This is a genomic window from Streptomyces sp. CB02261, from assembly GCF_001905665.1.
In the GTDB taxonomy this organism is placed as follows: Bacteria; Actinomycetota; Actinomycetes; order Streptomycetales; family Streptomycetaceae; genus Streptomyces.
On record NZ_LIVX01000010.1, the window covers coordinates 170,705 to 228,029 of the forward strand.

Here is a 57,325-nt window from a genome sequence, read left to right on the forward strand (position 1 = left end):
CTACGTCGAGCTCCCCGCCGCCGTGGTGCTGACGATCGAGCACACCGACCCGGGCGTCCAGGGCGACCGCTCCACCGGCGGCACCAAGCCCGCCAAGCTGGAGACCGGCCACGAGATCCAGGTCCCGCTCTTCATCACCACCGGTGAGAAGGTCAAGGTCGACACGCGCACCAGCGACTACCTCGGCCGGGTGAACGACTAACCGTGGCCGCTCGGAGCAAGGCCCGCAAGCGCGCCTTCCAGATCCTCTTCGAGGCCGACCAGCGTGGCGCCTCCGTCCAGGAGGTCCTCGCGGACCAGGTCCGGCACGCGCGGTCGGACGACCGTCAGCCGCCGGTGAACGACTTCACCATGCAGCTGGTCGAGGGGTACGCGGCCCACGTGGCGCGGATCGACGAGCTCATCGCGACCTACGCGGTGGACTGGGACCTCGACCGGATGCCCGTCGCCGACCGGAACATCGTGCGCCTCGGCGCGTACGAGCTGATCTGGGAGGACGAGACGCCGGACGCGGTCGCGATCGACGAGGCGGTGCAGCTCGCCAAGGAGTTCTCCACGGACGAGTCCCCGACCTTCGTCAACGGTCTGCTGGCGCGCTTCAAGGACTTGAAGCCGCGTCTGCGCCGGGACGCGGACGTCTGAACCGCCTGAGCCATATAGCCGTCACCGGCGGCCGAAGGGGCCCGCAGCATCCGTGCTGCGGGCCCCTTCGGCGTCCTCGGGCCGCCGTTGGGCGGGGCACGGAAAAGCGTCGGGCCCATGGACGTCGGATGACGTCCATGGGCCCGGCGGTACGTTTCTGCTGGTCCCCCGTAAGGGGTCAGTTCTCCTCGTGGGCGACCGCGCGGCGCGCGTCGGCGTCGAGGACGCCCCAGCTGATCAGCTGCTCGGTGAGGACCGAGGGGGACTGGTCGTAGATGACGGCGAGGGTGCGCAGGTCGTCCTGACGGATCGACAGCACCTTGCCGTTGTAGTCCCCGCGCTGCGACTGGATCGTCGCGGCGTAGCGCTGGAGCGGGCCCGCCTTCTCCTGCGGGACGTGTGCCAGGCGCTCCAGGTCCAGGACCAGCTTCGGCGGCGGCTCGGCGGCCCCGCCCGGGGTCGTGCCCGGCAGGAGCTCCTGCACCGGAACCCCGTAGAAGTCGGCCAGCTCGGCAAGACGCTGCACGGTCACCGCGCGGTCGCCGCGCTCGTACGAGCCGACCACGACGGCCTTCCAGCGGCCCTGGGACTTCTCCTCCACCCCGTGGAGGGAGAGACCCTGCTGGGTGCGGATGGCACGGAGTTTGGCCCCGAGCTGCTTTGCGTATTCGCTGGACATAACGCTCCCGGACGCTGTGACGACATGCGGCTGCGCCGCGCGGCTGGTAACTCACTGTGAGGTTACGCAGCGTTACACCTACCCGTCAAGCCGAAAGGTCCGTACCGCCCCCTCCCGGGGGACGGCGCCCGGAGCGGCGACCGGGGTGCCCGCCGGGCGCGGGCGGGTCCCTGGTATCGTTGACCGCGCAAATCCGACGTCCTTTAAGAGCCGTCCCGTGAGGCGGAGAAGGAGGTCCGTTTCTTCATGGACACCCAGCAGCAGTACGGCGATGACGCCCGGCCCGTTCTCGAGGCCCCCGACATCGCGCGGGTCCTGACCCGCATCGCACACGAGATCGTCGAGCGCGCCAAGGGCGCCGACGACGTGGTCCTCCTCGGCATCCCCACCCGCGGTGTCTTCCTCGCCCGCCGGCTCGCCGAGAAGCTCGAATCGATCACCGGCGCGAAGGTCCCGGTCGGCTCCCTCGACATCACCATGTACCGGGACGACCTGCGGATGAAGCCGGCGCGCGCCATCGGCCGCACCGAGATCCCCGGCGACGGCATCGACGGCCGCCTGGTCGTCCTCGTCGACGACGTGCTCTTCTCCGGCCGCACCATCCGCGCCGCCCTCGACGCCCTCGGCGACATCGGCCGCCCGCGCGCCGTCCAGCTCGCCGTCCTCGTCGACCGCGGCCACCGCGAGCTTCCGATCCGCGCCGACTACGTCGGCAAGAACCTCCCCACGTCGTTGCGGGAGACGGTCAAGGTCCAGCTCGCCGAGGAGGACGGTCGCGACACCGTCCTGCTCGGTGCCAGGCCCACCTCCTGACCGGACCGGCTTCCCCCGCGGGGCCGGGGCACACCCCTGCGCTCCCGCACGCCCTCACACCTCCCCACCACGGAGAGACACCCCGATGATGCGTCACCTCATCTCGGCCGCCGACCTCACCCGCGACGACGCCGTCCTGATCCTCGACACCGCCGAGGAGATGGCCCGGGTGGCCGACCGGCCCATCAAGAAGCTGCCGACCCTGCGCGGCCGCACCATCTGCAACCTCTTCTTCGAGGACTCCACCCGGACCCGGATCTCCTTCGAGGCCGCCGAGAAGCGCCTCTCCGCCGACGTGATCAACTTCGCGGCCAAGGGCTCCAGCGTCTCCAAGGGCGAGTCCCTCAAGGACACCGCGCAGACCCTGGAGGCCATGGGCGTCGACGCGGTCGTCATCCGGCACAGCGCCTCCGGCGCCCCGTACCGCCTCGCCACCTCCGGCTGGATCGACGCCCCCGTCGTCAACGCCGGCGACGGCACCCACCAGCACCCCACCCAGGCCCTCCTGGACGCCTTCACCATGCGCCGCCGCCTCGTCGGCCGGGACGCCGGGCTCGGCCAGGACCTGGCGGGCAAGCGGATCACGCTCGTCGGCGACGTCCTGCACAGCCGGGTCGCCCGCTCCAACGTCGACCTGCTGCACACCCTCGGCGCCGAGGTCACCCTGGTCGCCCCGCCCACCCTGGTCCCCGTCGGCGTCGAGACCTGGCCCTGCGAGGTCTCGTACGACCTCGACCGCGTGCTGCCGAAGTCCGACGCGGTCATGATGCTGCGTGTGCAGCGAGAGCGGATGAACGCCGCCTTCTTCCCGACCGAGCGCGAGTACTCGCGGCGGTACGGGCTCGACGGCGACCGGATGGCGAGGATGCCCGACCACGCCATCGTCATGCACCCCGGCCCCATGGTCCGCGGCATGGAGATCACCGCCGAGGTCGCCGACTCCGACCGCTGCACGGTCGTCGAGCAGGTCGCCAACGGCGTCTCCATCCGGATGGCGGTCCTCTACCTGCTTCTGGGCGGCAACGACTCCACCACCCCCACCCCCCGCACCGAGGAGAACAAGTAACCATGAGCAAGATCCTTATCCGCGGTGCGCAGGTGCTGGGTGGCGAGGTCCAGGACGTCCTGATCGACGGCGAGATCATCGCCGAGACGGGTACCGACCTCTCCGACGAGGGCGCCCTCGTGATCGAGGCCCAGGGGCGGATCCTGCTGCCCGGCCTGGTCGACCTCCACACCCACCTCCGCGAGCCCGGCCGCGAGGACTCCGAGACCGTCCTCACCGGCACCCGCGCCGCCGCCTCCGGCGGCTACACCGCCGTCTTCGCCATGGCCAACACCCACCCGGTCGCCGACACCGCCGGAGTCGTCGAGCAGGTCTACCGCCTCGGCAAGGAGTCCGGCTACTGCGACGTGCAGCCCATCGGCGCCGTCACCGTCGGCCTGGAGGGCAAGAAGCTCGCCGAGCTCGGCGCCATGCACGACTCCGCCGCCGGCGTCACCGTCTTCTCCGACGACGGCAAGTGCGTCGACGACGCCGTGATCATGCGCCGCGCCCTGGAGTACGTGAAGGCCTTCGACGGCGTCGTCGCCCAGCACGCCCAGGAGCCCCGCCTCACCGAGGGCGCCCAGATGAACGAGGGCATCGTCTCCGCCGAGCTCGGCCTCGGCGGCTGGCCCGCCGTCGCCGAGGAGTCGATCATCGCCCGCGACGTCCTCCTCGCCGAGCACGTCGGCTCCCGCGTCCACATCTGCCACCTCTCCACCGCCGGTTCCGTCGAGATCGTCCGCTGGGCCAAGTCCCGCGGCATCGACGTCACCGCCGAGGTCACCCCGCACCACCTCCTCCTCACGGACGAGCTGGTCCGCACGTACGACCCCGTCTACAAGGTCAACCCGCCGCTGCGCACCGAGAAGGACGTCCTCGCCCTGCGCGAGGCGCTGGCCGACGGCACGATCGACATCGTCGCCACCGACCACGCCCCCCACCCGCACGAGGACAAGGACTGCGAGTGGGCCGCGGCCGCCATGGGCATGGTCGGCCTGGAGACCGCGCTCTCCGTCGTCCAGCAGACGATGGTCGAGACCGGACTCCTCGACTGGGCCGGCGTCGCCGACCGCATGTCCTTCGCTCCGGCCCGCATCGGACGGGCCAAGGGCCACGGACGACCCGTCTCGGCAGGTGAGCCCGCGAACCTGACGCTGGTCGATCCGGCTTACCGTGGAGTCGTGGACCCCGCGGACTTCGCCTCCCGCAGCCGCAACACCCCCTACGAGGGCCGTGAGCTGCCGGGTCGCGTCACCCACACCATCCTGCGGGGCCGGGCAACGGTCGTGGACGGGAAGCTGGCGTGACACCACTCATCGCAATCGCCGCAGAGGCTGCCGATCAGAAGTCGGCGGAGGTGACCGACTGGGCCGGGCGGCTCGGCTGGGTCGCCGGACTGCTGCTCTTCATCGCCTTCGTGTACTGGCTGATGCGCCAGGGCTGGAAGTGGCGCGGCAGCCTCCAGTCGGACCTCCCCGAGCTTCCCACCGAGCCCCCGGCGGCCGGTCCGGCGAGACTGACGCTCAGCGGGCGCTACCACGGGTCCACGACCGCCGGGCAGTGGCTCGACCGGATCGTCGCCCACGGCCTCGGCACCCGCAGCCGCGTCGAGCTCACGCTCACCGACGCCGGGCTCGCGGTCGTACGCCCCGGGGCGAACGACTTCTTCGTCCCGGCCGAGGCCCTGCGTGAGGCCCGCCTCGACAAGGGCATCGCCGGCAAGGTCCTCGCCGAGGGCGGCCTGCTGATCGTCACCTGGGCGCACGGCGGCACGCTGCTCGACTCCGGCTTCCGGTCCGACCGGGCGGCCGAGCACACCGCCTGGGTCGAGGCCATCAACTCCATGAACCCCGTAACCACGACGGAAGGCATCGCACGATGACGACCTCCACCAGGGGGACCGCCAAGGTCCCCGCCGTACTCGTCCTGGAGGACGGCCGCACCTTCAGCGGCCGCGCCTACGGGGCCGTGGGGGAGACCTTCGGCGAGGCCGTGTTCTCCACCGGCATGTCCGGCTACCAGGAGACCCTCACCGACCCGTCGTACCACCGCCAGGTCGTGGTCATGACGGCCCCGCACGTCGGCAACACCGGCGTCAACGACGAGGACCCCGAGTCCGGCCGCATCTGGGTCTCCGGCTACGTGGTCCGCGACCCCGCCCGCGTCTCCTCCAACTGGCGGGCCACCCGCACCCTCGACGAGGAGCTGGAGCGCCAGGGCGTCGTCGGCATCTCCGGCATCGACACCCGCGCCCTCACCCGCCACCTCCGCGAGCGCGGCGCCATGCGCGTCGGCATCTTCTCCGGCGACGCCTGGACGGGAGTCCGCGAGGAGGCCCTGCTCGCCAAGGTCAAGGCGCAGCCCCAGATGAAGGGCGCGAACCTCGCCGCCGAGGTCGCCACCAAGGAGACGTACGTCGTCCCCGCGGTCGGCGAGAAGAAGTTCACCGTCGCGGCCGTCGACCTCGGCATCAAGGGCATGACCCCGCACCGGATGGCCGAGCGCGGCATCGAGGTCCACGTCCTGCCCGCCACCGCCACCGCCGAGGACATCTACGCGGTGAACCCGGACGGCGTCTTCTTCTCCAACGGCCCGGGCGACCCGGCAACCGCCGACGGCCCCGTCTCCGTCATGCGGTCCGTCCTGGAGCGCAGGACCCCGCTCTTCGGCATCTGCTTCGGCAACCAGATCCTCGGCCGCGCCCTCGGCTTCGGCACCTACAAGCTGAAGTACGGCCACCGGGGCATCAACCAGCCCGTCCAGGACCGCACCACCGGCAAGGTCGAGGTCACCGCGCACAACCACGGCTTCGCCGTCGACGCGCCCCTCGACAAGGTCTCCGACACGCCCTACGGGCGCGCCGAGGTCTCCCACGTCTGCCTGAACGACAACGTCGTGGAGGGCCTGCAGCTGCTCGACCAGCCGGCCTTCTCCGTCCAGTACCACCCCGAGGCGGCCGCGGGCCCGCACGACGCCGCGTACCTCTTCGACCGTTTCGTATCCCTGATGGAGGCCGAGCGTGCCTAAGCGCACCGATATCCAGTCCGTCCTGGTCATCGGCTCCGGCCCGATCGTCATCGGCCAGGCCGCCGAGTTCGACTACTCCGGCACCCAGGCCTGCCGCATCCTCAAGGCCGAGGGCCTGCGGGTGATCCTGGTCAACTCCAACCCGGCCACGATCATGACCGACCCGGAGATCGCCGACGCCACCTACGTCGAGCCGATCACCCCCGAGTTCGTCGAGAAGATCATCGCCAAGGAGCGCCCCGACGCCCTCCTGCCCACCCTCGGCGGCCAGACCGCGCTCAACACCGCGATCTCCATGCACGAGCAGGGCGTCCTCGAGAAGTACGGCGTCGAGCTCATCGGCGCCAACGTCGAGGCCATCAACAAGGGCGAGGACCGCGACCTCTTCAAGGGCGTCGTCGAGGCCGTCAAGGCCAAGATCGGTTACGGCGAGTCCGCCCGCTCGGTCATCTGCCACTCCATGGACGACGTCCTCAAGGGCGTCGACACCCTCGGCGGCTACCCCGTCGTCGTCCGCCCCTCCTTCACCATGGGCGGCGCCGGTTCCGGCTTCGCCCACGACGAGGACGAGCTGCGCCGCATCGCCGGCCAGGGCCTGACGCTCTCCCCGACCACCGAGGTGCTCCTGGAGGAGTCCATCCTCGGCTGGAAGGAGTACGAGCTGGAGCTGATGCGCGACAAGAACGACAACGTCGTGGTCGTCTGCTCCATCGAGAACTTCGACCCCATGGGCGTCCACACCGGCGACTCCATCACCGTCGCCCCGTCGATGACCCTCACCGACCGCGAGTACCAGCGGCTCCGTGACATCGGCATCGCGATCATCCGCGAGGTCGGCGTCGACACCGGCGGCTGCAACATCCAGTTCGCGGTCAACCCGGACGACGGCCGGATCATCGTCATCGAGATGAACCCGCGCGTCTCCCGCTCCTCGGCGCTCGCCTCCAAGGCGACCGGCTTCCCGATCGCCAAGATCGCGGCCCGCCTCGCCGTCGGCTACACGCTGGACGAGATCCCCAACGACATCACGGAGAAGACCCCGGCGTCCTTCGAGCCCACGCTCGACTACGTCGTCGTCAAGGCCCCCCGCTTCGCCTTCGAGAAGTTCCCCTCCGCCGACTCCACGCTGACCACGACCATGAAGTCGGTCGGCGAGGCCATGGCGATCGGCCGCAACTTCACCGAGGCGCTCCAGAAGGCCCTGCGCTCCCTGGAGAAGAAGGGCTCGCAGTTCACCTTCGTGGGCGAGCCCGGCGACAAGGCGCTCCTCCTGGAGGAGGCCGTCCGCCCGACCGACGGCCGCATCAACACCGTCATGCAGGCCATCCGGGCCGGCGCCACCCCGCAGGAGGTCTTCGACGCCACGAAGATCGACCCGTGGTTCGTCGACCAGCTCTTCCTGATCAAGGAGATCGCGGACGAGCTGGCCGCCGCCGAGAAGCTCCACCCGGAGATCCTCGCCGAGGCCAAGCGACACGGCTTCTCCGACGCCCAGATCGCCGACATCCGCGGCCTGCGCGAGGACGTCGTCCGCGAGGTCCGGCACGCCCTCGGCGTCCGCCCGGTCTACAAGACGGTCGACACCTGCGCCGCCGAGTTCGCCGCCAAGACCCCGTACTTCTACTCGTCCTACGACGAGGAGAGCGAGGTCGCCCCGCGCGAGAAGCCCGCCGTGATCATCCTGGGCTCCGGCCCGAACCGCATCGGCCAGGGCATCGAGTTCGACTACTCCTGCGTCCACGCCTCCTTCGCCCTGAGCGACGCCGGCTACGAGACCGTGATGGTCAACTGCAACCCGGAGACCGTCTCGACGGACTACGACACCTCCGACCGCCTGTACTTCGAGCCGCTGACGCTCGAGGACGTGCTCGAGATCGTCCACGCCGAGACCCTCGCCGGCCCCGTCGCCGGTGTCGTCGTCCAGCTCGGCGGGCAGACCCCGCTGGGCCTGTCCCAGGCGCTCAAGGACAACGGCGTGCCCGTCGTCGGCACCTCCCCGGAGGCCATCCACGCCGCCGAGGACCGCGGCGCCTTCGGCCAGGTCCTCGCCGAGGCCGGCCTCCCCGCCCCCAAGCACGGCACCGCGACCACCTTCGCCGGCGCCAAGGCCATCGCCGACGAGATCGGCTACCCCGTCCTCGTACGCCCCTCGTACGTGCTCGGTGGCCGCGGCATGGAGATCGTCTACGACGAGGCCCGCCTGGAGTCGTACATCGCCGAGTCCACCGAGATCAGCCCCACCCGGCCGGTCCTGGTCGACCGCTTCCTCGACGACGCCATCGAGATCGACGTCGACGCCCTCTACGACGGCGAGGAGCTCTACCTCGGCGGCGTCATGGAGCACATCGAGGAAGCCGGCATCCACTCCGGCGACTCGGCCTGCGCCCTGCCCCCGATCACCCTCGGCGGCTTCGACATCAAGCGCCTGCGCGCCTCCACCGAGGCCATCGCCAAGGGCGTCGGCGTGCGCGGCCTGATCAACATCCAGTTCGCGATGGCCGGCGACATCCTCTACGTCCTGGAGGCGAACCCCCGCGCCTCCCGGACCGTCCCCTTCACCTCGAAGGCGACCGCCGTCCCGCTCGCGAAGGCCGCCGCCCGCATCTCGCTCGGCGCCACCATCGCCGAGCTGCGCGCCGAGGGTCTGCTGCCGAAGACCGGCGACGGCGGCACCCTGCCGCTCGACGCGCCGATCTCCGTCAAGGAGGCCGTGATGCCGTGGTCGCGCTTCCGCGACGTGCACGGCCGCGGTGTCGACACCGTCCTCGGCCCGGAGATGCGCTCGACCGGCGAGGTCATGGGCATCGACGCGGTCTTCGGCACGGCGTACGCCAAGTCGCAGGCCGGCGCCTACGGCCCGCTGCCCACCAAGGGCCGCGCGTTCATCTCGGTCGCCAACCGCGACAAGCGCTCGATGATCTTCCCGGCCCGCGAGCTCGTCGCCCACGGCTTCGAGCTGCTCGCCACCTCCGGCACCGCCGAGGTCCTCAAGCGCAACGGCATCAACGCCACGATCGTGCGCAAGCTGAGCGAGGGCGAGGGCCCCGACGGCGAGAAGACGATCGTCCAGCTCATCCACGACGGCCAGGTCGACCTGATCGTCAACACCCCGTACGGCACCGGCGGCCGCCTCGACGGCTACGAGATCCGTACGGCCGCGGTCGCCCGCAGCGTCCCCTGCCTCACCACGGTCCAGGCGCTCGCCGCGGCCGTCCAGGGCATCGACGCGCTCAACCGCGGCGACGTCGGCGTCCGCTCGCTCCAGGAGCACGCGGAGCACCTGACCGCGGCCCGCGACTAGCAGCCCGTACGACGAGGGGGACACCGGCAGGACCTGCGGTGTCCCCCTCGCCATGAGCAGACCTGGACCGGAAACACATGTACAAGTTCTTCTTCGACCTCGTCTTCAAGCGCATGGACCCCGAGAAGGCCCACTACCTCGCCTTCCGCTGGATCCGCCTCGCCGCCCGCACCCCCGTGCTCCGGACCTTCGTCGCCGCCGTCCTGGCGCCCCGGTACAAGGAGCTGCGCACCGAGGCCCTCGGCCTCCGCATGCACGGCCCCTTCGGGCTCGCCGCCGGCTTCGACAAGAACGCCGTCGCCATCGACGGCATGTCGATGCTCGGCTTCGACCACGTCGAGATCGGCACCGTCACCGGCGAGGCCCAGCCCGGCAACCCCAAGAAGCGCCTCTTCCGGCTCGTCCCGGACCGCGCCCTGATCAACCGCATGGGCTTCAACAACGAGGGCTCCGCCGCCGTCGCCGAACGCCTCCACGCGCGCGTACCGGTCTTCAGGACCGTCGTGGGCGTCAACATCGGGAAGACCAAGGTCGTCCCCGAGGCCGAGGCGGCCGCCGACTACGTGAAGTCGACCGAGCGTCTCGCCGCGCACGCCGACTACCTCGTCGTGAACGTCTCCTCCCCGAACACCCCGGGTCTGCGCAACCTCCAGGCCACCGAGTCCCTGCGCCCGCTCCTCACGGCGGTGCGGGAGGCGGCCGACCGCACGGTCACCGACCGGCGCGTCCCCCTGCTCGTCAAGATCGCCCCCGATCTGGCCGACGAGGACGTCGACGCCGTCGCCGACCTCGCCCTGGAGCTCGGCCTGGACGGCATCATCGCCACCAACACCACCATCGCCCGCGAGGGCCTGGGCCTCACGTCCGACCCGGAGCTGGTCAAGGAGACCGGCGGCCTCTCCGGCGCACCCGTCAAGGAGCGCTCCCTCGCGGTGCTCAGGCGCCTCCACGCGCGCGTGGGCGACCGTCTGGTCCTCGTGGGCGTCGGCGGCATCGAGAACGCCGAGGACGCCTGGCAGCGCATCCTGGCCGGTGCGACCCTGATCCAGGGCTACAGCGCCTTCATCTACGAGGGACCGTTCTACGCCCGCGCGATCCACAAGGGCCTCGCCGCGCGGCTCGCCGCCTCCCCGTACGCCACCCTCGCCGAGGCCGTCGGCGCGGACAACCGAAAGGCCGCCCAGTGACCCTCTCCTTCGGTACCCGTCTGCGCTCCGCCATGGACGAGCGCGGCCCGCTCTGCGTCGGCATCGACCCGCACGCCGCCCTGCTGGACTCCTGGGGCCTGAGCGACGACATCGCCGGTCTCGAACGGTTCACGTTCACCGTGGTCGAGGCCCTGGCGGACACCGTGGCCGTCTTCAAGCCGCAGTCCGCCTTCTTCGAGCGCTTCGGCTCGCGGGGCATCGCCGTCCTGGAGCGCGCCGTCGCCGATCTGCGCGCGGCGGGCGGCCTGGTCGTCATGGACGCCAAGCGCGGCGACATCGGCTCCACCATGGCCGCGTACGCGGAGACCTTCCTGCGCAAGGACTCCCCGCTCTTCTCCGACGCGCTCACGGTCTCCCCGTACCTCGGCTACGGCTCCCTGAAGCCGGCCGTCGACCTGGCCCGTGAGTCCGGCGCCGGTCTCTTCGTCCTGGCCCTCACCTCCAACCCGGAGGGGGCCGAGGTCCAGCGCGCGGTCCGCGAGGACGGCCGGACCATCGGCGCGACCATGCTGGCCCACCTGGCGGCGGAGAACGCGGGGGAGACCCCCATGGGCTCCTTCGGCGCGGTCGTCGGCGCCACCCTCGGGGACCTGTCCACGTTCGACCTGGACATCAACGGCCCCCTCCTCGCCCCCGGCATCGGCGCCCAGGGCGCGTCCCCGGCCGACCTCCCCGCCGTCTTCGGCGCGGCGGTGGGCAACGTCGTCCCGAACGTCAGCCGAGGGGTCCTGCGGCACGGCCCGGACGCGACCGCCCTGCGGAACTCCGCTCTCCGGTACGCGGACGAGATCCGCGTCGCCGTCGGCGCGTAAGACCTCCGCGGTCAATCCGCAGGTGGGAGCCTGAGCGCCCCCGTTTCGGAGCTGTTTCGGCCCGGTGAGACGAACCGTCTCACCGGGCCGTCTCACTCCTTGACGAAAACTTGGCGCAAAACCGGGTCGTTTTGCCCCAAAAGTCCCGGTCGGTCGATGCTGACCAGGACTTTTCCGCTGTTCTCGCTGACTGGAGCGGCCTCGGCCGCTAGTCTCCGGGGCAGAGCAGGCGTTCAACGCCCCGCGTTGTTCGTTGCTCCACTGGTGTGGGGCGTCCAGGTTCCTCACCGGTCCGTATCCGACAGATCGACATCCGAGGTGACGTAGGCGTGGCTCTTCCGCCCCTTACCCCTGAACAGCGCGCAGCCGCGCTCGAGAAGGCCGCCGCGGCTCGCCGGGAGCGGGCCGAGGTCAAGAATCGACTCAAGCACTCCGGCGCCTCCCTCCAGGAGGTCATCAAGACCGGCCAGGAGAACGACGTCATCGGCAAGATGAAGGTCTCCGCACTGCTCGAGTCGCTCCCCGGCGTGGGCAAGGTCCGCGCCAAGCAGATCATGGAGCGCCTCGGCATCTCCGAGAGCCGCCGGGTGCGCGGTCTCGGCTCCAACCAGATCGCCTCCCTGGAGCGCGAGTTCGGCAGCACCAGCGCCTGATCCGGTGCCCCGTCCGGCTTCCGATCCGGGACATGCGTCCCGGGCACCCCGGTGATGCTGGAATAATCGCTGCATGGCAGCAGAGGCACGTCCGCGGCTGACCGTGCTCTCCGGCCCCTCAGGGGTCGGCAAGAGCACGGTCGTCGCTCATATGCGCAAGGTCCACCCCGAGGTCTGGCTCTCGGTGTCGGCGACGACCCGGAAGCCCCGCCCCGGCGAGAAGCACGGCGTCCACTACTTCTTCGTGACGGACGACGAGTTCGACAAGCTGATCGCCAACGGTGAGCTCCTCGAGTGGGCCGAATTCGCGGGCAACCGCTACGGCACCCCCCGCGGCGCCGTGCACGAGCGCCTCGACGCCGGCGAGCCCGTGCTCCTGGAGATCGACCTCCAGGGCGCCCGTCAGGTCAAGGACTCCATGACCGAGTCGCAGCTCGTCTTCCTGGCCCCGCCGAGCTGGGAGGAGCTGGTCCGCCGTCTCACCGGCCGCGGCACCGAGTCGGCCGAGGTCATCGAGCGCCGGCTGGACGCCGCGAAGGTCGAACTGGCCGCCGAGTCGGAGTTCGACACCACCCTTGTCAACACCTCCGTCGAGGACGTAGCACGTGAGCTGCTAACGTTGATGCTGTTGACTTCTGGGGAATGATCCCCGGTTTCCATCTTCGGAAGGTAGAGCGTGTCCTCTTCCATCACCGCGCCCGAGGGCATCATCAACCCGCCGATCGACGAGCTGCTCGAGGCCACGGACTCGAAGTACAGCCTCGTGATCTACGCGGCCAAGCGCGCGCGTCAGATCAACGCGTACTACTCCCAGCTCGGCGAGGGCCTGCTGGAGTACGTGGGTCCGCTGGTCGACACCCACGTCCACGAGAAGCCGCTCTCGATCGCCCTGCGGGAGATCAACGCGGGTCTGCTGACGTCCGAGGCCATCGAGGGCCCGGCCCAGTAAGCACGTAGCACCTGTAACGCTTGTCACCACAGGCCCGGCGGAACATCCGCCGGGCCTGTGGTGTCTCATGGAGTCGTACGCATCCGAGTGCGGGGAGCAACAGTGAGCGTGGTGGCCAAGCCGAAGGTCGTCCTGGGCGTGAGCGGCGGCATCGCCGCCTACAAGGCGTGCGAGCTGCTGCGCCGCCTCACCGAGTCCGGCCACGACGTCCGGGTCGTCCCCACCGACTCCGCCCTGCACTTCGTCGGCGAGGCCACCTGGTCCGCGCTCTCCGGCAACCCCGTGTCGACCGAGGTGTGGGAGACCGTCCACGAGGTGCCGCACGTACGGATCGGGCAGGGCGCCGACCTCGTCGTCGTCGCCCCGGCGACCGCCGACATGCTCGCCAAGGCCGCCCACGGCCTCGCGGACGACCTGCTCACCAACACGCTGCTCACCGCGCGCTGTCCCGTCGTCTTCGCCCCCGCCATGCACACCGAGATGTGGGAGCACCCGGCGACCCAGGAGAACGTGGCGACCCTGCGCCGCCGCGGCGCGGTCGTCATCGAACCGGCCGTCGGCCGCCTCACCGGCGTCGACACCGGCAAGGGCCGGCTGCCCGACCCGGCGGAGATCTTCGAGGTCTGCCGCAGGGTCCTGGCACGAGGCGCGGACGCGCGCCCCGACCTCGCCGGACGCCATGTCGTGGTCAGCGCGGGCGGCACCCGCGAGCCCCTCGACCCCGTCCGCTACCTCGGCAACCGCTCCTCCGGGAAGCAGGGCTACGCCCTCGCGAGGGCGGCCGCCGCCCGGGGCGCCCGGGTCACCCTCGTCGAGGCCAACACCGGCATCCCCGACCCGGCCGGTGTCGACGTCGTCCACGTCGGCACCGCGCTGCAGCTCCGCGAGGCCGTGCTCAAGGCCGTCGCCGACGCCGACGCGGTGGTCATGGCGGCCGCCGTGGCCGACTTCCGTCCGGCCGTCTACGCCTCCGGCAAGATCAAGAAGAAGGACGACGGCGGCGCCCCCACCGTCGAGCTGGTCCGCAACCCCGACATCCTCGCCGAGCTCGCGGCCGACCGCGCCGTGCCGGGGCAGGTGGTCGTCGGTTTCGCCGCCGAGACCGACGACGTCCTCGCCAACGGCCGGGAGAAGCTCCGCCGCAAGGGCTGCGACCTCCTCGTCGTGAACGAGGTGGGGGAGCGCAAGACCTTCGGCTCCGAGGAGAACGAGGCCGTCGTGCTCGCGTCGGACGGCGCCGAGACCCCCGTACCGTACGGTCCGAAGGAAGCGCTCGCCGAGACGGTCTGGGACCTGGTCGCACCGCGACTGCGCGCCACGACCTGACGGGGGACGAGGCCCGACCCGCCGTCTTCCGCGAGGACCGGCGAACCCGACGACGCGCCTGTGATGTGCGCCGCACCCGGGGGCCGGACCCGTCGTGAACGGGCCAGATTCACCCGGCCAGGGCATTCGCCAGGCGAGACACCTGGTCCATCGCCCGACCATGACCGATAGACTGTCCACGGAACGTCTTGGGGCGCAGCCCCCTGCCGGTCCGTCAACGAAGAGCCAGCAGCCGCTGCAACCCCAGGGAGCGTTGTGTCCCGTCGTCTGTTCACCTCGGAGTCCGTCACCGAGGGACACCCCGACAAGATCGCTGACCAGATCAGCGACACCATTCTCGACGCGCTGCTGCGCGAGGACCCCACCTCGCGCGTCGCCGTCGAGACGCTGATCACCACCGGCCTGGTGCACGTGGCCGGTGAGGTGACCACCAAGGCGTGGGCGGACATCCCGACCCTCGTCCGGAACAAGATCCTCGAGATCGGTTACGACTCCTCGAAGAAGGGCTTCGACGGCGCCTCCTGCGGCGTGTCGGTGTCCATCGGGTCGCAGTCCCCGGACATCGCCCAGGGCGTGGACACCGCTTACGAGAAGCGGGTCGAGGGCGACGAGGACGAGCTGGACAAGCAGGGCGCCGGCGACCAGGGCCTGATGTTCGGCTACGCCTCGGACGAGACCCCCGAGCTGATGCCGCTGCCGATCCACATCGCGCACCGGCTCTCCCGCCGGCTGACCGAGGTCCGCAAGAACGGGACCATCCCGTACCTGCGTCCCGACGGCAAGACCCAGGTCACCATCGAGTACGACGGCGACAAGGCCGTCCGTCTCGACACGGTCGTCGTCTCCTCGCAGCACGCCTCGGACATCGACCTGGAGTCGCTGCTCGCGCCCGACATCCGCGAGTTCGTCGTCGAGCACGTGCTCGGCCAGCTCGTCGAGGACGGCATCAAGCTCGACACCGAGGGCTACCGCCTCCTGGTGAACCCGACCGGCCGCTTCGAGATCGGCGGCCCGATGGGCGACGCCGGCCTCACCGGTCGCAAGATCATCATCGACACCTACGGCGGCATGGCCCGTCACGGTGGCGGCGCCTTCTCCGGCAAGGACCCGTCCAAGGTCGACCGCTCGGCCGCCTACGCCATGCGCTGGGTCGCCAAGAACGTCGTCGCCGCCGGCCTCGCCGCGCGCTGCGAGGTCCAGGTCGCCTACGCGATCGGCAAGGCCGAGCCCGTCGGACTCTTCGTCGAGACCTTCGGCACCAACACCGTCGAGAACGAGAAGATCGAGAACGCCATCGCCGCGGTCTTCGACCTGCGCCCGGCCGCGATCATCCGCGACCTCGACCTGCTCCGCCCGATCTACTCCCAGACCGCCGCCTACGGCCACTTCGGCCGCGAGCTGCCGGACTTCACCTGGGAGCGCACGGACCGCGTGGACGCCCTGAAGCAGGCCGCCGGCCTGTAGGCCCCCCCGGCTGTACGTGAGCGAAGCCCGGTACCCCCGAGGGGTGCCGGGCTTCGCTCTGCCCGGCTGTCGGTGGCGTCTGGTAGGTATGGGGCTGTGAGCAGCGAGAACGAGAGGTCCGAGGAGCCCGCCGAGCCCGAGCAGCTCGCGCTCATCCGGGAGACCGTGCGGAAGGCGAAGGTGCCGCGGGCCAAGCCCCGGACCTGGCGGGGAGCCGCGCTGGCCAAGGAGCTCCCCGTGGCGCGGGTCGTCGTGAACAAGGGGTCGCTCCACCTCGACCAGTTCTTCGACTACGCGGTCCCCGAGGAGCTGGACGAGACGGCGCGGCCCGGGGTCCGGGTGCGGGTGCGGTTCGGCGCGGGGGCGCACCAGGTCAAGAACGGCCGGCGCGAGGGCGGGCGGCTCATCGACGGCTTCCTCGTCGAGCGGCGCGCCACCTCGGACTACTCCGGGCCGCTGGCCGCGCTCGCCGACGTCGTCTCGCCGGAGCCGGTCCTCGGCCCCGAGCTGCTGGGGCTCGCCCGTGCCGTCGCCGACCGGTACGCGGGGAGTCTGGCGGACGTGCTCCAGCTCGCCGTGCCCCCGCGCAGCGCCCGCGCCGAGGGCAGGCCGTCACCGGAGCCGCTGCCCCCGCCGGCGGCGCCGGAGCCGGGGAGCTGGTCGCGGTACGAGCGGGGGCCCGCCTTCCTGGAGTCCCTCGCGCGCGGCGGAGCGCCCCGGGCCGTGTGGAACGCGCTGCCGGGACCGCACTGGGCCGAGGAGATCGGTCGCGCCGTGGCCGCCACCCTGGCCTCCGGCCGCGGCGCGCTCGTCGTCGTCCCGGACGGACGGGCGGCGGCGCGGGTCGACGCGGCGCTCACCACCGTCCTGGGGGAGGGGCGGCACGCGCTGCTCACCGCCGAGGCGGGACCCGAGAAGCGGTACGCGCAGTGGCTCGCGGTCCGGCGCGGCGGGGTGCGGGCCGTCGTCGGGACCAGGGCCGCGATGTTCGCCCCCGTCCGGGACCTCGGTCTCGTCGTGATCTGGGACGACGGCGACGGCAGCCACAGCGAGCTCCACGCCCCGCAGCCCCATGCCCGCGACGTGCTGCTGCTCCGCGCCGCCCACGACCGGTGCGCCTTCCTCCTCGGCAGCACCAGCTGCACCGTGGAGGCCGCCCAGCTCGTCGAGTCCGGCTGGGCGAAGGCGCTGAGCGCCGGACGGGACCAGGTCCGCAGGGCCGCGCCGCTGATCCGGACCGTCGGCGACGGCGAACTCGCCCGCGACGAGGCCGCGCGCGCCGCCCGGCTGCCCTCGCTGGCCTGGCAGGCCGTACGGGAGGGGCTGAAGACCGGCCCGGTGCTCGTGCAGGTGCCCCGGCGCGGCTACGTCCCGAGGCTGGCCTGCGAGCGGTGCCGGACGCCCGCGCGCTGCCGCCACTGCGCCGGGCCCCTGGAGGCCCCCGAGCAGCAGGAGCTGCGCTGCGGCTGGTGCGGGCGCGGCGCCCCCGACTGGCACTGCGTGGCGTGCGGCTCGACCAGGCTGCGGGCCCAGGTGGTCGGCGCGCGCCGGACGGCGGAGGAGCTCGGCCGGGCGTTCCCGGCGGTGCCGGTCCGCACCTCGGGCCGTGACCACGTCCTCGACAGCGTGCCGGGGCGCCCCGCGCTCGTCGTCTCCACCCCCGGCGCCGAGCCCGTCGCCGAGGGCGGCTACGCGGCCGCGCTGCTCCTCGACGGCTGGGCCATGCTCGGCCGGCCCGATCTGCGGGCGGGGGAGGAGGCGCTGCGCCGCTGGATCGACGCGGCCTCGCTCGTGCGGGGGCAGCCGGAGGGCGGCACCGTCGTCGTGGTCGCCGAACCGACCCTCCGGCCCGTGCAGGCGCTGGTCCGCTGGGACCCCGTCGGGCACGCCCAGCGCGAGCTGGCCGAGCGGGCCGAGCTGGGCTTCCCGCCGGTCTCCCGGATGGCCGCGGTGACGGGCCCCCCGGAGGCCGTCGAGGGCTTCCTCGCGGCGGCCGGACTGCCCCCCGACGCGGAGGTGCTGGGGCCGGTGCCGCTGCCCGTGGTCCGGCCCGGCGGGCCGCGGCGCCCCGGGGACCCGCCGCCGGGCGAGCAGTGGGACCGCGCCCTGGTCCGGGTCCCGCCGGGCAGCGGCGCGGCCCTGGCGGCGGCGCTGAAGCAGGCGCGTGCGGGACGGCTCGCCCGTGGCGGCGGGGACCCGGTGCGGATCCGCGTCGATCCGCCGGACATCGGCTGAGGGCTGAGGGCGGCGGAGGGAGGCCGGGCACGTGGGCGGCGGGCGCCGGACACACGGGACGGCCGCCCGTCCCCGGTGGGGTGGGCGGCCGTCCCGTGCTCGCGGTCAGGAGTCGTGTGCGGCTGTCCGGCGGGCCCGGGTCAGCCGTTGCGCGGCCCCGGGAACGCCGAAGGGCGGGGGTCCTCACGGAGGACGGTGCTGCCCGAGGTGGGCTGCGGGGGCATGGAGCGGGCCGCGGGGACCGAGGGAAGGGTGCGGGTCACGCCCGGCTCCACGATCGGCTCCTGGTCGACGGCCGCGCCCGGCTGGGGCGCGCGGCGGGCACCGTAACGGCGGTGGACGGCCTGCTTGGTGACTCCGAGCGCGGAGCCCACCGCGTCCCAGGAGAACCCGAGCGAGCGGTCGAAGTCGACCGCGGCGGTCACCAGGGTCTCGACGCTGTCGCGCAGCTCCTGGGCGAGACGTACGGTCGGGGCGGGGGCCCGCCCGTAGACGACGAAGCCCGTGGACGGGCCGGAGCGGCGAGGGCGGTAGACATTGCCCAGCTGGGCCGTGAGCGTGCGCAGTGCGTCCACCTGCCGCCGGACCCGCTCGATGTCCCGCACCAGGAGGTGCAGACTCGCCCGAGCCTGGGCGTCGTGGGTTGCGTGGTCGGCCATGTGAAAGCCTCTCGAACCGGCATGTAAAGGGGGAAGGGCCGCAAGGGGAGGGCGACCCGATTCGGTCAATCTCTCTTGACCAACGCGTCACCTGGGCTTGGGTCACGCTGCGGGGGCGTACACGCATATGCGCGGGGCGCTCGCCCCTCCGTACGCCCCCTCCGCCCGGCCGCCGGGGGAGGTGTCCCGCCGGCCGTGCCGCGAGCCCGGCGGGACCGGCGGGACACCCCCTAGACTGGTGCGCTGCCCGTAAAAGCCCCGGACAGACAGGCCATCGCCACCCATGAAGCTCGTCTTCGCAGGCACCCCCGAGGTCGCCGTACCCGCCCTGGACGCCCTGCTCTCCTCCGGCCGGCACGAGGTGGCCGCCGTGATCACCCGGCCGGACGCCCCGGCGGGGCGCGGCCGGCGGCTCGTCGCCAGCCCGGTGGCCCAGCGGGCGGAGGAGGCCGGGATCGAGGTCCTCAAGCCGGCCAGGCCCCGCGACGAGGAGTTCCTCGCCCGGCTGCGGGAGATCGCGCCGGACTGCTGCCCGGTCGTCGCGTACGGCGCGCTGCTGCCGAAGGTCGCCCTCGACATCCCGGCCCGGGGCTGGGTCAACCTGCACTTCTCGCTGCTGCCCGCGTGGCGCGGCGCCGCGCCCGTGCAGCACTCGCTGATGGCGGGCGACCAGGTGACGGGCGCGTCGACCTTCCTGATCGAGGAGGGTCTCGACTCGGGTCCTGTCTACGGCGTCGTCACCGAGGACATCCGTCCGACCGACACCAGCGGCGACCTGCTGACCCGGCTCGCGTTCGCGGGCGCCGGGCTGCTCGCCGCGACCATGGACGGCATCGAGGACGGCGCGCTGCAGGCCGTCCCGCAGCCCGTCGAGGGCGTCACCCTCGCCCCGAAGATCCAGGTCGAGGACGCGCACGTCGACTTCGCCGCCCCGGCCCTGCGGGTCGACCGGGTGGTCCGCGGCTGCACCCCGGCCCCGGGCGCCTGGACCGTCTTCCGCGGCGAGCGCCTCAAGCTGATCCAGGTCACCCCGCTGCCGGACCGCACGGACCTCGCCCCGGGCGAGCTCGCCGCGGGCAAGAACAACGTGTACGCGGGCACCGGCTCGTACGCGGTCGAGCTCCTCTGGGTCCAGCCCCAGGGCAAGAAGCCCATGAAGGCGGCCGACTGGGCCCGCGGCGTCCGCATCGCGCCCGGCGAGCGGCTCGGGGCGTAGCCACGGGCCCGGGCGCGGGTGGGGGCGCGGCGGACGTAGGCTTGGGGGGTTCGACCTCTTCATTTCTTCCCGCGGAGCACCTTTGAGCGAGCAGGCACGTCGCCGTCCCCCCAAGCCCTACCGGCGGCCCCAGAAGGACCCCGTCCGGATGCTCGCCTTCGAGGCGCTGAGGGCGGTGGACGAGCGGGACGCCTACGCGAACCTGGTGCTGCCGCCGCTCCTGAAGAAGGCGCGCGAGAAGGGCGACTTCGACGGGCGGGACGCGGCGCTGGCGACGGAGCTCGTGTACGGGACGCTGCGCCGCCAGGGGACGTACGACGCGATCATCTCGGCCTGCATCGACCGCCCGCTGCGCGAGGTCGACCCGCCCGTGCTCGACGTGCTCGCCCTCGGCGCGCACCAGCTGCTCGGGACCCGGATCCCCACCCACGCCGCCGTCTCCGCCAGCGTCGAGCTGGCCCGGGTGGTGCTGGGCGACGGGCGCGCCAAGTTCGTGAACGCCGTGCTGCGGAAGATCTCGCAGCAGGACCTCGACGCCTGGGTGGCGCAGGTCGCCCCGCCGTACGACAAGGACCCCGAGGACCACCTCGCCGTCGTGCACTCGCACCCCCGCTGGGTCGTCTCGGCGCTCTGGGACTCCCTCGGCGGCGGCCGCGCCGGGATCGAGGACCTCCTGGAGGCGGACAACGAGCGCCCCGAGGTCACCCTCGTCGCCCGTCCCGGCCGCTCCACCACGGAGGAGCTCGCCGCGGCCACCGAGACCCTGCCGGGCCGCTGGTCCCCGTACGCCCTGCGGATGGCCGAGGGCGGCGAGCCCGGCGCCATCGAGGCGGTGAAGGACGGCAGGGCCGGCGTCCAGGACGAGGGCAGCCAGCTCGTCGCGATCGCCCTCGCGAACGCGCCCCTCGACGGCCCCGACACCCGCTGGCTCGACGGCTGCGCGGGGCCCGGCGGCAAGGCCGCCCTCCTCGCCGCGCTCGCCTCCGAGCGGGGCGCCGCCCTGCTCGCCTCCGAGAAGCAGCCGCACCGCGCCCGCCTGGTCGAGCGCGCCCTCGCCGGCAACCCCGGCCCGTACCAGGTGATCGCCGCCGACGGCACCCGCCCGCCGTGGCGTCCCGGCTCCTTCGACCGGGTCCTCATGGACGTGCCGTGCTCGGGCCTCGGCGCCCTGCGCCGCCGCCCGGAGGCCCGCTGGCGCCGCCGGCCCGAGGACCTCGACGGCTTCGCCCCGCTCCAGCGCGCGCTCCTCACGGAGGCGCTCGACGCGGTGCGCGTCGGCGGGGTCGTGGGGTACGCGACCTGCTCGCCGCACCTGGCCGAGACCCGGATCGTCGTCGACGACGTCCTGAAGAAGGTCGGCGGCGCCGAGCTGATCGACGCCCGTCCGCTGCTGCCGGGCGTCCCGGCACTCGGCGACGGACCCGACCTCCAGCTCTGGCCGCATCTGCACGGTACGGACGCCATGTACCTGGCGCTGATCCGCCGTACCGCCTGACCGTTCGGTCGCCGAGCCCCCCGCCGTCCGCCCGCAATCTCCCGGTCTGTACGGTCCCCGGCTCGTCGCTTCGTACCGAAAGTGGTCTGGACCGGCACCGAAACCGCTCGGCGGCAAAGAAGTACCCAAGAACGTGGGAGGCTTGGCACATGGCGCAGATCAACCCCAGCATCCTGTCCGCGGACTTCGCCCGGCTCGCCGAGGAGGCGAAGGCCGTACACGGGGCCGACTGGCTGCACGTCGACGTGATGGACAACCACTTCGTGCCCAACCTGACCCTGGGCGTGCCGATCGTGGAGTCGCTCGCCCGCGCGACCGACACCCCCCTCGACTGCCACCTGATGATCGAGGACCCCGACCGCTGGGCGCCCCAGTACGTGGAGGCGGGCGCCGGTTCGGTGACCTTCCACGTCGAGGCCGCGGCGGCACCCGTCCGGCTCGCCCGGGAGATCCGGGCCAAGGGCGCGCGGGCCTCGATGGCGCTCAAGCCGGCCACGCCCATCGAGCCGTACGAGGACCTGCTCCCCGAGCTCGACATGCTGCTGATCATGACGGTCGAGCCCGGCTTCGGCGGTCAGGCTTTCCTCGACATCATGCTGCCCAAGATCCGCCGCACCCGGGAGCTGATCTCCAAGCACGGTCTGGAGCTGTGGCTCCAGGTCGACGGCGGGGTCGCCGAGTCCACGATCGAGCGGTGCGCCGAGGCCGGCGCGGACGTCTTCGTCGCGGGTTCCGCGGTCTACGGCGCGGCGGATCCCGCCGCCGCCGTGGCCTCCCTCAGGGCGCGCGCGGACGCCGTGACGGCCACCGCCGCGTGGGCATGTGGCCACTGAGCCTCCGGCGGATGAACGCGGCCCGTCGGGCCGCCGACAGGACTGATCAAGGCACGCCGGATCTGACAGGATGAACGGCGAGTCCCCAGTGTGAACGTAAACAGCGGTACATGAAACAGCAGTGAGGAGATCGCGGTGGCGGGTATGTCGGCGGGACGGTCAGCCCTGCGGATGGGCCCCGCGGAGCTGGTGCAGGCGGCGGCCATGGCCCGCCGCTTCTACCTCGAGGGCAAGTCCAAGATCCAGATCGCCGAGGAGTTCGGCGTGAGCCGCTTCAAGGTGGCCCGGGTCCTGGAGACCGCCCTGGAGCGCGACCTCGTGCGCATCGAGATCCGCGTACCGGCCGAGCTGGACGCCGAGCGCTCCGACGCGCTCCGCGCCCGCTACGGACTCCGCCACGCCGTCGTCGTCGAGTCCCCGGCGGAGGGCGAGGACGAGTCGCCCGACCCGGAGAACCTGGGCGAGGTCGCGGCCGACCTGCTCGGCGAGCTGGTCGCCGAGGGAGACGTCCTCGGCCTGGCCTGGGGCCGCTCCACCATCCACATGGCGGCGGCCCTCGACCGGCTGCCGCCGTGCACGGTCGTCCAGCTCACCGGGGTGTACGACGCCGGGACCGCCGAGCGCGGCTCCGTCGAGGCGGTACGCCGCGCCGCCCAGGTCTCCGGCGGCGAGGCCCACCCGATCTACGCGCCCATGCTCCTGCCCGACCCGGCGACGGCGGCCGCCCTGCGCAACCAGACCGGCATCGCGCGGGCCTTCGAGTACTTCGACAAGGTCACCGTGGCCTGTGTCTCCATCGGCTCCTGGGAGCCGGGCATCTCGACCGTCCACGACATGCTCTCCGACGAGGAGCGCGCCCACTACGCCTCGCTCGGCGTCGCCGCCGAGATGTCCGCGCACCTCTTCGACGCCGACGGGCGGCGCGTCGGTCGCGATCTGGGCGAGCGCTGCATCACCGTCGAGGCGGACCGGCTCCGCCGCATCCCCGAGGTCGTGGCGATCGCGGGCGGCCAGCGCAAGGCGGCGGCGATCGGCGCGGTGCTCCGCTCCGGACTCGTCACCAGCCTGGTGACCGACCGGGCCGCGGCGGACTACCTCCTCACCGAGTCCAGCCCGGGCACGCACCCCGCCCTCGACCGGACGGACCCGGACGGCAGCTGAGGCCCCACCGGACCCGGACGGCAGCGGAGGTCACCAGCGGGGCCGGCCGTCCATCGGGGTCGGCGCCCGCCTGTAGTCGGCCGCCCGTCGGGGCGGCGCGTCCGCGCCGTGACCCGGGCGGCGCCCTGGCAGCATCGGGCGCATGACCCTCAGGTGCGCCCGGGCCGTGCTCGCGCTGTTCGCCGGCCTCTCGCTCCTCCTCACGGGGTGTTCGGGCGGCGAGACGGCCTCCGCCCCGCGCGCCGCGTCGGCGCCTGCGAGCAGGGCCTCCACACTGCCGGTGGTCCGGGTCGCGGACCTGCCACCCGAGGCGCGGGAGACGCTGGCGCTCATCGCGCGGGGCGGGCCCTTCCCGTACGCCAGGGACGGGGCCGTGTTCGGCAACGTCGAGCGGCTCCTGCCGCGGCGTCCCCGCGGCCACTACCGCGAGTACACGGTCCGGACACCCGGCGAGCGGGACCGCGGCGCCCGGCGCATCGTCACCGGCCTGAGCGGGGAGACGTACTACACCGACGACCACTACCAGAGCTTCCGGGAGGTGGTCGGAGCATGAACGCGACCCACAGCGGGGGACAGAGCCCCGACCTGTCCCGCCCCGTCGTGCTCGACCTGCACGGGGTCACCGACAAGACCGCCTTCATGAACCGCTGCGTGCGCGCCCTCCCGCTGCCGGTCTGGTTCGGACGCAACTGGGACGCCCTCGCCGACTGCCTCGCCGATATGCGACGACCCATGGCGATCGTGGTCACCGGCTGGCAGGCTTATGCGGAGGCCAGCCCCGACGAGTGGGGGATCGCCGAGGAGGTGTTCTCCGCGGCGGCCCGCGCCAGCGTGGAGGGCCTCACCGTCCTCCTCTCGCTCGGCGGTTTGGAGGATCCGACAGACAGGCCCGCGCAAGGCTCGGACGATTAGCCCGGGGCCGGTATCCGTACCGGCGTGGGAGAATGAACTACGTGCTTTTTCCCCTGGCTGAAATGCCTAGGGGCCGATCCGAACGACTGGGATGTCAGCACGTGCGTTTCCTCAATGACGTCAAGCCGCCCTACGACCTGACGTACGACGATGTGTTCATGGTGCCGAGCCGCTCGGCCGTCGGTTCCCGCCAGGCCGTGGACCTCTCCTCGCCGGACGGAAGCGGGACCACCATCCCGCTGGTCGTCGCCAACATGACCGCCATCGCCGGCCGCCGGATGGCCGAGACCGTCGCCCGCCGCGGCGGACTGGTCGTCATCCCGCAGGACATCCCGATCGAGGTCGTCACCGACGTCATCGCCTGGGTCAAGAGCCGCCACCACGTCCTCGACACCGCGATCGAGCTCGAGCCGCACCAGACCGTGGCCGACGCGCTCTCGCTGCTGCCGAAGCGCGCCCACGACGCCGGTGTCGTCGTCGACGAGAACCGCCGCCCCGTGGGCGTCGTCACCGACGCCGACCTCTCCGGCGTCGACCGCTTCACCCAGCTCTCCGAGGTCATGTCCAAGGACCTGCTGCTCCTGGACGCCGGCATCGACCCGCGCGAGGCGTTCAACACCCTCGACGCCGCCAACCGGCGCTACGCCCCGGCCGTCGACGCCGACGGCAAGCTCGTCGGCATCCTCACCCGCAAGGGCGCGCTGCGCGCGACGCTCTACAGCCCTGCCGTCGACAAGAACGGCCGGCTGCGCATCGCGGCCGCCGTGGGCATCAACGGCGACGTGGCGGGCAAGGCCAAGCAGCTGCTCGACGCCGGCGTCGACACGCTGGTCATCGACACCGCGCACGGCCACCAGGAGTCGATGATCTCCGCGATCCGGACCGTACGGGCGCTCGACCCGCAGGTCCCGATCGTCGCGGGCAACATCGTCGCCGCCGACGGCGTCAAGGACCTCATCGAGGCGGGCGCCGACATCATCAAGGTCGGCGTCGGCCCCGGCGCCATGTGCACCACCCGCATGATGACCGGCGTCGGCCGCCCGCAGTTCTCGGCCGTCCTGGAGTGCGCGGCGGAGGCCAAGAAGTACGGCAAGCACGTCTGGGCCGACGGCGGTGTCCGGCACCCGCGCGACGTCGCCATGGCGCTCGCCGCCGGTGCCTCCAACGTGATGATCGGCTCCTGGTTCGCCGGCACGTACGAGTCCCCGGGCGACCTCCAGCACGACGCCCAGGGACGTGCGTACAAGGAGTCCTTCGGCATGGCCTCCGCCCGCGCGGTCAAGAACCGGACCTCCGACGAGTCCGCCTACGACCGCGCCCGCAAGGCGCTGTTCGAGGAGGGCATCTCCACCTCGCGCATGTTCCTCGACCCGGCCCGTCCGGGCGTCGAGGACCTGATCGACTCGATCATCGCGGGCGTCCGCTCCTCCTGCACCTACGCCGGTGCCGGCTCGCTCGCCGAGTTCGAGGAGAAGTCCGTGGTCGGCATCCAGTCCGCCGCCGGTTACGCCGAGGGCAAGCCGCTGCACGCCAGCTGGAGCTAGTCGCCGCCGACCGAGCCGATCGCTCGTCGCCGTACGCCGTGGGCCCCCGGGAAATTCCTCCCGGGGGCCCACGGCGTTCCCGTACGGTCGCCCCATGGACCGCTTGGAGATCGGGCCCTGCCGCGCCGAGGACGTACCCCTGCTCGACCGTCACCTGCCCGCCCCCGGGGCGCCGACCCGCCATGCCGGCCGGTTCGCCCGCCAGGAGGCCGGGAGCGGCACCTACCTCCTCGCCCGGCGGGACGGGGTGCCCGTCGGCCACGGACAGCTCCGCTGGGACGGCTGCGCCGCTCCCGAGGTACGGGCTGAGCTCGGCGACTGTCCCGAGTTCAACGGCCTGGACGTACGGGCGGAGCTGCGCGGTCAGGGCATCGGTACGGCCTTGATCCGCGCCGCCGAGGACCTGGCCCGGACGCGTGGCCGCACGGCGTTGGGGCTCGGCGTGGCCCGCGACAACCCACGCGCGGCCGCCCTCTACGCCCGGCTCGGATATCGGCCCGTCGTGGCCTACACCGACCGCTGGAGCTGGACGGACCCGGACGGCCGCGCCCACGAGGAAGCCGACTCCTGCACGTTCCTGGTCAGGTCCCTGACGGCTCCGGACGGCTGAGCGGCACGCACGGCCGCAGCACCTCCGCCACGGCCGCCGCGATCCGCGCGTGGCCCGTGTCGTTCGGGTGCAGCCCGTCCGCGAGGTGCTCCGGGCCGAGCAGCGGCCGCCCCGGGAGGACCAGGAGCCGCTCGTCGCCCTCGGCGGCCAGGTCCCGGCCCGCCCGCTCCATGGCCCTGCGCAGCTCCGTGAGGGTGGCTCCGAGGGCGTTGCGGGTGTGCTCGGCGTCCGGGCGCAGCACCGGCGAGACGATGAGCAGCGGGGTGTCCGGATGGCCCTGGCGCACCAGACCGACGAAGGCCCGGACGGTGGCGTACATCCAGTCAGCCGTCGCGGGCACCCGGGACCAGCAGTTGGTGCCGAAGGCCAGGGTGATCAGGTCGCCCGGGAGCCGCGCCAGATGCTCGGCGAGCACGAGCTCGCCGCGCGCCCCGCCCGCGAACCCGAGGTTCACGGCGTCGACGTCGAGCAGCCGTCCCGCCGTCGCGGGCCAGGAGTGGGCCGGGCGGGTCGACCACCAGCCCTCGGTGATCGAGTCGCCGTGGACCAGCCAGCGGGGCCGCGCCGGGGCGGGGGAGATCGCGCCGCCGACGGCCCACAGGGCCAGCGGCACCGGGGCCTGCCCCTCCGGGAGGTGGAGCGTGAAGACGCCGCCGCCCGGGGGCAGCGGGACGGTGACGGTGGCCTCGGTGGCCGGGTCGGCGCAGGTCTCGCCGACGAATCGCGTACCGCTCCACAGGGCGAAGCAGTGGCGCAGCCCGGCCAGGGGGTCGCCCGCCTCCGGGACGGTGGCCCGGTATCGCAGCCGCACCGCGCGCGTACCGGGCGCGGCCGTGAACTCCAGCCGTACGCCGATGGGCAGCGCGGCCCGCGCGGCGATGTCCCACGGCAGCCGGTCCAGGTCGGCCGGGTCCGCCCGCACCGGCCGGCCGCCGTCCAGCCAGGCAGTGCCCCGCAGGAACGGCGCCGGGTCGAGCCGGCCCACCGGGGCCTCCGTCCGTGGGGTGGTCAAAGGCTCGCGTCGTCGGTCAAGGGTCATGAGGAGTCCATGCGCGCGCGGGCACCGGTTCACACCCTGATGTGTCGATTCATGCGGGGGAGCGCAATGTTTCCCCGTCTGCGCTCGAAGCGCGCAATGATCATCCGGCAGTGCGCAACAACCCTGCATTACGAGTGCGAACCTCTGGCGTTTAGGCTCATGCCTCGTACCAGGAGTGGCGGCGACCGTCTGCTCGGCGGTTCCCCTTCCCCCGTGGGCCTGACGCGTCATGCCCACGTACCGCCGCGGTCCTCGCCCCGCCTACAGGCAGCGATAAGGAGCCTCCGCAGTGCTGGACCACGGCGCAGCCCCACCGGTCGTCGACACGACCACCCCCAAGACCTCCGCTCTCGGCGCGCTCACCCGTCGCAAGCCGGTGGAACAGCTGGTCGCAGAGGGTGGGCAGGGCGAGGGCGGCAATCTCCGCCGCTCGCTCTCCATGTGGCAGCTGACCATGATCAGCATCGGCGCCACCCTCGGCACCGGCATCTTCGTCGTCCTCGGCGAGGCCGTTCCCGAGGCCGGTCCGGCGGTGACGCTCGCCTTCGTCTTCGCCGGTCTCACCGCGCTCTTCTCGGCCCTCTCGTACGCCGAACTGGCGGGCACCATCCCCGTCGCGGGCTCTTCCTACTCGTATGCGTACGCAACACTGGGTGAACTTGTCGCCTGGGTGTGCGGCTGGTGTCTGATGCTCGAGTACGGCGTGTCGGTCGCCGCAGTGGCCGTCGGCTGGGGCGAGTACCTGAACGAGCTGCTCGACGGCACGATCGGCGTCACGCTCCCCGACGCGCTCAGCGCGCCGCCCGGTGACGGCGGTGTCTTCAACCTGCCGGCGCTGATCGTCGTCGTCCTCGCGATGCTGTTCCTGCTCGGCGGCGCCAAGGAGTCGGCCCGCGCGAACACGATCATGGTCGTGGTGAAGATCGCCGCCCTGGTGCTCTTCTGCGCCGTCGGCTTCATGGGCTTCAAGTCCGGCAACTACGCGGACTTCATGCCGCTCGGCATCGGCAGCGTCGGCGCCGCCGGAGCCATCCTCTTCTTCTCGTACATCGGCTTCGACGCCGCCTCCACGGCCGGCGAGGAGGCGAAGAACCCCAAGCGCGACCTGCCCCGGGCGATCATGCTCTCGCTCGTCATCGTCACCGTGCTGTACGTCCTCGTGGCGGCCGTCGCCGTCGGCGCCTGGGACTGGAAGAAGTTCGCGGGCAGCGACGCCACGCTCGCCGCGATCATGAACGACGTCACCGGCCAGAGCTTCTGGGGCACCCTGCTCGCCGCCGGCGCCGTGATCTCCATCGCCAGCGTCGTCCTGACCGTCCTCTACGGCCAGACCCGCATCCTCTTCGCGATGTCCCGCGACGGACTCGTGCCCAAGGTCTTCGGCAAGGTCGACGCGAAGACCGGCACCCCCCGCACCAACACCCTCATCGTCTCGCTGCTCTGCGGTGGTCTCGCGGCCGTCGTCCCCCTCGGCGAGCTGGTGAACGCCACCAGCATCGGCACGCTCTTCGCGTTCGCGCTGGTCAACGTCGCCGTCGTGGTGCTCCGCTTCACCCGCCCCGACATGGAGCGCTCCTTCAAGGTCCCGTTCGGCCCCGTCTTCGCCGTCCTCGGCTTCCTCTGCTGCGGATACAGCATGTACAGCCTCGACCTGATCACCTGGGTGTACTTCGGTGCCTGGATGGCGGCGGGCCTCGTGTTCTACTTCCTGTACGGCATGCGCCGCTCCCGACTGGCCTCCGCGCCGACCGTGGCAGAGACCTCAGCAGAGAAGTGATCCACCCGTAGTGCGACTCAACGACCTCGACGAACGCATCGTCCACGCCCTCGCGGAAGACGCCCGCCGCAGCTACGCCGACATCGGCTCGCTCGTCGGCCTCTCCGCGCCCGCCGTGAAGCGGCGCGTGGACCGGCTCCGGGCCGAGGGCGCGATCACCGGATTCACCGTACGGGTGGACCCGGCGGCGCTCGGCTGGGAGACCGAGGGGTTCGTCGAGATCTACTGCCGCCACAACACCTCGCCGGACGACATCCGGCGAGGTCTGGAGCGGTACCCCGAGGTGGTGTCCGCGTCGACCGTCACCGGCGACGCGGACGCCGTCGTCCAGGTCTTCGCCTCGGACATGCGGCACTTCGAACGGGTCCTGGAACGGATCGCGGGCGAGCCCTTCGTGGAGCGCACCAAGTCCGTCCTGGTCCTCTCCCCCCTGCTGCGCCGCTTCTCCTCGGGCTCACCCGCCTAGGGGGTGCCGGGGCGGTGCGGGCCGTGGTTCCCGCACCGCCCTCCGCCCGCCCACCCCCGTGGGGCGGTCTACTCGGTCGGGTAGACGAACTCCCAGGGCACGACCTCGAATTCGCCCGTGCCCTTCTCGACCTTCTCGAAGGGCGCGCCGCTGACGCACGGCGGCACCTTGTCCTTCTGCGGGTCGGCGGTCATCCAGGTGTAGCCGAGCCGGTCGCCGCCGGGGACGTCGTGCACCGTGACGCCCACCCGCGCCTTCCGGAACTCCTTCACGTCCGTCTCGACGACGACGCCGGACACGACGGCCACCTTGCCGCCCGTGGTGAGGCAGTCCACCTTCACCTCGGCGTATCCGCCCCGGTCGCCCTTGTAGTGGCTGAACCGGAAGGTGCCGGTGGCCTTCATCGGATCCTGCCGGTCCTTCTCCGCCAGATGCGCGTCGAAGGAGAACGTGATGTCGTCCCCGGCCGGGCGGTACAGCTTGGCCGAGCCGGTCAGCGCGGCGGCCTCCGGGACGGCGGCCGGGGCCGCGGCGGGGATGTGGCTGTCCGCCGCCGAGGCGGCGGCCATACCCCCGGCCCCCAGGGTGAGCAGGACGGCGGCGGAGACGGCGACGATCTTCGTACGGCGGTTCATGGCGACTCGGTCCTTTCGGCAGGTCGTCCGGGTTTCTCCGGACGACCACCACTCTTCCGCGCCGCCCGCCGCCCGGCGTCGAGCCGCAGGACGGTTCCGTCTCCGCCGCGCGGCGGAGACGGACCGCGACCCCGGGCGGAGCCGTACGCAACGAATCGCCGCGCGTTCCGCGAATCGCGCAACGGTTCGACGGTCGGTCCGCAACGCTGGCGCCTTGTCCCGGTGGAGTGCGAAACCGTACCGTTTTTGACGTCTTCCCCTTGTACTCCGACCCCCGAGGATCACCCATGCCCGCGCTGCGCACCGCCCTGCTCCAGAGCTCCGGCGAGCTCGGTGACGTGGCCGCCAACCTCAAGATCCTCGACGAGGCCGCCGCCCGCGCGTCCGCCGCCGGCGCGGGTCTGCTGCTCGCCCCCGAGCTCTTCCTCACCGGGTACGCCATCGGCGCCGACATGGCACGCCTGGCCGAACCGGCCGACGGTCCCTCGGCCCGCGCCGTCGCCGCCATCGCCGTGCGCCACGGCCTGGCCGTCGGCTACGGCTACCCGGAGCGGAACACCGAGCGGCACGGGGTGCTCCACAACTCCGCCCAGCTCGTCGGCGCCGACGGCGAGGTGCTCGCGCACTACCGGAAGACCCACCTCTACGGCGGCTTCGAGACCCAGTGGTTCACGCCCGGCGAGCAGAGCGTCGTGCAGGCCGAGCTCGGCGGCCTCACCGTCGGCCTGATGATCTGCTACGACGTGGAGTTCCCCGAGAACGTACGGGCGCAGGCGCTGGCCGGCACGGACCTCCTCCTCGTGCCGACCGCGCTCATGCACCCCGCCGAGATCGTCGCCGAGTCCGTCGTGCCCGTACGCGCCTTCGAGAACCAGCTCTACATCGCGTACGCCAACCGGACCGGCCCCGAGGGCGACTTCGAGTTCGTGGGCCTCTCCACCCTCGCGGGCCCCGACGGCACCGCCCGCGCCCGCGCCGGCCGCGGTGAGGACCTCGTCCTCGGCGACGTCGACCCCGCCTTCCTCGCGGCCTCGCGCGCGGGCAACCCGTACCTCGCCGACCGCCGCCCCGGGCTCTACGGCTCCCTCGTCTGAGCCGCCCCCTCCCGCCTTCCTGACCTGCCTCACCTTCTTCGTGCAAGGAGTCCGTACCCCATGACGTCCACGGTGCCCACGACCGCCGTCCCCCACAGCGACGGCCAGCCGCCGATCACCATGTTCGGTCCGGACTTCCCGTACGCGTACGACGACTTCCTGGCCCACCCGGCCGGGCTCGGCCAGATACCGGCCACCGAGCACGGCACCGAGGTCGCCGTCATCGGCGGCGGGCTCTCCGGCATCATCGCCGCGTACGAGCTGATGAAGATGGGCCTCAAGCCCGTCGTCTACGAGGCCGACCAGATCGGCGGCCGGCTGCGGACCGTGGGCTTCGAGGGCACCGCCACCGAGGGCCTCACCGCCGAGATGGGCGCGATGCGCTTCCCGCCCTCCTCGACCGCGCTCCAGCACTACATCGACCTGGTCGGCCTGGAGACCAAGCCCTTCCCGAACCCGCTGGCCGAGTCGACCCCGTCGACCGTCGTCGACCTCAAGGGCGAGTCCCACTACGCCACCACCGTCGACGACCTCCCGCAGGTCTACCGCGACGTGATGAACGCGTGGAACGCCTGTCTGGACGAGGGCGCCGACTTCTCCGACATGAACCAGGCCATGCGCGAGCGCGACGTCCCGCGCATCCGCGAGATCTGGTCGAAGCTCGTCGAGAAGCTCGACAACCAGACCTTCTACGGCTTCCTCTGCGAGTCGGAGTCCTTCAAGTCCTTCCGGCACCGCGAGATCTTCGGCCAGGTCGGCTTCGGCACCGGTGGCTGGGACACCGACTTCCCCAACTCCATCCTGGAGATCCTCCGCGTCGTCTACACCGAGGCCGACGACCACCACCGAGGCATCGTGGGCGGCTCGCAGCAGCTGCCGCTGCGCCTGTGGGAGCGCGAGCCCGAGAAGATCGTCCACTGGGCGCAGGGCACCTCGCTGAGCTCCCTCCACGAGGGCGCCCCGAAGCCTGCCGTGACCCGGCTCAACCGGACCGCCGGCAACCGGATCACCGTCACCGACGCCTCCGGCGACATCCGCACGTACCAGGCGGCGATCTTCACCGCGCAGTCCTGGATGCTGCTCTCCAAGATCGCCTGCGACGACTCGCTCTTCCCGATCGACCACTGGACGGCGATCGAGCGCACCCACTACATGGAGAGCTCCAAGCTCTTCGTCCCGGTCGACCGCCCGTTCTGGCTGGACAAGGACGAGGAGACCGGGCGGGACGTCATGTCGATGACGCTCACCGACCGGATGACCCGCGGCACGTACCTCCTGGACGAGGGCCCGGACAAGCCGGCCGTCATCTGCCTCTCGTACACGTGGTGCGACGACAGCCTGAAGTGGCTGCCGCTCTCCGCGAACGAGCGGATGGAGGTCATGCTGAAGTCGCTCGGGGAGATCTACCCGAAGGTCGACATCCGGAAGCACATCATCGGCAACCCGGTGACCGTGTCCTGGGAGAACGAGCCCTACTTCATGGGCGCGTTCAAGGCGAACCTGCCGGGTCACTACCGCTACCAGCGGCGTCTGTTCACCCACTTCATGCAGGACCGGCTGCCCGAGGACAAGCGGGGCATCTTCCTCGCAGGCGACGACATCTCCTGGACGGCCGGCTGGGCCGAGGGCGCGGTGCAGACGGCGCTCAACGCCGTCTGGGGCGTGATGCACCACTTCGGCGGCGCCACCGACGGCACCAACCCGGGCCCGGGTGACGTGTACGACGAGATCGCCCCGGTCGAGCTGCCGGAGGACTGACCCTCCGGCGGTCTCAGCCGCGCGGGCTCAGCGGGGTGAGCAGCATCCGCCCCACCAGGCCGACCGACCGGTCGAGGCGTTCCCTGAACTCCTCGGCCAGGTCGGGCAGTTCCCGCAGCTGCCAGAGCGAGCGGGCGGCCAGCCAGGCTCCGTCGCGGGCCCGGTCCAGGCTCCAGCAGCCCAGCAGATGCGTCAGCGGGTCCGTGATGTCCAGCAGGTCCGGGCCCGGCATCACCTCCTCGCGGATCCGCTCCTCCAGGAGCACGAGGATGTCGCCGACGCGGTCGAACTCGTCCTCCAGATCCGCCGGCGCGCAGTCGAGGGCCCGGCAGGTGTCGACCACGGCGAGCGCGAGGTCGTGCCCGATGTGCGCGTTGATGCCGGCCAGCGCGAACTGCAGCGGCCGTACGCCGGGATGGCGACGGTAGCGGAAGAGCGGCCGCCAGCACGCCGGGGCGGGGCCGCCGGTGGCGGCGGAGTCGACGACCGCGAGGTAGCGCTCGGCGAAGCGCACGTCGAGGGTCGAGGCCGCCCGTCGGTCGGCGAAGGCGCCGGACTCGATGGCGTGCCCGATCTCCTCCGTGACCGTCAGATAGACCCGGTTGAAGACGGCGACACCGTCGGTCGGATGCCAGGCCGAGCGGATGGTGCGCATCCGCTCGACCACCGGGTCGACGGCGGTGAACTGCCCGATCTGCGTGGTCTGCGCCATGGGGGCAGCGTCCCAGGAGGCGGCCCGGGAGGGAACCGTCTCGGCCCGGCTTCCCCAGAACGGGCGAATCAGTCAGCTCTTCGCCGACGGTCCCTCGCCGGACGTGCTCTCGTACGAGCTGGTCCCCGAGTCCAGCAGCGGCTCCTGCTGCTTGAGGTGGGCCGGGGCGAAGGCGCGCAGCACGTGGTAGCCGGTGATGACGACGATCGTGCCGAGCGCGATGCCGCCCAGCTCGAAGGTGTCGGTGAAGGTCAGCTTCACCCCGCCGACGCCGATGATGATGCCGGCGGCGGCCGGGACCAGGTTGAGCGGGTTGCGCAGGTCCACCTTGGCGTTGATCCAGATCTGGGCGCCGAGCAGGCCGATCATTCCGTACAGGATCACGGTGATGCCGCCGAGGACACCGCCGGGGATGGCGGCGACGACGGCGCCGAACTTCGGGCAGATGCCGAAGAGCAGGGCGAAGCCGGCCGCGGCCCAGTAGGCGGCGGTCGAGTAGACGCGGGTGGCGGCCATGACGCCGATGTTCTCGGAGTAGGTGGTGTTCGGCGGACCGCCCACGGCCGTCGACAGCATCGAGGCGGCGCCGTCGGCGGCGATCGCGGTGCCGAGCTTGTCGTCCAGGTTGTCCCCGGTCATCTCGCCGACGGCCTTGACGTGTCCGGCGTTCTCGGCGATCAGGGCGATGACCACGGGCAGCGCGACCAGGATCGCGGACCACTCGAAGCTCGGGCCGTGGAACGAGGGCAGGCCGATCCAGTCGGCCTGGGAGACGCCGGAGAGGTCGAGCCGCCAGTGGTCGGTGACCTGGCCGGCCGGGGACATCGAGTGGATCTTGCCGAAGACGAGGTCGAAGACCCAGGAGATGCCGTAGCCGAAGACCAGGCCGAGGAAGATCGCGATCCGCGACCAGAAGCCCCGCAGACAGACCACGGCGAGACCGGTGAACAGCATCACGAGCAGCGCCGTCCACTGGTCCTGCGGCCAGTACGTCGAGGCGGTCACCGGCGCCAGGTTGAAGCCGATCAGCATGACGACGGCGCCGGTCACGATCGGGGGCATCGCCGCGTGGATGATCCGCGCGCCGAACCTCCTCACCGCGAGACCCGCCAGGAAGAGCACCGCACCCACGACGAGGACGGCGCCCGTCACGGTGGCGCTGGTGCCGCCGGAGGCCCTGATGGCGGCGGCGACACCGACGAAGGAGAGCGAGCAGCCCAGGTAGGACGGGACGGTGCCGCGGGTCGCGAGGAGGAAGATCGCGGTCGCGACACCGGACATCATGATCGCCAGGTTCGGGTCCAGACCCATGAGGACCGGGGCGACGAACGACGCCCCGAACATGGCCACCACGTGCTGGGCGCCGAGGCCGACCGTACGGGGCCAGGAGAGGCGTTCGTCCGGGCGGACGACGGCTCCGGGAGCGGGTGTTCGCCCGTCGCCGTGCAGACTCCAGCGCACGCCGAGGTTCATGAGGTCGCTCCCGTTCTCCGGTTCCGGCGGCCGTGTCGCGACCGCGAAAGATCAGCCACATGGTATGCGCCACCGCAGGTGGGAGCCGTGCGCCGACGGCGGGCGTGATCCGGAGAACGGGTCCGGTCCCGGGGGCCGTCTCGCCGATCGGCCCGCGCCCCTGGGTACGCCCCTAGCCGCCCACCGGCCCCGACGCCTTCGCCGAGGTCGCCGCCGGGGTCGACGCCGCCTTCCGGCCGTCGGTCCTGAGCACGCCCGCGCCGAGCACGAGCCCCAGGGTGAGCAGGGTGACCAGGCCGAAGGAGAAGACCAGCGAGGTCGCGTCGGCGATGCCGCCGATGGCCGAGGGGGCGATCAGGCCCGAGGTGTACGTGATGGTGGCGACGCCCGCGATGGCCTGGCTGGGGTTGGGGCCGCTGCGCCCGGCCGCCGCGAAGGCGAGCGGGACGACGACGGCGATGCCGAGCCCGATGAGCCCGAATCCGGCCATCGCCAGGGCGGCGTGCGGGGCGAACACGACCATGAGCCCGCCGACGGTGGCGGCGACGCCCCCGACGCGTACGGTACGGACCGCGCCGAAGCGGTCCACGACCCGGTCGCCGACCAGTCGGGCCACGGCCATCGTCAGCGCGAAGGCGGTGGTGGAGGCGGCCGCGAGCCCGGCCGAGCTGCCCAGCTCGTCCCGGAGGTAGACGGCCGACCAGTCGAGGCTGGCGCCTTCGGCGAACACGCCGCAGAAGCCGATCGCGCCGATGACGAGCGCGGACTTCGGCGGCAGGGAGAAGCGCGGCGGCGCCTCCTCGTCGGGGGTGCTGCGCACGTCGAGCACGCCCTGGCAGAAGAACAGGCCGAGCGCGGTGAGGACCAGGGCCGCGACGAGGTGGTGGAGCCGGGCGTCGCCGCCGAGGTGGGCGGCGACCGTGCCGGCGGCGGAACCGATCAGGGCGCCGACGCTCCACATGCCGTGCAGGCTCGACATGATGGACTTGCCGAGCCGGTTCTCGGTCTCGACGCCGAGCGCGTTCATCGCGACGTCGGACATGCCCGCGGTGGCGCCGTAGACGAACAGCGCCCCGCACAGCCCCCAGATGTTCGGCGCGAGCGAGGGCAGGGTCAGCGAGAGCGTCCACAGGACGAGCAGGCCGCGCAGGGCCGTGCGGGCGCCGAAGCGGTGGCCGATGGCCCCGGCGAGCGGCATCGCGAGCGAGGCGCCCAGCGCGGGGAAGGCGAGGGCGAGCCCGAGCTGTCCGGCGCTCACGCCCGCGTGCTCCTGGATCCAGGGGATCCGGGTCGCGAAGCTGCCGGTGACGGCGCCGTGGACGCAGAACACGGCGGCGACCGCGAAGCGCGCCCGCCGCAGGCGATCGGTGCTGGTGACGGTCTCCGCCGCCATGGGCCCTCCCGGGGATCGTGGTGTGCCGCGTAAACTATCAGGAACCCTGCCTGATAAATAGACCGCAGTGGGCTGTCCCGTCCCCACGAGTCTGAGAGGATCGCCGCATGGCCGCATCCCCGAGCACCGCACGAGCCATCAACGACCGGCTCGCCCTGCGACTGCTCCAGGGCGAGGGCCCGTTGACGGCCACTCAGCTCAAGACCCTCACCGGGCTCTCCCGGCCCACCGTCGCCGACCTCGTCGAACGGCTCCAGGGCTCCGGGCTCGTCCACGTCGTCGGGGAGTCCGGAGCCGAGCGCCGGGGCCCCAACGCCAAGCTGTACGGGATCGTCGCCGACCGCGCGCACCTCGCCGCGCTCGACGTCCGCACCCGCTCGGTCTCCGTCACCGTCGCCGACCTGCTCGGCACCACCCTCGCCGAGGCGTCCGTCCCCGTCGGCGACGACAGCGGCACGGGCCCGGCCGTGGAGAAGGCCGTCACCCTCCTGGAGCGGACCGTGAAGGAGGCGGGCGCCGACCGGCTGCACACCGTCGCCGTCGGAGCCCCCGGACTCATCGACCCGGCCACCGGCGAACTGCGCGACTCCACGGGACTGCCCGCCTGGCACCGGCGCCTGGTCGCCGTCCTCCAGGAGCGGCTGCCGGCCCATGTGCTCGTAGAGAACGAGACCAACCTCGCCGCCGTGGCCGAGCTGCGCGCGGGCGCGGCCCGCGACCGCGAGGACTTCGTCCTGCTCTGGCTCGGCCAGGGCGTCGGCGCCGCCGTCGTCCTCGACGGGCGGCTGCGCCGCGGGGCCTCGGGCGGCGCCGGCGAGGTCGGCTTCCTACCCGTGCCGGGCACCTCGGGCCTGCCCTCGGCCACCGGCTGCGAGGGCGGCTTCCACGAGCTGGCCTGCGCGGCCGCCGTCGAGGCCCTCGCCACCGCGCACGGACTCGACCCGACCGGGGCGCTCGCCTCGGGACACGAGCCCTTCCTGGACGCCCTCGCCCACCGCCTCGCCGTCGGAGCGGCCGCGATCGTGTCCGTCCTGGACCCCGGCTGCGTGGTCCTCGCCGGGGAGACCGGCCACCAGGGCGGTGCCGGGCTCGCCGCCCGCGTCGAGTCCGTCCTCGCGGCCCTCTCGCCCCTCCGTACGGAGGTCCGGCCCACCAGCCTCGGCGACACGGCCGTCCTCCGCGGCGCCCTGCTGCGCGCCCGTGACGCGGCGCAGGACGAGCTGTTCCCGTAACGGCCGCCCGCGCCCGGTGACCCCGGGGAGCGCGGACGGCCCACCCCGTCCCCGGCCCCCGGGGGACGCGGACGGCCCACCCCGTTCCCGGCCCCCGGGGAACGCGGACGCGCCGCGCCCCGGACAGGGGGGCGCGGCGCGGAGGGGGCCCGGCGGCGGCAAGGGCCGTGAGGTTCCGCCGCCGGGGGTTCTCGGGGTGGGTCAGCAGGCGCCGAGGTCCTTCCAGACGCCCCACTCACCGGTGGTGCCGGGGGTCTCGTTCTGGGTCCACCACTGGGCCCTGTACTTGCGGCCGTTGTGGGAGACCTCGTTGCCCGCGTTGTAGACCGTGCCGGCCACGTACGCCGGGACCGAGCCGCAGCCCGTGGTGGGCGGCGTCGTCGGAGGCGTGGTCGGGGGAGTCGTCGGCGGGGTGGTGGGCGGCGTGGTCGGAGGCGTGGTCGGCGGGGTCGTGGAGCCCGGCTCCACCACCGTCGTACCGCGCGCCAGGTCACCGGCGAGGGCGTACGTCGTGCCGTTGATGTTCACCGTCCAGTTGGAGGGGGTGGACACCGGCAGGTAGTAGTTGAACGCCAGGTCGACCGTGGCGCCCGGGGCGAGGGACTGCCAGGCCGGAAGCTTCAGGGAGACGCGGTGGAAGTCGCCCTTCAGGCCGCCCACGTTGGAGCCCGTGTGGTCGCTGCTGATCACCTTCGTGCCGAAGCCCGACTGGTCGGAGGCGTTGGCCGGGGCCGAGGTCCCGTAGTCGAACTGGAACTCCGTGCCGCCCGGCAGGGTCGCCGCCGTGTTGTTGGTGATCTTGATCTTCGGGGTGATCGGGTAGTTCGAGTCACCCAGCTTGAACTCGGTGAACTGGGCGTCGATCTTCACGGCCTGGGTCGGCAGCGCCTTGTTCGACTTCTTCGCGCCGTACGGGGTGGCCGCCTTGAACTTGTCGTACATCAGCGAGGTGAGCGTGGAGCCCATCTCGTACTGGCCCTTGGCGGCGTTCCAGGCGTAGTCGCCGGCCATCTCCCAGACCATGGTGCCGCCGATGCCCTTGGCGACCACGTAGTCGGCCTTCGCGGCCACCGACTGCTCGTCCTCGGTGGAGAGGAAGACCTTCTTCTGGGCGTTCCACAGCCACGGCGCGACCAGGGTCGCGTCGTACTTGCGGGTGTAGGTGCCGGTCAGCGTGGTGCCCGCCGGGAAGCCGTACTGGGTGACGTAGTCGCCGACGATCCCCTTCTCGAGGTTCTTGGCGTGCCACATCGGGTTGGAGCCGGCGGGCGACTCGGCACCGTTGGTGTCCTTGTCGTGCCACAGGTTGTCGATGCCGACGGCGCCGTCACCGCACTTGGTCAGACCGGCTCCGGCCGGGCAGGTGGCCGCGGAGGCCTTGCCCCACAGGCCGTCGGTGCCGCCCTGCACGTTCTTGTGGCCGCGGGTGTAGTAGGGCAGGCCGATGTTGATCCGGCCGGCCGGCATCGAACCGCGGAAGTAGTGGTACGCCCAGTCGGTGTTGAGGTAGCCGATGCTGCCGTACTGCGCCGAGCCGTAGACGTTGGCGGCGGCGAGCTCGCCGTCCTTGCCGTCGTCGAAGAGGGAGGCGTTCGGCCCGACGTACTCGTTCCAGGCGCCGTGCAGGTCGTAGGACATGATGTTGACGTAGTCCAGATACTTCTGCATCTGGAAGGTCTCCATGCCGCGCAGCAGGTAGCCGGAGGAGGGGGCGGCGACGGTCAGCAGGTAGTGCTTGCCGTCGGCGGCGCCGGCCCTGTCCAGCTTCTCGCGCAGGGACTTCATGAGGACCGCGTAGCCCTGGACGAGCCCGGCGCGGCGCGCGTTGGCGAACTGCCAGTCGAGCGGGTTGCCGGCGTCCTTCATGGTCGTGGGGTACTCGTAGTCGATGTCGACGCCGTTGAACCCGTACTTCCGGATGAAGTCGACGGCCGAGGTGGCGAAGGTGTCGATCCCGGCCTGGTTGACCGAACCGTCGGCGTTGGTGGCCATCGAGTAGAAGCCGCCGGAGTTCACGCGGTCGCCGTTGTCGGCGAAGTACCCGCCCGTCTCCGCCCAGCCGCCGACCGAGATCAGCGTCTTCACGTTCGGGTGCTGCTTCTTGAACTTGTTGAGCAGGTTGAAGTGGCCCTTGTAGGCGTACGCGGGGTCCATCTCGGCTCCGGCGACACCGGGCCAGGTCATCCCGGTGGCCGCGTTGTTCGGACCGTCCGCGCCGACGGAGAGCTTGTTGTCCCCGCCGATGTGCCCGAAGGCGTAGTTGATGTGGGTGATCTTCTCCCACGGGATGTCCTTGGCCAGGTACGCGGGCTGGCCGTTCTTGCCGGTGCGCCAGCCGGTGAAGTAGCCGATGACGCGGCGCTGGTGGTCGGCGCCCATCTTCTCGCGGCCCTCGGTGTCGTAGACCGAGCAGTACGGGACGTCGACGCCCGGGGTCTTGTAGAGCCCGTCGGGGCGACAGGACTCGTTGTCGGCCGCGTACGAGACGCCGCCGGCCAGCGAGCTGAGCAGCAGCCCGGTGACGGCCGCGCCGGAAGCGAGCAGCGAGGCTCTCTTCGTGGTGGGGGACAACACGATCGGGTCCTCCTGGGGTGGAGCCCGCCGCGCCCTCGGGGCGCGGGGGGAGTCGTAGAACACAACGAACAAGGGGGTGGGTCGTGTTGGGCCCGGAGAGTGCGCACCCCGCCGGACCGTTCCTCGGAGGTGACACGGAGATTAAGAGGACTAGACCAGTGCGTCAATAGGTCTGGACCAAAGAGGCCTTGGGGGTGTCGTGTGAGCCAGCCCACAGGAATTCGGTCGTATCGCCCCAGGCAGGTCGTGGCACACTGGCCCTGTATCAGCAGCAGCGCACTCCGGGGTCGGTGTAATTCCGAACCGGCGGTATAGTCCGCGACCCGTCCGCAGCCAGCGGCCGGTTGACCAGGTGAGATTCCTGGACCGACGGTGAAAGTCCGGATGGGAGGCAGTGCGCGGCGGGCGACCCCTTTCCGGGGTGTGCCGGCCGTACGTCCGCTGGTCGCCGTCCTCGGCGTACCACGCGACGCCGGCCTCGGCGCACCCTGCGCCAGGTGTCGTATCCGCTCTCTGTCGTCATCGACAGGCCCCGGAGTCCGTGCCCGAAGAGGCAGGAGGACCCGGTGGCCCAGCAGGCCGACACCACCGCCATGCGACGCGCCGTCGAGCTCGCCGCCCGCGGACTCGGCGCCACCAGCCCCAACCCCGTCGTCGGCTGCGTCATCACCGACGCCTCCGGACACCGGGTCGGCGAGGGCTGGCACCAGCGCGCCGGAGGCCCGCACGCCGAGGTCCACGCCCTGCGCGAGGCCGGCGTCCTCGCCCGCGGCGGGACCGCCTACGTCACCCTCGAACCCTGCAACCACACCGGTCGCACCGGCCCCTGTGCCCAGGCCCTGATCGAGGCCGGGATCAGCCGTGTCGTGTACGCGGTCGGCGACCCGAACCCGCAGGCCACGGGCGGTGCCGACACCCTGCGCGCCGCCGGGACCGAGGTCTCCCAGGGCCTTCTCGCCGACGAGGCCGAGACCGTCAACATCGCCTGGCTCACCTCCGTACGCCGCGGGCGCCCCTTCGTCCGGTGGAAGTACGCCGCCACCCTCGACGGCCGGATCGCCGCCGCCGACGGCACCTCCCGCTGGATCTCCTCCGCCGAGTCCCGCGCCGACGTCCACCGGCTGCGCGCCGAGGCGGACGCCGTGGTGGTCGGCTCCGGCACCGCCCGCGCCGACGATCCCCACCTGGCCGTGCGCGACGTCGAGGGAGCGGTCCAGCCGCTGCGGGTCGTCGTCGACACCGAGGCCTCCGCCGTGAAGCCCGGCGCCCGGATCCTGGACGACGCGGCGCCCACCCTGATCGCGATCGCGGAGGACGCCGAGGGCCCGCTCACCACGGCCGCCGGAGCCGTCACCGCCGAGGTCGTACGCCTCCCCCGTGCCGAGCGCGGCCTGTCCGTACCCGCCCTCCTGGACGCCCTCCACGCGCGCGGTGTCCGCTCCGTCCTCCTCGAAGGCGGCCCCACCCTCGCGGGCGCCTTCATCGCCGCGGGCGCCGTCGACGAGGTCGTCGGCTATCTCGCCCCCGTCCTCCTCGGCGCCGGCCCGGCGGCCCTCGCCGACGCGGGAATCAGCACCATCACCGACGCGTTGCGGCTCGACGTCACCGAGACCGCGCACATCGGATCCGACCTCCGCATCACCGCCACCCTCAAGGGAGCCTGACCGTGTTCACCGGAATCGTCGAAGAACTGGGCGAGGTCGTCGCCGTCGAGCAGCTGGAGGACGCCTCCCGCTTCCGACTGCGCGGCCCCCTGGTCACGGAAGGCGCGCAGCACGGCGACTCCATCGCCGTCAACGGTGTCTGTCTCACGGTCGTCGAGTTCGGCGACGGCGAGTTCACCGCCGACGTCATGGCCGAGACCCTCAAGCGGTCCAGCCTCGGCGCCCTGGAGATCGGCTCCCGGGTCAACCTGGAACGGCCCATGGCCGTCGGCGGCCGCCTGGGCGGTCACATCGTCCAGGGCCACGTGGACGGCACCGGCACCATCCTGGAGCGGACCCCGTCCGAGCACTGGGAACTCGTCAAGGTCGGCCTGCCCGCCCACCTCTCCCGCTACGTCGTCGAGAAGGGCTCGATCACGGTCGACGGCGTCAGCCTCACCGTCGTCGAGGTCACCGACGACTGGTTCACCATCAGCCTCATCCCCACCACCCTCGACCTGACCACCCTCGGCATCAAGAAGAGCGGCGACCCGGTCAACCTCGAAGTGGACGTCATCGCCAAGTACGTCGAGCGGCTGCTCGGCGCCGACGCCAAGGAGAACGTCAAGTGAACTGGCTCAACTCCGAGGCGTTCACCGTCCTCGACCAGCACATCATGTGGTCCGACATGATCGGCAACACGATCGGACTGATAGCGCTCGCGCTCGGCTGGCGCCGCTCCATCCTCACCTGGCCCGCCCAGCTGCTCTCCGGCGTCATCCTCGTCGGCGCCTACGCCTCCGCCCACCTCTCCGGCGGCGTCGGCAAGCAGCTCCTCGTCATCGGCGTCGCCGCCTGGGGCTGGTGGCAGTGGAACAGGGGCAGGCAGCAGGCCCAGGACGGCACCATCGCCGTCCGCTTCGCCAGCTGGAAGGAGCGCGGCCTGCTCCTCGCGGGCGCGGTCGTCGGCACCCTCGCCGTCGGCGGGCTCTTCACCCTCTACCCGTCGCTCTCCTGGAGCCCCTGGGCCGACGCGTACATCTTCGTCGGCACCCTCGTCGCGATGATCGCCCAGGCCCGCGGCCTCGTCGAGTTCTGGTTCGCCTGGCTCCTCGTCGACCTCGTCGGCGTCCCGCTCGCCTTCAACAGCGGCCTCGCCTTCTCCGGCCTCGTGTACGTCATCTACTTCGCCCTGGTCATCTGGGGCATGCGCGACTGGTGGCTCCGGACGCGCACCGCCCCCGCCGCCGCTCTGAAGGGAGCCCACGCATGAGTGCCGCCCTTCCCCTCTGGGACGCCACCGACCTCGCCCTCGACCCCGTCGAGCAGGCCATCCGCGACATCGCCGCCGGCCGCCCCGTCGTCGTCGTCGACGACGAGGACCGCGAGAACGAGGGCGACCTCGTCATCGCCGCCGAGAAGGCCACGCCCGAGATCGTCGCCTTCATGATGAGCGAGTGCCGCGGCCTGATCTGCGCGCCCATGGAGGACGACGAACTGGAGCGCCTCCAGCTCCCGCAGATGGTCGAGCACAACACCGAGTCGATGCGGACCGCGTTCACCGTCTCCGTCGACGCGAGCCCCGCCCACGGCGTCACCACCGGCATCTCCGCCGCCGACCGCGCCACCACCCTGCGGATGCTGGCCGGCGGCGACCACGAGCCCTCCGACTTCGTCCGCCCCGGGCACGTCTTCCCGCTGCGCGCCAAGGCCGGCGGCGTCCTCGTCCGCAACGGCCACACCGAGGCCGCCGTCGACCTGGCCCGCCTCGCGGGCCTCCGCCCGGCCGGCGCGATCGTCGAGATCGCCGGCGAGGACGGCGTCATGCTGCGCCTGCCCGAACTGGTCCCCTTCGCCCGCAAGCACGGCCTGACGATCATCTCCATCGAGGACCTGATCGCCTACCGCCGCTCCTCCGAGCCGACCGTCCGCCGCGAGGCCGAGGTCCGACTCCCCACCGCGCACGGCGACTTCACCGCGTACGGCTACCGCTCCACCGTCGACGGCGTCGAGCACGTCGCCCTCGTCCACGGCGAACTCGGCGACGGCGAGGACGTCCTGGTCCGGGTCCACTCCGAGTGCCTCACCGGTGACATCTTCCACTCCCTGCGCTGCGACTGCGGCCCCCAGCTCCAGGCCTCCATGGACCGGATCCAGGAAGCCGGCCGCGGGGTCGTCGTCTACCTCCGGGGCCACGAGGGCCGCGGCATCGGCCTGCTGTCCAAGCTGCGCGCGTACGAGCTCCAGGAGCGCGGCCGCGACACCCTCGACGCCAACCTGGAACTCGGACTGCCCGCCGACGCCCGCGACTACGCGGCCGGCGCGCGGATCCTCGTCGACCTGGGCGTCCGCAGCCTGCGCCTCATGACCAACAACCCCGACAAGATCGACGCCCTCACCCGGCACGGTCTGACGGTGGAGGGCCGCGAGGCCATGCCGGTCACGGCGGGCGAGCACAACCTCCGCTACCTGCGCACCAAGCGGGACCGGATGGGCCACGACCTGCCCTGGCTGGAGGGCGCACCGGCCTCCACCTGCGGCAACCAGTAACCACATACGTACGACCGACACATCGGCAAGGAGAACCATGAGCGGCAAGGGCGCACCCGTCCTCAGCGTGAAGAACTGCGGCGACCTGCGGGTCGCGGTCATCGCGGCCCAGTGGCACGAGAAGATCATGGACGGCCTCGTCGACGGCGCCCTGCGCGCCCTGAGCGAGCTGGGCATCGAGGAGCCGACCCTGCTGCGCGTCCCCGGCAGCTTCGAGCTCCCGGTCGTGGCGAAGGTCCTCGCCGGCCGCGGCTACGATGCCATCGTGGCGCTCGGCGTCGTCATCCGCGGCGGAACGCCGCACTTCGAGTACGTGTGCCAGGGCGTCACCCACGGCCTCACCCAGGTCTCGATCGACACCGGCGTACCCGTCGGATTCGGCGTCCTCACCGTCGACGACGAAGAGCAGGCCCTCGACCGGGCCGGCCTCGAAGGCTCCAGTGAGGACAAGGGCCACGAGGCCGTCACCGCCGCCGTCGCCACCGCGACCACGCTGCGCACGGTCAGCGAACCCTGGCGCTGAGTGCGCGACCCCCACCCCGTACTCTTAGGACCATCATGGCGAACGGAACCCCCAAAACCTTCGAAGAGCTCTTCGCCGAGCTCAAGCTCAAGGCCGAGACCGGCGACCCGGCCACCTCCCGCACCGCGGAACTGGTGGACAAGGGCGTCCACGCCATCGGCAAGAAGGTCGTCGAAGAGGCCGCCGAGGTCTGGATGGCCGCCGAGTACGAGGGCAAGGAAGCCGCCGCCGAGGAGATCTCGCAGCTGCTGTACCACGTCCAGGTGATGATGGTCGCCCGCGGGATCTCGCTCGACGACGTCTACGCCCACCTCTGAGCCCCACGTCCCACCCCTCCGCAACTCCCAGGCAAAGGAAGCCACACCCATGCTGCGCATCGCCGTTCCCAACAAGGGTTCCCTCTCCGGACCTGCGTCGGCAATGCTCCATGAGGCCGGCTACCGCCAGCGCAAGGAGTCCAAGGAGCTCGTGGTCATCGACCCCGACAACGAGGTCGAGTTCTTCTACCTGCGCCCGAAGGACATCGCGATCTACGTCGCGTCCGGGAAGCTGGACATCGGCATCACCGGCCGTGACCTGCTCCTGGACTCCGGCGCCAGCGCCGAGGAGATCCTCGCGCTGAACTTCGGCCGCTCCACCTTCCGGTACGCCACCCGTCCGGGCACCGCGAGCGGCCCCGAGGACTTCGGCGGCATGACGATCGCCACCTCCTACGAGGGCATCGTCGCCAAGCACCTCGCCGACCAGGGCATCGACGCGTCCGTGGTCCACCTGGACGGCGCCGTCGAGACCGCGATCCAGCTGGGCGTCGCCCAGGTCATCGCGGACGTCGTCGAGACCGGCACCAGCCTGCGCAACGCCGGTCTGGAGGTCATCGGCGAGCCGATCCTGACCTCCGAGGCCGTCGTCGTCCGCCGCCACGGGGCCGAGGACGACCACCCGCAGGTCCAGCAGTTCCTCCGCCGCCTCCAGGGCGTCCTCGTCGCCCGCTCGTACGTGATGATGGACTACGACTGCCGCGCCGAGCACCTGGAGCAGGCCGTCGCCCTCACCCCCGGCCTGGAGTCCCCGACCGTCTCCCCGCTGCACAACGAGGGCTGGGTCGCGGTCCGCGCGATGGTCCCCGCAAAGGAGGCGCAGCGGATCATGGACGACCTGTACGAGATCGGCGCCCGCGCCATCCTCACCACCGCCATCCACGCCTGCCGCCTCTGACGGCACGGACCGCCCCGCCCGAAGGCCCCGAGGAACCCCCGATGTCCCAGCCCTCCGTCCCCGCCCTGCCGGTCACCTTCCGTCCCGGGCGCACCCGGGCCGTCCTGCTGACCGCCGCGGTCGTGATGTTCGTCGTCATCACCGCCGTGGCACTGATGCTGGAACGGCTGGGACCGGGGGAGCGCCTCAGCTTCGTCTTCACCGCCGCGCTGCTCGCCGGGGTGCTCGTCCTGCTGAGCCGCCCCAAGGTCGTCGCGGACGACGAGGGCGTCACGGTCGTCAACATCACCCGGACGCGGCGGCTCGCCTGGGCCGAGATCCTCAAGGTCAACCTGCGCCCCGGCGACGCCTGGGTCTTCCTGGACCTGAGCGACGGCACCAGCCTGCCGGCGCTCGGCATCCAGCCCGGTATCGCCAAGGAGGCGGCCATCCGGGACGCCCGCGCCCTGCGGGCCCTGGCCGAGGCCCACGGGACGGGCTCGGAGCGGACGGCCTGATCCGGTCCGGCGCCACCCCGGCGCGTCCCCCATCCGGGGCCGGCCCCCTGCCCCTCGGGGCGCGCACGTGATTACTCTGGAGGCGGTGGTGCCGAGCGGCACCACCGCCTCGCGTGTGCAGGGCCGGCGACACGGCCCGCGAGGCCACCCTTCGACCCGAGGAGTGACTCCCTCCAGCAATGGACGGATCGTCCGGTAGTACCCGCGCCGCCCTCTTCACGGAGGCGGCGGCATGATCGTCTCCCTTCTGCTGCTCGTCGCGGCCTTCGTCCTCATCCTCGCCAACGGCTTCTTCGTGGCCGCCGAGTTCGGCCTCGTCACCGTCGAACGCGCCGAGGCCGAGCGCGCCGCGGCCGCCGGCGACCGGCGTGCCCGCACCGTCGTCGCCGCCCTGCGCGAGCTGTCCTTCCAGCTCTCCGGCACCCAACTGGGCATCACGCTCACCTCCCTCGTCGTCGGCATGCTCGCCGAGCCCGCGCTCGCCGGACTGCTGCACGGCCCGCTCACCGCGACCGGACTGCCCGCAGGGGCCGTCTCCGGGATCGCGGTGGTGATCGGGATGCTGCTCGCCTCCGCCGTCCAGATGGTGGTCGGGGAACTCGTACCGAAGAACTGGGCGGTGTCACGGCCGCTCCAGGTGGCCCGTTTCGTGGCCACCCCGCAGCGCTGTTTCTCCGCCGTCTTCCGGCCGGTGATCTCCCTCCTGAACAGGGTCGCCAACCGGCTGGTGCGGCTCCTGGGCGTCGAGCCCACCGAGGAGCTGGACTCGGTCCGCACCCCCGGCGAGCTGGTCTCGCTCGCCCGGCACTCGGCCCTGGCCGGCGCCCTCGAACAGGACACCGCCGACCTCTTCGTACGGACGCTGTCCCTCGGCGGGCTCACCGCCGAGCAGGTCATGACCCCGCGCGTGAAGGTCAGCGCCCTCCAGTGGGACGCCACCGCGGCCGACGTCCTCAACCTCACCCGGGCCACCGGCCTCTCGCGCTTCCCGGTCTACCGGGACCGCATCGACGAGATCGTCGGCATGGTCCACCTCAAGGACGCGCTCGCCGTCGCCCCGCACGCCCGGCTGCGCACCCCCGTCGGCCGGATCGCGGTCCCGCCGCTCCTCGTGCCCGAGTCGCTGCCCGCCCAGACCCTCCTGGAACGGCTGCGGCGCGAGCAGCCGATCGCGGTGGTGGTCGACGAGTACGGCGGTACGGCCGGGGTCGTCACCCTGGAGGACATCGTCGAGGAGCTCGTCGGCGAGGTCCGCGACGAGCACGACACCGTGAGCGACGGGCGGCCGGAACTGGCCGCCGCCCCCGCCGAGGACGGCCGGCCCGCCTGGGACGCCGACGGCTCCTGCCGGGTCCACACCCTGCGCCGGATAGGCCTCGACGTGCCCGACGGGCCGTACGAGACCGTCGCCGGGCTCGTCGCCGATCTCCTCGGGCGCATCCCCGCCCCGGGCGACCGCGCCGAACTCCCCGGCTGGCGTCTCTCGGTGCACCAGGTCGACCGCTACCGCGCCGAGCGCGTACGCCTCGTACGGACGGACCCGGCGACGGAACGGGCCATGGGCCTGGCGCGGGACGCGGACCTGGCCACGGCGACGGCCACGGGACCGGGCTCGGGTTCGGGCACGGACCTGGCCACGGACACGAACCCGGACGCGGACCTGGCCACGGGCCCGGTGGCCGTTCCCGCGCCCGCCCCGCTGGTCGCGGAGGGCGTCCGATGAGCACCCTTCCGCTTCTCTTCGCCGTCCTCCTGGTCCTCGCCAACGGCTTCTTCGTCGGAGCCGAGTTCGCCCTCGTCTCCGTCCGCCGCAGCCAGATCGAGCCGCTCGGCGGTGCCCGGGCCAAGCAGGTCCTGCACGGTCTGGAGAACCTGCCGCAGATGATGGCGGCCGCCCAGTTCGGCATCACGGTCTGCTCCCTGACGCTCGGCGCCGTCGCCGAGCCGACCGTCGCCCGTCTCCTCGAACCCGTCTTCCACGCGGTCGGCGTCCCCGAGGGGCTCATCCATCCGCTCGGTTACGTCATCGCCCTCGCCGCGGTCGTCTTCCTCCACCTCGTGATCGGCGAGATGGTCCCGAAGAACCTGGCGATGGCCGCACCCGAGCGGACCGCCCTCTGGCTGGCCCCGGCCCTGGTCGGCTTCGCCCGGCTCTGCCGCCCGGTGACGGTCGCGCTCGGCGCCTGCGCCCGGCTCGTCCTGCGGGCGTTCAAGGTCGAGCCGAAGGACGAGGTGGAGGCGGTCTTCACCCGAGCCCAGCTGGGCCGGCTCGTCGAGGACGCAGGACAGGCCGGACTGCTCGACCCGGCTGAGCAGGAGCGTCTCGAGGACGCGCTCGAACTGGGCACGCGCCCGGTGACGGACGTCCTCATCGCCCCCGCCTCCCTGATCACGGTCCCGCCGACGGTCACGCCGCGCGAGATCGAGGAGCTGACCGTGCGCACGGGGTACTCGCGCTTCCCGGTCCGCGCCGAGGCGGGCGCCGCCTTCATGGGCTTCGTACACGTGAAGGACGTCCTGGACCTGGAGGAACGGGAGCGGGCGGTGCCTCAACGGCTGTGGCGGCCCATGGCGACGCTCCGCGCCGAGCTGCCCCTCGACGACGCCCTCACCGTGATGCGCCGTGCCGCGACCCATCTGGCGCAGGTCGCGGACGGCTCGGGCCGGGTGCTCGGTCTCGTCGCCCTGGAGGACGTCCTGGAGATGCTGGTGGGCGAGGTCCGCGACCCCGCCCACCGGGACCGCTCGACGACACCCGCCCAGCAGCCCGGGACCGTCCAGGGAGCGTCCGGCCTGATCGCGACGACGCCCTGACCGGTCGGGCGCCGGGCTCGCCACACCCCCCTAGTACCCCGGCGGCTCCTGCTGCGGGCCGCGGTCGACCGGACCGCGGCCCGACAGGACCTCGCCGTACGCCTGCATGAGGTCGGCGAGCCGGAGGGTGGCGAGGTCCTCCCGGGTCGGGGTGCTGGGGTATCCGGAGAGCCGCAGGTCCCGGTACGCGCAGGACTTCTCGTACAGGGTGCGCAGGAAGCGCCCGTTGCCCAGCTCGTCGATCCAGCCCTGCTCGACGACGTGCCCGCTGATCGAGCGCAGTTCCTCGCGGGCCTCCTCGTCCCAGCCGTCGCCGTTGGCCGCCGCGAGCACCTCGCCGATCGCGGTCAGCTCCAGCGGCCGGTACGAGGGGAAGTCGACCCGGGTGGTGAACCGGGAGGACAGCCCGGGGTTGGTGCTGAGCAGCCGGTCCATGCCCTCGGGGTAGCCGGCCAGGATGACCACGAGGTGGTCGCGGTTGTCCTCGGCCCGCTTGAGGAGGACCTGGAGGGCCTCGTCCCCGTAGGCGTCGCCTTTGCTGTAGCCGGTGTTGGAGAGCGCGTACGCCTCGTCCACGAAGAGCACCCCGCCGACCGCCGAGTCGATCAGCTCGTTGGCCTTGACCGCCGTCTGCCCGAGGAACTCGCCGACCAGATCCGCCCGCTGGGCCTCCACCAGATGGTCCCCGCCGAGCAGCCCGAGGGCGTAGAAGACCCGGCCCAGGATGCGGGCCACGGTGGTCTTGCCGGTGCCCGAGGGCCCGGAGAAGACGAAGTGCCGCTTGGGCGGCTGGACCGGCAGGCCCTGTCCCGCGCGCAGCCGGGCCATCTCCAGCTGCGCCGACAACGCCTTGACCTGGCGTTTCACCGGCTCCATGCCGACCATGCCCTCCAGCTCCGCGAGCGCCTCCGCGAGCAGCGCCGGATCCGTGGGGCCTTCGGGGAAGCGCGGTGGTACCGGCTGGGAGGGCAGGGAGGCCTTCTGGCGTACGGTGTCCGGCGGCGCGGCCGGTGCCACCGGCGGTACGGGCTCGGGCGCGAGCAGCAGCCCGTCGCCCAGCTGCCCGGCATCCGGGTCGGCGCCCGGCGCGGCGTCCCCGGCGTCCTGCACGACGCCCCCGCCGACGCTGCCCAGGGCGACCGTCGCGAGGCCCGCCGGGTCGTCCACTCCGTCGTACCCCTCGAAGCCGTCGTACTCGGTGATCGCGGCGAGCCGCGCGGCGGTGTCCATGAACGTCGGGTCGATCCGGTGCACGGCCCGGTACAGCGGCAGGGCGGCGGCGCTGCGCCCGGTGCCCTCGTGGGCGCGGGCGAGCCAGTACCGCAGCTCCTTGCGCTGGGGCTGCTCGCTGCGGCACCGCATCAGGGAGGCCGAGAGGAGCGGTTCGGCCTGGCCGTACATCTCCAACCGGACCCGGGCCATGCCGCCGAAGAGACCGGCCTCGATGCCGAGGAGCGGGTCGTCGACGAGGGTCTCGGTGTGCCGGACGAGCTGGTCCCAGTCCTTGACGAGATAGGCGCGGCAGGCGTGCAGGAAACGCACCTGGGGGTCGGTGTCGACCGGGGGGAGTCCCGCGAGGGCCCGGTCGAGCTCCGGCACGTGACGTCCGTCGAGCCAGTGGGAGGCGTGCGCGAGCAGCAGGTCGCGCGGGCTCTCCAGGACGGGCTGGACCCACCAGCCGAGCCAGTACCAGGAGTTGAGGGTGCGCCGGTACCGGGCCCGCTGCTCGCCGAAGCGGTCGCGGTTGCGGTACATGCGCAGCAGAGCGGTCGTGGTGTCGACCCGGAGCGCGTGCAGCCCGAGCCAGGCGTCCGCCATGCCGGGGTCCATCCGTACCGCCGTCCGGAACTCGTCCTCCGCCTGCGGATAGGCGCCCATCGTGTAGGCGTCGACTCCGCGCAGCCAGGCGAGCTCGGCCGGGGCCTGCGCGCCCTGCGTGCCGATGTCCATCGGGTCCCCCACAACCGTCTTCGCATGGACGGGATTTGACCGCACCTGGGGGCATCGTACCTGCGCAGGGGGTGCGCGCTTAAGGAGAAGCGCATGATCCGGAAGCGGTGACCCTGGGTGAGCGATACGGGTCGCTGGGGCACTCCGAGGGACCTTTCGGGGGCAGAACGAAGCCCCCGATCACGGGGGAACAACCGGGGGCTTCGTGTCTGCGGCGGCTCCGAAAAGCCGCACATTCAGAACGTAAGACCTTTACGCCCCTTGGGTCAAGCGGAGTTCAGGCACTTGCGAAAGCGGACTTTCGCCCCCTCAGTTCACGGACATGAAGCCGTCACGGTGCGTGATGATCTGGTCCGCGCCCGCTGTCACTCCGGGCCCGGGAAGCCAGTCGTACCCCGCCGGGCCCTCCCGTACCAGGGTGTCCGCGAAGGGCCGGGAGGGGTCCTCGGTGAAATGGCGAGTCTCCGCCACGGTCCAGCCGTCCCAGAAGTCCGCCTGCTCCGGACCGTCCCGGCGCCGCCCCCGCGCCCAGGACTCCTCGGGGCCGCGCTCCATCCACAGCAGCCACGTCAGGAACGGCCGCACCGCCCGCCGGCCGGCGCCGACGCCCTCGACGAGCACGACGGGGGCCGGGGCGAGCGGGCGCGCCTCCCCGAAGCCCCGCAGGCGCCAGTCGTACGCGCGGTAGGCCGCCGTCTCCCCTCGCGCCAGGGGTTCGAGGACCTGCGCGCGCAGCCGGCCGGCCCACGCGAACAGCTCCTCGTGCGTGGCGAGGTCATCGAGGTGGAGGACGGGGGCGTCGCCGAGGGCTGCGGAGAGGCGGGCGGCGAGGGTCGACTTGCCGGAGCCCGCGTGCCCGTCGACCCCGACCAGTCGGACCGGTCCGCAGGAGGGCGGGAGCCGGAGCAGCGCCTGCGCGGCGCGGTCGAGGTCGTTCATGGAGCCCAGGGTAGGGGAGGGGGGACCGTCGCAGGTCAGGAAGGTATCGCCGTCAGTGGTCGAGACCAATATTGGTGCGGCGACGCGTGGCGAAGTGCTGGCGGAGCCCCGCCACGAGCCGCGATAGTGGCCTCGCGCGGCCCGGTCCGTACGACGACTCGTACGCCCACGGCTCGTACGCCCCGAGGTCCGTACGCCCACCGTTCTCGACTGGGGGTCACCGTCCATGACCAGCTCCACCCCACGCAGAACCGTCCTCGCCGCGGCACTGGCGGCGGCGGGAACAGCCGCCACCGCGGCGCCCGCGGCGGCCGCGACCGCCGCCGTCCCCGACCCGTCCGCCGCCCCGGGCCGGGCCCCCGAGCCCGGCCTCGTCGACAACCGCTTCTGGTCCTCGTACACGGACTGGAGGTGCGGCAGCGCCGCCGGGGCCAGGGCGGTCGCCGGGCTCCGGCCCGGCCTCGTCCTCGACTCCCCGGCCGGACGGACCGACTACACCGACCCGCACACCGGCCGGACCTCCGCCTGGGAGTACGCGAGCTGGACCTCGCCCGTCCACACCCCGACCGTGCCCGCCACCGAGGTCATCGCCTCCTGGAACGCCCACACCCCGCCCGGCACCTGGATCCAGGTCGAGCTGTCCGGCACCTACTCCGACACCACCGCCACCCCCTGGTACGTCCTGGGCCGGTGGGCCTCCGGCGACGGCGACATCCTGCGCACCTCGGTGGACGACCAGACCGACGGCCGCAGCACCGTCTGGACCGACACCTTCGCGATCGACGACGCGGCGAGCGGACTGCGGCTGGCCTCGTACCGGCTGCGCCTGACGCTGTACCGCACCCCGGGAAGCGGCCTCACCCCCACGGTCTGGCGGCTGGGGGCGATGGCCTCGGACATCCCGGACCGCTTCACGGTCCCGGCCACCGCGCCGGGCCCCGCCCACGAGCTGGCCGTGCCGCGCTACTCGCAGAACACCCACGTCGGGCAGTACCCGGAGTACGACAACGGCGGCGAGGCCTGGTGCAGCCCCACCTCCTCCCAGATGATCGTCGAGTACTGGGGCCGCGGACCGTCGGCGGAGGAACTGGCCTGGGTGAACCCGGCCTTCGACGACCCCCAGGTCTGTCACGCGGCCCGCTTCACCTACGACCACCAGTACCAGGGCTGCGGCAACTGGCCCTTCAGCGCCGCCTACGCGGCCACCTACCCGGACCTGACCGCCGTGGTCACCCGACTGCGCTCGCTCACCGAACTGGAGAGCCTGGTCCGCGTCGGCATCCCGGCCATAACGTCCCAGTCCTTCCTCAAGGAGGAGCTGACCGGCGCCGGTTACGGCACGGCGGGCCACCTCATGACCGTCATCGGGTTCACGCCGGAAGGCGACGTCATCGCCAACGACCCCGCCTCACCCGACAACGAGGCCGTCCGCCGGGTCTACGACCGCCGCGAGTGGGAGAACATCTGGCTCCGCACGAAGCGGTACGACGCGAACGGCAAGGTCAGAGGCGGTACGGGGGGTGTCTGCTACCTCTACTGGCCCGCCAGGCCGACATCCGGTCAGCGGGGCGTGCTGCGGTCGCTCGGCCTGGCGTGAGCGGGTGGAAGGGCCCGCGGCCGCCGTGCCGCCCGGGTGAGCCGTCACCGGCGCCGCGCGCCGACGCGTGCGAGCGGGAGCTTCGGTGGCGGCCGGCGGACGTTAACACTGGGCGTCAAGGTGCCATCGGGGCAGGAGAGTTGCCCGGGCGCTGCGATACTTGAGACCGTGACCGACATCGAATCGCGCATCGACACCTCCCGGCCGCACACCGCCCGGATATGGAACTACTGGACCGGCGGCAAGGACAACTACCCGGTCGACCGGGAGGCCGGCGACCAGATCCGCCGGCTGCACCCCGGGATCGGGGACTACGCGAAGGCGGACCGGCTGTTCCTCGGCCGGGCGGTGCGGTTCCTGGCGGAGCAGCAGGGCATCCGGCAGTTCCTGGACATCGGGACGGGGCTGCCGAGCGCCGACAACACGCACGAGGTCGCCCAGCGCGTCGCCCCCGACGCGCGGGTCGTGTACGTGGACAACGACCCGCTCGTCCTCGCGCACGCCCGTGCCCTGCTGGTCGGGACGCCCGAGGGCCGCACCGACTACCTGGACGCCGACCTGCGGGACGTCGACTCGATCCTGACCGCCGCCGCGAAGACGCTCGACCTCTCGCAGCCGGTCGCCCTGATGCTCCTCGGGGTCGTCATCTTCGTCGAGGACGACGAGGAGTCGTACGCGATCGTCCGCCGGCTCATGGACGCGCTCGCCCCCGGCAGCTACCTCGTCCTGTCCCACACGGTCACGCACCCCGACATGCCGGACGTCGACGCGGCGGTGGCGTTCTGGAACGAGCACGGCACCCCGAAGCTCACCCAGCGGACCCCGGCCGCCGTCGAGCGGTACTTCGACGGCCTGGAGCTCCTCGAACCCGGCGTGGTGTCCTGCTCCGCCTGGCGGCCGCGGACGCCGACGCCGGACGTGGCGATGTACGCGGGCGTCGGCCGCAAGTGACGGCGGGCGCGGTGGTCCGGCGACGCACGCCAGGGGGCGCGTCGGTCGGTTCCGCCGGCTCCGCACCACGCCGTTCGAACGTGGTCTCCGGCACAGACGGGCTGCTCCGTCCGCGTCCCGGAGACCCTGCGCCCCTGCGGCGCACGGCCGGCGCGGCACCCGGCGTCGACGGACGCGGTCGCGCCGCCCCGGGGACGTGACCGACGTCCTACCCCGGCGCCGCCCCCGTACCGCAAGGTGGTCGCCATGACCTCCACCACGTACACCCGTCTCCTGTTCCGCGCCCGGACGGGCGGCCCGAAGGACGACCAGGGTCCCAAGGTCCTGGAACACGTCCTCGGCTGGACCCTTGTCGTCCTCCTCGCCGTGCTCGTCACCCGGGCCGGCCTCATGTGAACCGGGGGCCGCGGCCCGTAGCCCCCGCGGGCGTCCGTGTGACCCGTCGGCGCCCCGCGTGATGCCCGCGCCCCGAACGGGCATACTCCCCGCGATCCCGCGCGCGGCACGCCCGCGCCCGGCAGGGAGGAGTGCCCCGCCATGGCGGCCGAGAGCAACGCGGACGGTGTCGAGCGCCGACTGCCCACCGACGAGGCCCGCGAGCTGCTCGCCCTGACGCGTGACATCGCCCGCCGCGAGATCGCGCCGCGCGCCGCCGAGGAGGAGGCCGCCGGGCACTTCCCCCGCGAGCTGTTCGCGCTGCTGTCCCGCTCGGGACTCCTCGGGCTGCCCTACGACCCCGAGTACGGCGGGGGCGGCCAGCCGTACGAGGTCTACCTCCAGGTCCTGGAAGAGCTCGCCGCGGCCCGGCTGACCGTGGGCCTCGGCGTCAGCGTCCACACCCTCTCCTGCCACGCGCTCGCCCGCTTCGGCACCGAGCAGCAGCGGGGCGCCCAGCTGCCCGCGATGCTGGGCGGCGGTCTCCTCGGCGCGTACTGCCTCTCCGAGCCGGCCGCCGGATCGGACGCTGCCGCGCTGCGCACCCGGGCCGTCCGCGAGGGCGAGGGCGGCGACTGGGTGATCGACGGGACGAAGGCATGGATCACCCACGGTGGGATCGCCGACTTCTACACGGTCATGGCCCGTACCGGCGGCCCGGGAGCGAAGGGGATCACCGCCTTCCTGGTGCCGGGTGACGCGCCGGGACTGAGCGCGGCCCCGCCCGAGCGGAAGATGGGCATGACGGGTTCGCCCACCGCACAGGTCCACCTCGACGGCGTACGGGTCTCCGACGCGCGGCGCCTCGGCGCGGAGGGGCAGGGCTTCGCCCTCGCGCTCGACGCGCTGGACTCGGGGCGGCTCGGCATCGCCGCCTGCGCGGTCGGGCTCGGGCAGGCGGCCCTGGACGAGGCCGTGGCCTACGCCAGGGAGCGCCGCCAGTTCGGGCGGCCGATCGCCGACTTCCAGGGGCTCCGCTTCCTCCTCGCGGACATGGCGACCCGGATCGAGGCGGGCAGGGCGCTGTACCTGGAGGCCGCGCGGCTCCGGGACGAGGGGCGGTCCTTCGGCCGGTGCGCGGCGATGGCCAAGCTGTTCTGCACGGACGCCGCCATGCGGGTCACGACGGACGCGGTGCAGGTCCTGGGCGGGTACGGGTACACGGCGGACTTCCCCGTGGAGCGGTACCTGCGGGAAGCGAAGATGCTCCAGATCGTCGAGGGGACCAATCAGATCCAGCGCGTGGTCATCGCCCGTCACCTGGTCGGACCAGAATCCCGCTGACGCGCACGGTGCGGTCGGCCCAGACGGGGCCGGCGGCGAGCCTGACCCACTCCTGGTCGCGGTGGCCAGGGAGGGTGCGGCCCTGGCTCGCCCAGAGGGAGAGGACGGCCCTGAAGATGGGCGGATCGGCGGGGGCGCGGGGCGGGGCCGCCGCCTGCGCCGGTACGGGGACGGGCGTCGGCGCCGA

The 57,325-nt window shown here is 72.3% G+C and carries 53 protein-coding genes and 1 riboswitch (1 of these 54 only partly in view); of the genes, 43 read left to right on the top strand and 10 right to left on the bottom strand.

The annotated features are described in order from the left end of the window. Positions 1-202 carry the end of an elongation factor P gene (gene efp, locus AMK29_RS29245; protein ID WP_073818654.1) on the top strand. It extends 365 nt beyond the left edge of the window, so the window shows 202 of its 567 coding nt (coding positions 366-567); its start codon lies beyond the left edge, outside the window; it ends in the stop codon at positions 200-202. Between the two features lie 2 nt (positions 203-204). Continuing rightward, positions 205-642, top strand: coding sequence for a transcription antitermination factor NusB (nusB, locus tag AMK29_RS29250; RefSeq protein WP_073818656.1), 438 nt, complete (start codon positions 205-207; stop codon positions 640-642). A 178-nt stretch (positions 643-820) separates the two neighbouring features. On the opposite strand, the gene bldD is transcribed toward nusB, so the two are convergent. Beyond that, positions 821-1,321 (bottom strand): transcriptional regulator BldD, encoded by a 501-nt coding sequence (bldD, locus tag AMK29_RS29255; RefSeq protein WP_015032294.1) that lies wholly within the window; start codon positions 1,319-1,321, stop codon positions 821-823. A 246-nt stretch (positions 1,322-1,567) separates the two neighbouring features. Between bldD and pyrR the strand changes: the two genes are divergently transcribed. The 14 genes from pyrR to AMK29_RS29325 all read left to right on the top strand — a co-directional run bounded on the left by pyrR (position 1,568) and on the right by AMK29_RS29325 (position 18,157). Further along, a complete protein-coding gene (pyrR, locus tag AMK29_RS29260) occupies positions 1,568-2,134 on the top strand; it encodes a bifunctional pyr operon transcriptional regulator/uracil phosphoribosyltransferase PyrR (RefSeq protein ID WP_073818658.1) in 567 nt (188 codons plus the stop codon). An 85-nt stretch (positions 2,135-2,219) separates the two neighbouring features. Continuing rightward, entirely contained in the window at positions 2,220-3,200 is a 981-nt protein-coding gene (locus tag AMK29_RS29265; protein WP_073818660.1) for an aspartate carbamoyltransferase catalytic subunit, read from the top strand. Positions 3,201-3,202: 2 nt separating this feature from the next. Beyond that, positions 3,203-4,489, top strand: a complete 1,287-nt coding sequence (locus tag AMK29_RS29270; protein ID WP_073818662.1) for a dihydroorotase — start codon at positions 3,203-3,205, stop codon at positions 4,487-4,489. Beyond that, positions 4,486-5,064 carry a PH-like domain-containing protein gene (locus tag AMK29_RS29275; RefSeq protein WP_073818664.1) on the top strand — a complete coding sequence of 193 codons (579 nt, stop codon included), beginning with the start codon at positions 4,486-4,488 and terminating at the stop codon, positions 5,062-5,064. The genes AMK29_RS29270 and AMK29_RS29275 overlap by 4 nt, the downstream gene beginning before the upstream one ends. Further along, entirely contained in the window at positions 5,061-6,209 is a 1,149-nt protein-coding gene (gene carA, locus AMK29_RS29280; RefSeq protein WP_073818666.1) for a glutamine-hydrolyzing carbamoyl-phosphate synthase small subunit, read from the top strand. The genes AMK29_RS29275 and carA overlap by 4 nt, the downstream gene beginning before the upstream one ends. After that, entirely contained in the window at positions 6,202-9,510 is a 3,309-nt protein-coding gene (gene carB, locus AMK29_RS29285; RefSeq protein WP_073818668.1) for a carbamoyl-phosphate synthase large subunit, read from the top strand. Before carA ends, carB begins: the two co-directional genes overlap by 8 nt. A 77-nt stretch (positions 9,511-9,587) precedes the next feature. Next, on the top strand, positions 9,588-10,697 hold the full coding sequence (locus AMK29_RS29290; RefSeq protein ID WP_073818670.1) for a quinone-dependent dihydroorotate dehydrogenase: 1,110 nt from the start codon (positions 9,588-9,590) through the stop codon (positions 10,695-10,697). Further along, entirely contained in the window at positions 10,694-11,530 is an 837-nt protein-coding gene (gene pyrF / locus AMK29_RS29295; RefSeq protein WP_073818672.1) for an orotidine-5'-phosphate decarboxylase, read from the top strand. Before AMK29_RS29290 ends, pyrF begins: the two co-directional genes overlap by 4 nt. Positions 11,531-11,859: 329 nt before the next feature. After that, complete coding sequence (locus tag AMK29_RS29300; RefSeq protein ID WP_037926146.1) at positions 11,860-12,183, top strand: integration host factor; 324 nt, start codon at positions 11,860-11,862, stop codon at positions 12,181-12,183. Positions 12,184-12,256: 73 nt separating this feature from the next. After that, on the top strand, positions 12,257-12,829 hold the full coding sequence (gene gmk / locus AMK29_RS29305; protein WP_073818674.1) for a guanylate kinase: 573 nt from the start codon (positions 12,257-12,259) through the stop codon (positions 12,827-12,829). Positions 12,830-12,859: 30 nt separating this feature from the next. Then, a complete protein-coding gene (rpoZ, locus tag AMK29_RS29310; RefSeq protein WP_005319902.1) occupies positions 12,860-13,132 on the top strand; it encodes a DNA-directed RNA polymerase subunit omega in 273 nt (90 codons plus the stop codon). A gap of 111 nt (positions 13,133-13,243) precedes the next feature. Then, positions 13,244-14,458, top strand: a complete 1,215-nt coding sequence (gene coaBC / locus AMK29_RS29315; protein WP_073818832.1) for a bifunctional phosphopantothenoylcysteine decarboxylase/phosphopantothenate--cysteine ligase CoaBC — start codon at positions 13,244-13,246, stop codon at positions 14,456-14,458. A 255-nt stretch (positions 14,459-14,713) separates the two neighbouring features. Then, positions 14,714-15,922 carry a methionine adenosyltransferase gene (gene metK / locus AMK29_RS29320; RefSeq protein WP_073818676.1) on the top strand — a complete coding sequence of 403 codons (1,209 nt, stop codon included), beginning with the start codon at positions 14,714-14,716 and terminating at the stop codon, positions 15,920-15,922. A gap of 96 nt (positions 15,923-16,018) precedes the next feature. Then, the gene (locus AMK29_RS29325) at positions 16,019-18,157 is read left to right on the top strand and encodes a primosomal protein N' (RefSeq protein ID WP_073818678.1); all 2,139 of its coding nucleotides are present in this window, start codon (positions 16,019-16,021) and stop codon (positions 18,155-18,157) included. Between the two features lie 140 nt (positions 18,158-18,297). On the opposite strand, the gene AMK29_RS29330 is transcribed toward AMK29_RS29325, so the two are convergent. Next, entirely contained in the window at positions 18,298-18,816 is a 519-nt protein-coding gene (locus AMK29_RS29330) for a hypothetical protein (protein WP_073818679.1), read from the bottom strand. 283 nt (positions 18,817-19,099) lie between these two features. Between AMK29_RS29330 and fmt the strand changes: the two genes are divergently transcribed. The 8 genes from fmt to AMK29_RS29370 all read left to right on the top strand — a co-directional run bounded on the left by fmt (position 19,100) and on the right by AMK29_RS29370 (position 26,587). Beyond that, entirely contained in the window at positions 19,100-20,032 is a 933-nt protein-coding gene (gene fmt / locus AMK29_RS29335) for a methionyl-tRNA formyltransferase (protein WP_073818681.1), read from the top strand. A gap of 82 nt (positions 20,033-20,114) precedes the next feature. Further along, positions 20,115-21,527 carry an RsmB/NOP family class I SAM-dependent RNA methyltransferase gene (locus AMK29_RS29340; RefSeq protein ID WP_073818683.1) on the top strand — a complete coding sequence of 471 codons (1,413 nt, stop codon included), beginning with the start codon at positions 20,115-20,117 and terminating at the stop codon, positions 21,525-21,527. 149 nt (positions 21,528-21,676) lie between these two features. Beyond that, complete coding sequence (rpe, locus tag AMK29_RS29345; RefSeq protein WP_073818685.1) at positions 21,677-22,360, top strand: ribulose-phosphate 3-epimerase; 684 nt, start codon at positions 21,677-21,679, stop codon at positions 22,358-22,360. A 144-nt stretch (positions 22,361-22,504) separates the two neighbouring features. Further along, positions 22,505-23,521 carry a sugar-binding transcriptional regulator gene (locus tag AMK29_RS29350; RefSeq protein ID WP_073818687.1) on the top strand — a complete coding sequence of 339 codons (1,017 nt, stop codon included), beginning with the start codon at positions 22,505-22,507 and terminating at the stop codon, positions 23,519-23,521. Between the two features lie 142 nt (positions 23,522-23,663). Beyond that, positions 23,664-24,074, top strand: coding sequence for a ribonuclease domain-containing protein (locus AMK29_RS29355; protein ID WP_073818688.1), 411 nt, complete (start codon positions 23,664-23,666; stop codon positions 24,072-24,074). Then, the gene (locus AMK29_RS29360; RefSeq protein WP_073818690.1) at positions 24,071-24,433 is read left to right on the top strand and encodes a barstar family protein; all 363 of its coding nucleotides are present in this window, start codon (positions 24,071-24,073) and stop codon (positions 24,431-24,433) included. The genes AMK29_RS29355 and AMK29_RS29360 overlap by 4 nt, the downstream gene beginning before the upstream one ends. 101 nt (positions 24,434-24,534) lie before the next feature. Continuing rightward, the gene (locus AMK29_RS29365; RefSeq protein WP_198942356.1) at positions 24,535-25,977 is read left to right on the top strand and encodes a GuaB1 family IMP dehydrogenase-related protein; all 1,443 of its coding nucleotides are present in this window, start codon (positions 24,535-24,537) and stop codon (positions 25,975-25,977) included. A gap of 94 nt (positions 25,978-26,071) precedes the next feature. Continuing rightward, on the top strand, positions 26,072-26,587 hold the full coding sequence (locus tag AMK29_RS29370) for a GNAT family N-acetyltransferase (protein ID WP_079197183.1): 516 nt from the start codon (positions 26,072-26,074) through the stop codon (positions 26,585-26,587). On the opposite strand, the gene AMK29_RS29375 is transcribed toward AMK29_RS29370, so the two are convergent. Continuing rightward, positions 26,559-27,572, bottom strand: a complete 1,014-nt coding sequence (locus tag AMK29_RS29375) for a GDSL-type esterase/lipase family protein (RefSeq protein ID WP_073818694.1) — start codon at positions 27,570-27,572, stop codon at positions 26,559-26,561. The two genes, AMK29_RS29370 and AMK29_RS29375, sit on opposite strands and share 29 nt — an antisense overlap. A 343-nt stretch (positions 27,573-27,915) precedes the next feature. Between AMK29_RS29375 and AMK29_RS29380 the strand changes: the two genes are divergently transcribed. Together AMK29_RS29380 and AMK29_RS29385 are read left to right on the top strand one after the other, a co-directional pair. Next, the gene (locus AMK29_RS29380; protein ID WP_073818696.1) at positions 27,916-29,403 is read left to right on the top strand and encodes an amino acid permease; all 1,488 of its coding nucleotides are present in this window, start codon (positions 27,916-27,918) and stop codon (positions 29,401-29,403) included. A gap of 10 nt (positions 29,404-29,413) precedes the next feature. Then, entirely contained in the window at positions 29,414-29,869 is a 456-nt protein-coding gene (locus AMK29_RS29385) for an Lrp/AsnC family transcriptional regulator (protein WP_015032260.1), read from the top strand. Positions 29,870-29,937: 68 nt separating this feature from the next. Here the strand turns inward: AMK29_RS29385 and AMK29_RS29390 are convergent, their stop codons facing one another. Next, on the bottom strand, positions 29,938-30,504 hold the full coding sequence (locus tag AMK29_RS29390; protein ID WP_073818698.1) for a Repetin: 567 nt from the start codon (positions 30,502-30,504) through the stop codon (positions 29,938-29,940). 287 nt (positions 30,505-30,791) lie between these two features. Between AMK29_RS29390 and AMK29_RS29395 the strand changes: the two genes are divergently transcribed. After that, on the top strand, positions 30,792-31,598 hold the full coding sequence (locus AMK29_RS29395) for a carbon-nitrogen hydrolase family protein (protein WP_073818700.1): 807 nt from the start codon (positions 30,792-30,794) through the stop codon (positions 31,596-31,598). A 60-nt stretch (positions 31,599-31,658) separates the two neighbouring features. Next, positions 31,659-33,356: a flavin monoamine oxidase family protein gene (locus AMK29_RS29400; RefSeq protein ID WP_073818702.1), complete on the top strand. Its 1,698-nt coding sequence runs from the start codon at positions 31,659-31,661 to the stop codon at positions 33,354-33,356. 13 nt (positions 33,357-33,369) lie between these two features. On the opposite strand, the gene AMK29_RS29405 is transcribed toward AMK29_RS29400, so the two are convergent. The 3 genes from AMK29_RS29405 to AMK29_RS29415 form a co-directional block, all read right to left on the bottom strand. Then, on the bottom strand, positions 33,370-34,068 hold the full coding sequence (locus AMK29_RS29405; protein WP_073818704.1) for a DUF5995 family protein: 699 nt from the start codon (positions 34,066-34,068) through the stop codon (positions 33,370-33,372). Between the two features lie 72 nt (positions 34,069-34,140). Then, a complete protein-coding gene (locus AMK29_RS29410) occupies positions 34,141-35,541 on the bottom strand; it encodes a uracil-xanthine permease family protein (protein ID WP_073818706.1) in 1,401 nt (466 codons plus the stop codon). Positions 35,542-35,713: 172 nt separating this feature from the next. Beyond that, entirely contained in the window at positions 35,714-36,934 is a 1,221-nt protein-coding gene (locus AMK29_RS29415; protein ID WP_073818708.1) for an MFS transporter, read from the bottom strand. Between the two features lie 107 nt (positions 36,935-37,041). Between AMK29_RS29415 and AMK29_RS29420 the strand changes: the two genes are divergently transcribed. Then, a complete protein-coding gene (locus tag AMK29_RS29420) occupies positions 37,042-38,166 on the top strand; it encodes an ROK family transcriptional regulator (RefSeq protein ID WP_073818710.1) in 1,125 nt (374 codons plus the stop codon). A 201-nt stretch (positions 38,167-38,367) separates the two neighbouring features. On the opposite strand, the gene AMK29_RS29425 is transcribed toward AMK29_RS29420, so the two are convergent. Further along, positions 38,368-40,740 carry a chitinase C-terminal domain-containing protein gene (locus AMK29_RS29425; RefSeq protein WP_073818712.1) on the bottom strand — a complete coding sequence of 791 codons (2,373 nt, stop codon included), beginning with the start codon at positions 40,738-40,740 and terminating at the stop codon, positions 38,368-38,370. A gap of 272 nt (positions 40,741-41,012) precedes the next feature. Beyond that, positions 41,013-41,142, top strand: a riboswitch (FMN riboswitch). 164 nt (positions 41,143-41,306) lie between these two features. Here AMK29_RS29425 and ribD point away from each other — a divergent pair. The 10 genes from ribD (at position 41,307) to AMK29_RS29475 (ending at position 49,982) form a co-directional block, all read left to right on the top strand. After that, entirely contained in the window at positions 41,307-42,404 is a 1,098-nt protein-coding gene (gene ribD / locus AMK29_RS29430) for a bifunctional diaminohydroxyphosphoribosylaminopyrimidine deaminase/5-amino-6-(5-phosphoribosylamino)uracil reductase RibD (protein ID WP_073818714.1), read from the top strand. A gap of 2 nt (positions 42,405-42,406) precedes the next feature. Then, positions 42,407-43,015 carry a riboflavin synthase gene (locus AMK29_RS29435; protein ID WP_073818716.1) on the top strand — a complete coding sequence of 203 codons (609 nt, stop codon included), beginning with the start codon at positions 42,407-42,409 and terminating at the stop codon, positions 43,013-43,015. 44 nt (positions 43,016-43,059) lie between these two features. Next, positions 43,060-43,656: a nicotinamide mononucleotide transporter family protein gene (locus AMK29_RS29440; protein WP_073818836.1), complete on the top strand. Its 597-nt coding sequence runs from the start codon at positions 43,060-43,062 to the stop codon at positions 43,654-43,656. Beyond that, on the top strand, positions 43,653-44,933 hold the full coding sequence (locus tag AMK29_RS29445) for a bifunctional 3,4-dihydroxy-2-butanone-4-phosphate synthase/GTP cyclohydrolase II (protein WP_073818718.1): 1,281 nt from the start codon (positions 43,653-43,655) through the stop codon (positions 44,931-44,933). The genes AMK29_RS29440 and AMK29_RS29445 overlap by 4 nt, the downstream gene beginning before the upstream one ends. Before the next feature lie 37 nt (positions 44,934-44,970). Further along, positions 44,971-45,456 (top strand): 6,7-dimethyl-8-ribityllumazine synthase, encoded by a 486-nt coding sequence (gene ribH / locus AMK29_RS29450; protein WP_073818720.1) that lies wholly within the window; start codon positions 44,971-44,973, stop codon positions 45,454-45,456. 35 nt (positions 45,457-45,491) lie between these two features. Then, entirely contained in the window at positions 45,492-45,773 is a 282-nt protein-coding gene (locus AMK29_RS29455; RefSeq protein ID WP_073818722.1) for a phosphoribosyl-ATP diphosphatase, read from the top strand. Positions 45,774-45,822: 49 nt separating this feature from the next. Continuing rightward, positions 45,823-46,671, top strand: coding sequence for an ATP phosphoribosyltransferase (gene hisG / locus AMK29_RS29460; protein ID WP_073818724.1), 849 nt, complete (start codon positions 45,823-45,825; stop codon positions 46,669-46,671). 41 nt (positions 46,672-46,712) lie between these two features. Next, complete coding sequence (locus AMK29_RS29465; RefSeq protein WP_073818728.1) at positions 46,713-47,168, top strand: PH domain-containing protein; 456 nt, start codon at positions 46,713-46,715, stop codon at positions 47,166-47,168. A gap of 232 nt (positions 47,169-47,400) precedes the next feature. After that, the gene (locus AMK29_RS29470; protein ID WP_241845752.1) at positions 47,401-48,891 is read left to right on the top strand and encodes a hemolysin family protein; all 1,491 of its coding nucleotides are present in this window, start codon (positions 47,401-47,403) and stop codon (positions 48,889-48,891) included. Further along, the gene (locus AMK29_RS29475) at positions 48,888-49,982 is read left to right on the top strand and encodes a hemolysin family protein (RefSeq protein WP_073818730.1); all 1,095 of its coding nucleotides are present in this window, start codon (positions 48,888-48,890) and stop codon (positions 49,980-49,982) included. Before AMK29_RS29470 ends, AMK29_RS29475 begins: the two co-directional genes overlap by 4 nt. 30 nt (positions 49,983-50,012) lie before the next feature. On the opposite strand, the gene AMK29_RS29480 is transcribed toward AMK29_RS29475, so the two are convergent. Together AMK29_RS29480 and AMK29_RS29485 are read right to left on the bottom strand one after the other, a co-directional pair. Then, positions 50,013-51,932 (bottom strand): AAA family ATPase, encoded by a 1,920-nt coding sequence (locus AMK29_RS29480; RefSeq protein ID WP_073818732.1) that lies wholly within the window; start codon positions 51,930-51,932, stop codon positions 50,013-50,015. 309 nt (positions 51,933-52,241) lie between these two features. Next, on the bottom strand, positions 52,242-52,871 hold the full coding sequence (locus AMK29_RS29485) for a uridine kinase family protein (protein ID WP_073818734.1): 630 nt from the start codon (positions 52,869-52,871) through the stop codon (positions 52,242-52,244). Positions 52,872-53,097: 226 nt separating this feature from the next. Between AMK29_RS29485 and AMK29_RS29490 the strand changes: the two genes are divergently transcribed. From AMK29_RS29490 to AMK29_RS29500, 4 genes are all read left to right on the top strand, one after another. Beyond that, positions 53,098-54,468 (top strand): peptidase C39 family protein, encoded by a 1,371-nt coding sequence (locus AMK29_RS29490; RefSeq protein WP_073818736.1) that lies wholly within the window; start codon positions 53,098-53,100, stop codon positions 54,466-54,468. Positions 54,469-54,636: 168 nt separating this feature from the next. Beyond that, positions 54,637-55,419, top strand: a complete 783-nt coding sequence (locus tag AMK29_RS29495; protein WP_073818738.1) for an SAM-dependent methyltransferase — start codon at positions 54,637-54,639, stop codon at positions 55,417-55,419. A gap of 246 nt (positions 55,420-55,665) precedes the next feature. After that, complete coding sequence (locus tag AMK29_RS36015; protein WP_107422714.1) at positions 55,666-55,815, top strand: SCO1431 family membrane protein; 150 nt, start codon at positions 55,666-55,668, stop codon at positions 55,813-55,815. 141 nt (positions 55,816-55,956) lie between these two features. Beyond that, positions 55,957-57,138 (top strand): acyl-CoA dehydrogenase family protein, encoded by a 1,182-nt coding sequence (locus AMK29_RS29500; RefSeq protein WP_073818740.1) that lies wholly within the window; start codon positions 55,957-55,959, stop codon positions 57,136-57,138. Positions 57,139-57,325 lie beyond the last annotated feature (187 nt).

Bases quoted from the DNA above. Each gene is read 5' to 3' on its own strand.
- AMK29_RS29415 (WP_073818708.1), bottom strand. From the start codon at position 36,934: ATGGCGGCGGAGACCGTCACCAGCACCGATCGCCTGCGGCGGGCGCGC.
- AMK29_RS29440 (WP_073818836.1), top strand. From the start codon at position 43,060: ATGTGGTCCGACATGATCGGCAACACGATCGGACTGATAGCGCTCGCG.
- AMK29_RS36015 (WP_107422714.1), top strand. From the start codon at position 55,666: ATGACCTCCACCACGTACACCCGTCTCCTGTTCCGCGCCCGGACGGGC.
- AMK29_RS29270 (WP_073818662.1), top strand. From the start codon at position 3,203: ATGAGCAAGATCCTTATCCGCGGTGCGCAGGTGCTGGGTGGCGAGGTC.
- AMK29_RS29350 (WP_073818687.1), top strand. From the start codon at position 22,505: ATGTCGGCGGGACGGTCAGCCCTGCGGATGGGCCCCGCGGAGCTGGTG.
- AMK29_RS29480 (WP_073818732.1), bottom strand. From the start codon at position 51,932: ATGGACATCGGCACGCAGGGCGCGCAGGCCCCGGCCGAGCTCGCCTGG.
- AMK29_RS29370 (WP_079197183.1), top strand. From the start codon at position 26,072: ATGGACCGCTTGGAGATCGGGCCCTGCCGCGCCGAGGACGTACCCCTG.
- AMK29_RS29500 (WP_073818740.1), top strand. From the start codon at position 55,957: ATGGCGGCCGAGAGCAACGCGGACGGTGTCGAGCGCCGACTGCCCACC.
- carA (WP_073818666.1), top strand. From the start codon at position 5,061: ATGACGACCTCCACCAGGGGGACCGCCAAGGTCCCCGCCGTACTCGTC.
- AMK29_RS29395 (WP_073818700.1), top strand. From the start codon at position 30,792: ATGCCCGCGCTGCGCACCGCCCTGCTCCAGAGCTCCGGCGAGCTCGGT.
- AMK29_RS29420 (WP_073818710.1), top strand. From the start codon at position 37,042: ATGGCCGCATCCCCGAGCACCGCACGAGCCATCAACGACCGGCTCGCC.
- AMK29_RS29290 (WP_073818670.1), top strand. From the start codon at position 9,588: ATGTACAAGTTCTTCTTCGACCTCGTCTTCAAGCGCATGGACCCCGAG.
- AMK29_RS29360 (WP_073818690.1), top strand. From the start codon at position 24,071: ATGAACGCGACCCACAGCGGGGGACAGAGCCCCGACCTGTCCCGCCCC.
- bldD (WP_015032294.1), bottom strand. From the start codon at position 1,321: ATGTCCAGCGAATACGCAAAGCAGCTCGGGGCCAAACTCCGTGCCATC.
- AMK29_RS29390 (WP_073818698.1), bottom strand. From the start codon at position 30,504: ATGAACCGCCGTACGAAGATCGTCGCCGTCTCCGCCGCCGTCCTGCTC.
- hisG (WP_073818724.1), top strand. From the start codon at position 45,823: ATGCTGCGCATCGCCGTTCCCAACAAGGGTTCCCTCTCCGGACCTGCG.
- AMK29_RS29470 (WP_241845752.1), top strand. From the start codon at position 47,401: ATGATCGTCTCCCTTCTGCTGCTCGTCGCGGCCTTCGTCCTCATCCTC.
- ribH (WP_073818720.1), top strand. From the start codon at position 44,971: ATGAGCGGCAAGGGCGCACCCGTCCTCAGCGTGAAGAACTGCGGCGAC.
- AMK29_RS29455 (WP_073818722.1), top strand. From the start codon at position 45,492: ATGGCGAACGGAACCCCCAAAACCTTCGAAGAGCTCTTCGCCGAGCTC.
- AMK29_RS29330 (WP_073818679.1), bottom strand. From the start codon at position 18,816: ATGGCCGACCACGCAACCCACGACGCCCAGGCTCGGGCGAGTCTGCAC.
- AMK29_RS29490 (WP_073818736.1), top strand. From the start codon at position 53,098: ATGACCAGCTCCACCCCACGCAGAACCGTCCTCGCCGCGGCACTGGCG.
- AMK29_RS29465 (WP_073818728.1), top strand. From the start codon at position 46,713: ATGTCCCAGCCCTCCGTCCCCGCCCTGCCGGTCACCTTCCGTCCCGGG.
- rpe (WP_073818685.1), top strand. From the start codon at position 21,677: ATGGCGCAGATCAACCCCAGCATCCTGTCCGCGGACTTCGCCCGGCTC.
- AMK29_RS29445 (WP_073818718.1), top strand. From the start codon at position 43,653: ATGAGTGCCGCCCTTCCCCTCTGGGACGCCACCGACCTCGCCCTCGAC.
- AMK29_RS29400 (WP_073818702.1), top strand. From the start codon at position 31,659: ATGACGTCCACGGTGCCCACGACCGCCGTCCCCCACAGCGACGGCCAG.
- AMK29_RS29485 (WP_073818734.1), bottom strand. From the start codon at position 52,871: ATGAACGACCTCGACCGCGCCGCGCAGGCGCTGCTCCGGCTCCCGCCC.
- fmt (WP_073818681.1), top strand. From the start codon at position 19,100: ATGAAGCTCGTCTTCGCAGGCACCCCCGAGGTCGCCGTACCCGCCCTG.
- AMK29_RS29265 (WP_073818660.1), top strand. From the start codon at position 2,220: ATGATGCGTCACCTCATCTCGGCCGCCGACCTCACCCGCGACGACGCC.
- AMK29_RS29475 (WP_073818730.1), top strand. From the start codon at position 48,888: ATGAGCACCCTTCCGCTTCTCTTCGCCGTCCTCCTGGTCCTCGCCAAC.
- AMK29_RS29410 (WP_073818706.1), bottom strand. From the start codon at position 35,541: ATGAACCTCGGCGTGCGCTGGAGTCTGCACGGCGACGGGCGAACACCC.
- gmk (WP_073818674.1), top strand. From the start codon at position 12,257: ATGGCAGCAGAGGCACGTCCGCGGCTGACCGTGCTCTCCGGCCCCTCA.
- AMK29_RS29355 (WP_073818688.1), top strand. From the start codon at position 23,664: ATGACCCTCAGGTGCGCCCGGGCCGTGCTCGCGCTGTTCGCCGGCCTC.
- pyrR (WP_073818658.1), top strand. From the start codon at position 1,568: ATGGACACCCAGCAGCAGTACGGCGATGACGCCCGGCCCGTTCTCGAG.
- AMK29_RS29405 (WP_073818704.1), bottom strand. From the start codon at position 34,068: ATGGCGCAGACCACGCAGATCGGGCAGTTCACCGCCGTCGACCCGGTG.